This is a genomic window from Ruegeria halocynthiae (assembly GCF_900106805.1).
Lineage (GTDB): Bacteria > Pseudomonadota > Alphaproteobacteria > Rhodobacterales > Rhodobacteraceae > Ruegeria > Ruegeria halocynthiae.
This window is the reverse complement of sequence record NZ_FNNP01000003.1, coordinates 1-55,059: the sequence shown is the minus strand read 5'-3', so window position 1 is coordinate 55,059 and position 55,059 is coordinate 1. Positions and strand designations below refer to the sequence as shown.

Here is a 55,059-nt window from a genome sequence, read left to right as displayed (position 1 = left end):
CCGAAGCCATGACCCTGCTGCCCGAAGGCCCGTTTGATGCGGAGACATGGGGCACCTGGACAAAGGCGGTGAAAGAAGCAACCGGTCGCAAGGGCAAAGGCCTGTTCATGCCGCTGCGCAAAGCGCTAACAGGGATGGAGCGCGGGCCAGAGATGGCGACCTTGCTGCCGCTGCTGCAGGTGATCCGCGTGCGCGGCTGACTTAAGGGCCAGAGCTTTAGAATATGAAGGAGGCAGGCAAATCGCCTGCCTTTCTTTGTTCCCCGGGTTGAAATACGCACGCCGCAACGCGTTGCAGGCGGTCATCCACGAATTCGGTCTCGACCTGTTTCAACTGCTGGTGGCGGGGATAGCGCGGTTCGGCACGATCATTCAAAATCGGCGCGTCCCAGCCATCGGTTGTGGCAAAGAACCGATCCGCGCCCTCGGGTCCAAATGCCCTCAGATAGCCTTGCACAACAACATCGATATAGCTCAGCAGCAGCGGATGGTGATTGCTGGGTGCGGTATGCCGGTCATGGGGAACCGCATAGACGGCGATTTCAGCCTCTTGCTTCAGCGTATGTGTTACCGACTGCGTGGCAGGCACACGATCATAGGCCCATTCCCTTTCGTCCAGTGCGGCCCAGTCATCTCGGGGCACATGGGCGATCATACCATCGATTTCTGACGCAGGATCCGGGATTGCCGTCAGAAACGCGACCGGGCGTAAATCGGTATGCCGCCATGCCCTCCGCCATCCCTTCAGACGCGCAGGGCGCGGGTCGGGAAAGTCGTGTGTCGACAGGTTCACGAGGCTGCCATAGCCGAAGAAATAAGGGTCTGCCATGCGGGTCGTGTCCTTCTTTGACGATTGATGTATGTCAAACAGTCTTTTTACAGGACATGCAATAAGGCTTCATCTTGAGATTCGGGAGGCCCTCATGCGGATTACCAAACGGACAAACATTGCGGTGCGCGTTTTGATGTATTGCGCCGCTCATCAGGACCGGCTGGTCACAAAGGCCGAGATCGCAGAAGTCTGCAACATCTCAGAGAACCATCTGGCGCAGGTGATCAATCAACTCAGCCAGTTGGACTATCTCAGTACCCAGCGCGGCCGCAATGGCGGCATGGCCCTGGCGCGTTCGGCGGATCAGATCCGGGTCGGGTCTGTATTTCGCCATGTGGAAGGCGGCTTACCGATTGCCGAGTGCTTTGCGGACGCCGATAACACCTGCCCGCTGACCGATGCGTGTCGTTTACGTTTGGCGCTGCAGGACGCAGCCGAGGTGTTTTATGCGTCGTTGGACGAAATCACACTTGATGCGTTGGTGTGCGGTAACGATCAATTGCTGAAGATACTGCAGCCGGTCGCCTGCGTGCGCTGAAGTTAATCACTGGCGCGCAGAATACGCGCTGGGCGCACAGAAAGCGGGCGCAGTGCAAAGAGCATCCCCGCTCCCAGCGTTACGCCTATGCCTGCAGATATGATTCCGAGCGCGGATGGCCAGATGATCGCGAACTCTGTGTCGAAGATATATGTGGCAACGGCCCAACCGCCCAGAATACCGGTCAACAGGGCGACGCATCCGGCAGCGGCCCCCAACAGGATCGCGCGCAAGGCAAAGCTGCGCAGGATGCGGCCTCGGTTTGCGCCCAGAGTTTTGAGAATTGCTGCTTCGTATCTGCGCGCGGGCTCTCCTGCGGCTGCTGCACCGATCAACACCAGAAATCCGGTTAGCAGAGATACGCCCGCGCCGTAGGAGGTGGCGGCCGCCAAGCCCGCCAGCAGGCCGGAAACACGGTCGATTGCATCGCGGACGCGGACGGCCGTGATGTTGGGAAATTGCCCGGCCAGATCGCGCAGGATGGCGGCCTCTGCCTGCTCTTCGGCGTAAACGGTTGCGATGAAGCTATGCGGAGCGCCCGCCAGAGCGGATGGGTTCATCGACATGACAAATCCCATTCCAGCGGTCGAAAAATCAACCTCGCGCAGTGAGGTCAGTTCAGCCGTGATATCGCGACCTAGGATATTGACTGTTAGTTCATCCCCAAGTTTCAGACCCATCTCGGCGGCCTCTTCTGCGGCAAAGCTGACCTGAGGTGTGCCTGAATAATCCGCAGGCCACCAAGTTCCGTCGGTAACGCGGGCATTCTTCGGCGGCTGGGCGGAATAGGTTACACCCCGGTCACCTTCCAGAACCCAGTGATCCCCTGCAACATCGCGCGCGGGTTGCCCGTTGATCTTGGTAATGATCCCACGCAGCATCGGCGCGCTTTCGACCCGGCTGACGGCAGGGTCGTTGTCGAGGCGTTCGCTGAAACCCGGCATCTGGTCCTTCTGGATGTCCACGAAGAAATACGAGGGCGCAACTTCTGGCAGGTTCCCCGAAATTGCATTGCGCAGGGTGCCGTCGATCTGCCCAACCGCTGCAAGGACCGACAGGCCGAGCCCAAGGGACAGAACCACCGACGCCGCACCTTCGCGCGGGTCAGAGATGGCGGACAAGGCCCACCGCAAGGCCGGTCGCCCGCGTACCCAAGGGGTGCCTGTCCGGGCCAGTTTTCGTATGGCGAAGGCGGAAAGTGCCAGTAGGGCAAGCGCACCCGCCAAGCCCGCGCTGGTCCATAGTGTCAGCCGGGTTGAACCGCCGAACCATGCGGCGGCTCCGATCAGCGCCGTAAGACCTGCGGCTGTTGCAATGACATAGATCAGGCGTGGGAAACTGCGTGCTGAAGTAAGGGCATCCCGGAACAAGGTTGCCGCGCGCACCTCTTCTGTTCGGGCCAGCGGCCAGAGAGTGAACAGAAAAGCCGTCAGCACACCGTAAAGCGCGGCTTCGGCCAGCGGTTGCGGATACAGCGAAAACACAGCAGGGATCGGCAGTTGTGTTTTAATTATCGGGGCCAGCAGCAGCGGTAGCACTCCCCCCAGGATCAGACCCAGAACAATGCCGATGCCAGACAATACGGCGATCTGGATCATATAGGTCTGAAAGATCGTGGCCCGATCTGCGCCCAAAGTTCGTAATGTCGCAATCGTTTCCGTCTTTTGGGATAGATAGGCGCGCACAGCTGCAGATACTCCGATCCCGCCAACCGCCAGACCGGACAGGCCAACCAGCACCAGAAACGCGCTGAGGCGACCTACGAATTCGGATATGCCGGGTGCGCCGTTGCGGGCATCGGTCCATCGCATACCGGTTCCCTCGAAAGCCTGCCTCGCCTCGGATGACAGTGCATCAAGTTCTGCGGTCGGAGGCAAATCCATCCGGTATTTGGTTGAGAACAAAGTGCCCGGAGTCAACAGTCCCGAAGACTGCAGATCTTTGGTCCGAACCAAGGTGCGTGGCCCCAGAGTGAACCCATCTGCCGCACCGTCCGGCTCATGCTCAAGCGCGGCCATCAGTACGAATGTCTGTGTGCCGAGGTCAAACTGATCGCCAATTGAAAGGCCCAGACGATCAATAAGAGACGGAGCCATGACGGCTCCGGGTCGCCCGTTGGCGCCCGCGAACGCAATTGGCAGAGAAAGATCCGGTTCCAGAACTATTGATCCCAGCAGCGGATATGCTCCATCCACGGATTTCACCTGTGTCAACGCACGCTGTTTGCTCGCATCATTGCCCGTCACGGCCATGGATCTGAAGTCGACGACTTCTGACACCGCTTGCGCAGTTTCTTCCATCCACGCACGTTCCTGATCGTCAGCAAAGCGATAGGTGAATTCCAGCTGGGCATCCCCGCCAAGAAGCGATGCGCCTTCTTGCTGCAAGCCCGTCTGGATTGCCTGACGCACCATGCCAACCGCAGCTATCGCGGCAACACCCAAAGCCAGGCAAGCCAGAAACACTCGAAATCCACGCAGCCCACCGCGCAGTTCACGCCGCGCCAGCCGCCCGGCCTGTCTCAGGCTCATTCGGCGGCCTCGCGTCGAGTCTCATCAGCGATCTGTCCATCCCGCAAACGGACAACACGGTCGCATTTCTGCGCCAGCGTATGACTGTGCGTGACCAGAACCAGAGTGGCGCCGTGCCGGTCACGCAGACCGAATAACAGATCAATGATCGCCGACCCGTTCGCTTCATCCAGATTGCCCGTAGGCTCATCCGCCAGCAGAATCTGCGGGCGTGGAGCCGAGGCGCGGGCCAGTGCCACGCGCTGCTGCTCACCACCGGACATCTGCGCGGGGTAGTGATCGCAACGATGCGACAGACCTACGGCGTCCAGCTCATCCTCGGCACGCTGGAATGCATCCTTGTGCCCTGCAAGCTCTAACGGAGTAGCCACATTCTCAAGCGCGGTCATTGTCGGGATCAGGTGGAAATTCTGAAACACAATGCCCATTGCGTCGCGCCGGAACCGAGCCAACGCATCTTCCCCCATTTCGTTGAGATCATGACCCAATGCAGTGATGCGTCCACCGGTTGCCTGCTCCAACCCGCCCATCAACATCAACAGCGAGGACTTCCCCGAACCGGATGGACCAACCAGCCCCAGTGTCTCACTCTGGTTCACTGTCAGCGAGATGTCGTGCAGGATATCCACCCTTCCGGCATTGCCATCCAGCGATAATGCGGCATCTTGGAGAGTGAGAACGGGTGTCGTCATCGAGCAGGCCATCAAGAAGGGTACAGTCCATTGGGATATGGCGTGAAACAGAAGCTGCACAAGGGTTTGATGTCCGGTGTGCTCATATGTTGCGGATTTGCAGCGAAGGCTGAGCCGATGGTGATTGCAGCGCTCGGAGATTCTTTGACGCAAGGATACGGACTTCTGGAACAGGACGGCTTTGTGCCGCAACTGCAGCGTTGGCTGCAGGAAGAAGGGGCGGATGTTCAACTGATCAACGCCGGTGTTTCCGGAGACACGACCGCTGGAGGCGCCGCCCGTATTGACTGGACCCTGACACCAGAGGTCGATGGCATGATTGTGGCCCTTGGGGGCAATGATCTGTTGAGGGGAATCGACCCAAGTGTGTCGCGCACCAATCTTGAAGTAATTCTAAGTACCGCAGAGGCCGCGAACGTTGAGGTGCTGCTTATTGGAATGCAAGCGCCCGGTAACTACGGGGCCGACTACAAGCAAAGCTTTGATGCCATGTATCCGGAACTGGCGCAGCAATTCGGTGTGCTTTATGTGGAAAGCTTCTTTGATGGGCTCACGGCCAAAGGTGATCCCGCTGCGGCGCGTCAGTTCATGCAGCCCGATGGTATCCATCCAAATGCAGAAGGTGTTTCCCTGATTGTTGAATCTCTGGGCCCTTTTGTATTGGCGCTTACGGAGCACGCTGCCAACTAGGAGGAGGCAATGCCAGGACGGTTTTTCCTTACGCGACCAGTTGCCGAGATTGCGCTGTTCCTGAATGTGGAAGACGACCTCGGGCCTCAACCAGCACGCAGGAACATTCAGCCGGGTCAGGAGGTGACGGTACTGACCGGTGACGGGTTGACGACGATGCGATGGGGGATGATCCCGGTTGGCAGGGTCAATGCGCGCGGGCGCCCGGTAATGGAGACCATCATCAACGCCCGCTCCGAGACGGTTTTTGACAAAAGCGCCTTCGAAGGTGTCGGGCGCGCCGTAATTCCGGTTGATGGCTGGTACGAATGGACCGGGGAGAAACGGCGTAAAAAGGCTTGGCGCATCGCGGCCAAGGACGGAACGCCGCTGTTGTTTGCCGCGATCACAGACACCTGGGAGGCCCCTGGTGGGCAGCGTGTGGATCAGGTGGCCGCAGTGACCTGTGAACCCAACGCCGATGTCAAGCCAATCCATCATCGAATGGGTGTGCTACTGGATGCGAAAGATGTGAAACGCTGGTTGCAGGGAACCGAAGAAAAAGCACAGAGTCTGATGCGCCCTTGGCCCGAAGGTCAGCTCCGAATAGAAGAAGCCAATGATGTCGATTGGACGGCGGCTTAGACCACTGTCACGACCGTCCCGATTGGTACCCTGGTATACAGATCAATCACATGCTCATTCAGCATCCGAATGCACCCGTTTGAGGCCGCGCGGCCGATGGTTTGCGGTTGTGTGGTGCCGTGGATGCGGAAATAGGTATCGACCCCGTTTTGGAACAAATACAACGCACGTGCACCCAATGGATTATCGCTCCCGCCCGGTTGAACATAGTCGTTGTCCTTGAACCGACCATACGCCACCGGGTCGCGTTCGATCATCTCATCGGTCGGTCGCCAGGTGGGCCATTCCTTCTTGACGTCGATCGTAGCGGTTCCGGTGAACTCCAATCCAGCCTTGCCAACACCGCAGCCATAGCGGATCGCTTTGCGGGGTTCGGTGATGTAGTAGAGATAGAACGAACGGGGAACGACCAGCAATTGACCCGGCTGGAATTGCTTTTTGACCCGTACGAATTGCGGCGTCGGATCATACTCGACCGCTTTCTTGGCGCTGGCGACGCCCGGCAGCAGGCTGGCAGCAGTACCGGCCAGAAATACGCGGCGTGTGTACATGGTGGTTTCCCTCAAATGACCAAATAAATCATAACGCTAGTTTCGAAATGATAGTGGAATTGGTCAATCACCGGGGAGAGATAACCCGATTGTGATGTAATCCCTTTGCCACACACTCAACGCGGGCTCCGCGGGGTGGGCGGAGAAAAACTCCGCCCTTTGAATAGCTTAGGCCAGCTGGATGTCGTCGGCGCTTTCGCGGCCGTCACGACCAGCGCGCAGCTCGTACGTGACTTTCTGGTTGTCGGCCAGACCGGTAAGGCCCGAACGCTCGACAGCCGAGATGTGTACGAAGATGTCTTTGCCGCCATCTTCGGGTGCGATAAAGCCGAAGCCTTTGGTGGTGTTGAACCATTTTACGGTGCCTGCGGGCATGTCCGTGTCTCCTGTTTAAGTGCTGCCCACGGGGATGCGGCAGCCCGGCGTCGTTGTCTGTATCGATAGACTGAGCGCCGGTAACGGAGACAGTGGGTCGAAATAGAAAAACGTAAGCACCTTTGATATGGCACCCAGAAACGCGTGTGGCAAGGGAGTTTGTGTGGTTTGTACAAGGGCTTGAGGGCCAATCGCCCGACTTGCACAAGAATCCGCCGATGGGTTTGGTTATTGGTCCGGCGACCTTTCATAAGGTAGAGCTATTCGTTTGGCGTGCCTAGCGGGCATTTAGAATCCATTAACCAAGCCTGTGATCAAGTTGCCGCATGAGCAACTATCGCCGCATCCGCAATCCCGGAGCCAAGTACTTTTTCACCGTGTCTTTGGCTGACCGGTCGTCGGAATTGTTGGTGCGCGAGGTGGCGCATTTGCGGGCGGCTTTTGCAGTGACGCAGAAGGAGCGGCCGTTCTGGTGTGACGCGTTTGTTGTGTTGCCCGATCATCTGCACGCGGTTTGGACCCTGCCGCCGGGGGATGCGGATTATTCGACGCGGTGGGGTGCGATCAAGGCGCGGTTTACGCGTAAGGTGAAAGCCGGGGGAGTGGTGGGGTGGAACCCCACCCTACGAACGAATTCGAAAATTGCGAAGGGAGATGCCGGGATTTGGCAACGCCGGTTTTGGGAACACACCATTCGGGACGAACGGGGTTATCGCAATCATTTAGCGTATTGTTGGATCAATCCGGTCAAACATGGGTTGGTGGAGCATCCAACCGATTGGTCATATTCGTCGATTCATCGCGATATTCGTGCAGGGCGGGTTGACCCGGAATGGGGTGGTGTGGTCACCGAGGGCACGATTGGAGAGCCGTAGGATGGGGTTTCACCCCATCATTTGGAACGTTGAAGTTTGGGAGTGGTTTGGTGCGCGGGAACAGATCGTGCGGGTTTTCGGGTATGATCGTTGAGTGAGTGATGGGGTGGAACCCCATCCTACGCTTGCTTGCTACGTTAGTCAGATCGAACTCTGAACGGTCCGATCGGGTATTTTAACTCTCTTTCGAGGTACTTAACCAAAAGGGGCTTTACGTGGCTACGCGGTATATTTCGAACTAGCGCTGCTAGACGATGTTCATATTTGTTACCTTTTTGCCACTCGACATCCGTCCAGCCACGTGGGTAACCCAGATACTCCTCAACGTCTTCTAGAGACCAACTTTTTTGCTTCAAACCGTCTGGTGTGTAAATTTGGTCAGGATCAATCTCCAAGCCAAAGTCGTTGTAGGCTTTGTCGACAATCGCACAGGTCGTTCGCATGTGCATCTTGCATGTGGTTAAAACATCTGTTTCAGGGACAAATTTATAGCGTCCCGGCTCGGGTTCACCAAACCAGAACTCGACGCCTGTGTCCGAGAAAAAACCGCCAACTATATGGTTGAAACCGATCTTCTGATCGTCTGTTCTGCATTCATGAAAAAAACGTGCAATAGGACTATTCCGAAGCTCGGCTTGGATTTCAGCGTACCATTTTTCAAACCCATCTACGCCCTTCATGCTTGCCTGCATAGCAAACGTTACACTGCGAACAGACGAAACAAACGCGCTGAAGAAACAACGCATGGCAAAAAGCTCATTTTTGCTGTTTTCCATTTGTTCAATAAAAAACTGAGCTTCAAAGAGTTTATTATCGACGTGATCAAATGTTCTCATGGCGAAAAAGCCCCGCAGTTATAATGGCGGGGCTTCCATTTTTACCGCGCAAACTTCTTATGCTTCAACCGCTTGGGCTCCAGTGCGTCCGGTCCCAGACGGCGTTTTTTGTCCTCTTCGTAGTCCTCGAAGTTGCCCTCGAACCATTCCACATGGGCATCGCCCTCAAAGGCCAGAATATGCGTACAAATCCGGTCGAGGAAGAAGCGGTCGTGTGAGATGACGACGGCGCAGCCGGCGAAATCGACCAGCGCGTCTTCCAGCGCGCGCAGGGTTTCGACGTCGAGGTCGTTGGTCGGTTCATCGAGCAGCAGGACGTTGCCGCCCTCTTTCAGCAGGCGGGCCATGTGGACCCGGTTGCGCTCACCGCCTGACAGCAGAGAGACCTTCTTCTGCTGGTCGCCGCCCTTGAAGTTGAAGGACGAGCAATAGGCGCGGGAATTGACCTGCGCGTCGCCCAGCTCGATGATCTCGGCGCCGCCGGTGATCGCCTCCCACACGGTGTCGTTGTCTTTCAGGTCGTCGCGGGACTGGTCGACATAGGACAGTTCGACCGTGTCGCCCAGCGAGATGGTGCCTGCGTCGGGCTGTTCCTGACCGGTGAGCATTTTGAACAGGGTCGATTTACCGGCGCCGTTGGGGCCGATGACACCGACGATGCCACCGGGGGGCAGGGTGAAATCGAGGCTTTCGATCAGTTGCTTGTCGCCCATGTGTTTGGCGAGGCCTTCGACCTCGATCACCTTGCCACCGAGGCGCTGGCCGTTGGGGATGACGATCTGGGCGCGGGTCAGCTTTTCGCGCTCGGACTGATCGGCCAGCTCGTTATAGGCGTTGATCCGAGCCTTGGATTTGGCCTGACGTGCCTTGGCCCCTTGACGCATCCAGTCGAGTTCGCGCTGCAGGGTTTTCTGCTTGGACTTGTCCTCGCGTGCCTCCTGCTCCAGCCGCTTGGCTTTTTGTTCCAGCCATGCGGAGTAGTTGCCCTCGTAAGGCAGGCCACGGCCCCGGTCGAGTTCGAGGATCCAGCCGGTGATGCTGTCAAGGAAATAGCGGTCGTGCGTGACGATCAGGATGGTGCCCTTGTAGTCGATCAGGTGCTGTTGCAGCCAGGCGATGGTCTCGGCGTCCAGGTGGTTGGTCGGTTCATCGAGCAGCAGCATGTCGGGCGCTTCGAGCAACAGTTTGCAGAGCGCGACGCGGCGTTTCTCACCACCCGAGAGTATGGCGATGTTGGCGTCGTCGGCGGGGCAGCGCAGGGCCTCCATCGAGACGTCGATCTGGCTGTCGAGGTCCCAGAGGTTCTGGCTGTCGATCTCGTCCTGCAGCTTGGCCATCTCATCGGCGGTTTCGTCGCTGTAGTTCATCGCCAGTTCGTTATAGCGGTCGAGGATCGCCTTCTTTTCGGCCACCCCCAGCATGACGTTTTCGCGGACGCTGAGGCTTTCGTCCAGTTTCGGTTCCTGCGGCAAATAACCGACTTTGGCACCTTCGGCTGCCCAAGCCTCACCCGTGAAGTCCTTGTCGAGGCCCGCCATGATCTTCATCAGGGTCGATTTACCGGCACCGTTGACGCCGACAACACCGATTTTCACGCCGGGCAGAAAGCTCAGGTGGATGTTTTCAAAGCACTTCTTGCCACCGGGATAGGTCTTGGAGACACCCTGCATGTGGTAGACATATTGATAGGCGGCCATGTCGCGTCCTCTGGGTCGGGGAAATTGAGTTGGGCGGTGTGATAGCGGATGCGGTTGGTGGGGGCAATGTGTTGTCGTCAGGTAAGAGGTGCGATCAGGATTGCACCCATGGGTGGCCGTTGGCATGGTGCCTGTTGATGCAGGCAAATTTTGAGAGATTTAATGACTTGGGGTGTTTTGTTTCCATATGGAAGCGGTGATTATTCACCGGAAGCGGCACAATTTGTGAGCTATGAAGAGAAGATCGAACGTCATTTCAACGAGGTTCTGACGGATGAAGAGCGCGCCGAATACGACGATTGGGTTGTGAAATTTCGGTCCAGAGTCGGCGAAAAATATTTCTCCAAAGGCGCAGTTTTTGAAGACTTTGAGAAACCGACGCAATTGGTGCTTCCAAGAACGCCTAAGAATTTGGCATCACTCTTTTTTGTAGTGCGCGGTTTTACGGTTGTTGAGGCAGCACTCAAAGAAATCATTGAAAGGCTGGAGCCTTCGACGCACCAATTCTGGTCAGTGGATGTACAACTACCTCGCGGCAAGAAGCCTGCTAAGGACTATTTCTTTATGGTGATTGGCCAGCATTTGGATGCTTTTCTGCCTGAGAAAAGTAATCCAGAGGCGTGGAATGACGCAGGCCTGAGGTATCTTGTGGCTAGCACCAAGAAAAAAGGACTGCAATAGCCTCACCTTAGATGGCGTTGTGACCAAATGCGCGCATCTGTGGCGAGACGAAAAGCTAGTTAATCCTGAATTTTTCATTTCTGATGCGTTGAAATCAAAAATCGAAAAGGCTGGGCTTCGCTTTCCTAAGCATTACAAGTTGATTGAAACTTGATCCGTCCGACAAAAACACCTCGCGCTGGCCGCGCGAACGATTGCGTAGATGAAGCAAAGGGAAGGCTGAAGATGTCTTTGAACGCTCTGATAGCGGGTTGGGCGCAACCGGGTCGTGTCGAGTGGATCGGGCTACGGCCAGCTCGGCGAGAAGCGATGCAGTCAGTTGACGAGACAATGACCTCCGCAGACGGCCTCGAAGGCGACCGTAGCCGGGCAGGCAAACGGGCGGTGACTTTGATCCAGCAGGAGCATCTGGCGGCGATTGGCAGCTATCTGGGGCAGGGGCCGGTTGCGCCTGAAATCCCGCGGCGCAATCTGGTGGTTTCAGGGATCAATCTGACGGCGCTAAAGGGGCGGGAGGTTCAGGTGGGTGAGACTATTTTGCGCTTTACCGTGATCTGTGCACCGTGCAGTCGGATGGAGGAGGCATTGGGCAAGGGTGGCTATTCCGCCGTGCGTGGGCATGGGGGATGGTGTGCCGAGGTGGTGCGGCCCGGGCAAGTCAAGCTGGGTGATGTGGTGCAACCTGTTGATTGACAACGCCCATCAGTTCTGAACATCAGCAAGGGATGGAGCGTTATGCCATTCCATATGCGCGGCCTGGGCAGGTCGTGGGGTTGTTCGGGGGGTCTTTTGATCCTCCGCACCAAGGCCATGTGCATGTGACGCTTGAGGCGATGAAGGCCTTTGGGCTGGATCGGGTTTGGTGGCTGGTGTCTCCGGGCAATCCGTTGAAAGAGCGCGGGCCTGCGCCTTTGGCGCGGAGGATCGAAGCGGCCAAGGCTGTCATGCAGCACCCGCGCGTTGAAGTAACGGATATCGAGGCGCAGACGAGGACGCGGGCTACGGCGGATACTCTGGCGGCGCTGCGGCGGCTTTACCCGCAGGTGCGGTTTGTCTGGCTGATGGGGGCAGATAATCTGGCGCAGTTTCACAAGTGGAAGGACTGGCGGCAGATCATGGACAGCGTACCGGTGGGGGTTGTTGCGCGACCGGGGGATCGGATTTCGGCGCGGATGTCACCAGCGGCGCGGATTTATGCGAAATACCGCATCGACGGGCAGGCGCGGCAATTGCTGGGGCAGGCCGAGGCCCCCGCATGGTGTTTTGTCAACGTGCCGATGGTCGATCTCAGCTCGACCGAGCTGCGCCAGCGCGGGGGATGGGCCGATGGGGTGTTGCCCGAATGACTCCTCTCGGCGCATAATCTTAATCAAGTGATTGTCTGCATTTAAGCTCTGGGATTCAAATAGACCTATGGTCGATCGTATTTCACGTCGTTTGTTTCTGGGTGGACTAGGTGCGTCTCTGGTGCCGGGCACAGGCTTGGCCGAGGCGCCTTTGGTCTCCTTACGCCCGGTATTGCGAGGCCCGCAGCCCAGCGGGGCCGAACGGTTGGTTCAGGCAGCGGGCCTGAAGGGCGAGGTTGTCTTTGCCGTGGCTGACGTGGAGACCGGGACGCCGCTTGAGGTGTTTGGTGAAGGCCAGGGCTTGCCCCCCGCCAGTGTCGCAAAGGCGCTGACTGCGCTTTATGCGCTGGATGTTCTGGGGCCGGAATATCGGTTTGAAACAGCATTGGTCGCGGATGGGCCGATCGAAAATGGCATTCTGAAAGGCGACCTGATCCTTGCTGGCGGCGGTGATCCGCTGCTGGATACAGATGCGCTGGCCGCAATGGCAGCCAATCTGCGCGAGATCGGGATTACCGAGGTACAGGGCGCGTTCAAGGTCTATGACGGGGCGCTGCCTTATGTCTTCAGCATCGACCCCGGTCAGCCGGATCATCTGGGTTATAGCCCGTCGATCAGTGGAATTTCTCTAAACTTCAACCGCGTGCATTTCGAGTGGAAACGGGAGAGCAGTGGGTACGGCGTAACCATGGATGCGCGCAGTGCGAATTATACGCCGTCGATAGATATGGCGTCGATGCGCGTCGAAAGCCGCAGCCTGCCGATTTACACCTATCAGCCAAGCGCGCGGCAGGATCGCTGGACCGTGGCCAAGACTGCGTTGGGCAATGGTGGTGCCCGGTGGCTTCCGGTGCGCAAACCTGCGCTTTATGCCGGGGACGTATTTCGCACGCTGGCGCGCGTGAACGGAATTGTGCTTGGTCGGGTGCAAGTCACGAGGCAGACACCGCAGGGGACGGTTCTGGTGGTGCATCAAAGCGATCCGTTACAGAGCATCCTGAAGGGTATGCTGAGATATTCGACCAATCTGACCGCTGAAATGGTTGGCTTGGCGGCCACCAAAGCGCGCGGGATTGCACCGCAGAATCTGGAAGATTCTGCTGCCGAGATGAATCGCTGGGCAGCGGAGAGTTTCGGCGCAGACGGAATCGCGATGGTCGATCATTCCGGGTTGGGTGGTGCTTCGCGCATGGCCCCCACGGATCTAGTCAAGGCATTGGCGGCGGCGGGGCAATCGGAAACGCTGAGGCCATTGCTTAGGTCCTTTACGCTGGCCGATAAAAACGGGCAGCCGGTCAGGGATCATCCGATCAAGGTCGACGCAAAGACGGGGACGCTGAACTTCGCCTCGGGCCTTGGTGGTTATATGACCACGGCAGATGGGGTGGATCTGGCCTTCGCGATCTTCACTGCCGACATCGAACATCGTGCTACGATTCCGCGCGCGCTGCGCGAGCGCCCGGACGGCGCGCGGGCCTGGAACCGGCGGTCTCGCAGGTTGCAGCGCAATCTGATCGAGCGCTGGGGTACGCTTTACGGCAGCTAGGTAGTATGCCGCGCCCGCGCCCCGCGTTCGATTGCAGCGGCGTGCAGGCGGTCGATGCTTAACTCGTACCGGATTTCTTCCAGCAGGCGCAATTCGCTTTCAGCCAGAGCGCCATCCGCGGCGGCGACGTCGCAGGCCAGCGCATAGGCGGTTTCGTTCAGACGCTCTGGCAAATTATCGCGGATCAGGCCGAACAGCGCATCCAGGCCGTCTTCTTGTTCGAACAGGTCAAACACGATCTGCGAGACGCGGCGGGTGCGGTCGATATCGTAGCCGGCAAAAACCGGCAACATGTTGACCGCGCCTTCGATCTTGACCAGCTCAGCCGTTCGGATGTTTTCGTCCGAGGCGGAGACCGCCACCATGATCGCCACAAGGCAATCCTGCGGGGACATGGGATGAGGTATCTGCTCGGTCATGGGGTCGTCCTGAATGATTTTGGTGCAGGCGCACGATAGGAGCGGGGGCGGGGAGGTTCAACCGATTGTTCGGGGGTGCGGTGAATTCGACCGGTGAGGGTGGGTTGTTTCGACTGTAATGTGAACGACAGCTTTGAGCCCAAAATGCCTGATGCTGCAGATTGCCCGAACGTGTGAAATGCTGTGAAACCGGGCATTGATCATGGGAAAAATCCCTGAAAAACGAACACCTAAATGTGAGTAATTTGCTGCCATTTGTAAGTAATATTGCGATCGTGAGTGCTTGTTGGACAGGTCCACATTTCTGTTGACAGCCTGTCCTGTACTCGGGCAGCATTTTTCTGAATTGAAAAGTGCGAGAGCGGTCAGTTATGGCGCAATGCATGATGGAAAACTTGGGACGTCGGGCAACCGGCTGTAATCTCGTCGTATGACGTGAAGCTGGTTTCTTGCCGCTTCGGCCGTTGCTGGGCTGGGTATCCACACCACTTCTGACTTTCCTGCTTTTCTGGTTTTCTACATGCACAACAAGAACGGGATACGCCTTGCCGTCGATATCGGCGGCACTTTCACCGATACGGTCCTGGTCGATGGGCAGGGACATATCCTTGCCACCACCAAGACACCTACTACCCCGAAGACCCCGACCCTCGGGGCGCTTGCGGGTGCGAAGCACGTGTTGGCTGAAGCTAGCGCGAACTGGCCGCAGATCGGCGGCTTCATCCATGGTACAACACTGGCCACCAATGCCCTGATCGAGCGGCGCGGGGCCAATGTGGCGACGGTGACGAGCGAGGGGTTTCGCGACATTCTTGAGATCGCCTATGAGCGCCGCTACAGCCAGTATGAGATCAACCTTGTCAAACCCGATCTGATCGTGCCGCGCTCGCGCGCTTTTACCATCGCAGGGCGGATGGACGCGCACGGGCAGGCGTTGCAACCGCTTGATGAGGAGGCCGCCCATCGGCTGGCCGGAGAGCTTGCGGCCTGTGGCGCCAAGGCCGTAGCGATTTGCCTGATGCATGCCTATGCCAACCCGGCACATGAACTGAGGTTGCGCGATCTTCTGCAGGCGGCAATACCCGATCTGGTGATCTCGCTATCGCACGAAGTCAGCCCCGAGGCGCGTGAGTTCGACCGACTCTCGACCACCATCGCCAACGCCTATATCCAGCCGCAGATGGCCAGCTACCTGACCGATTTTCAGGCACGTTTCAGCAATGAGGGGCTGACCTGCCCGATCCTGATGATGACCGCGAGCGGGGGCATGACGACGATGGAAACCGCCGCGCGTCTGCCGATCAGGTTGGTGGAATCCGGTCCCGCCGGGGGCGCCATTCTGGCTGCGCGCATCGCTGCCGAGACTGGCGAGCGCGAGGTGCTGAGTTTCGACATGGGCGGTACCACGGCCAAGCTGTGTCTGATCGACCGGTATCGCCCGCAGACCGCTCGCAAGTTCGAAATCGCGCGCGCGGCGCGGTTCATCAAGGGCTCGGGCATGCCGGTGCGCATCCCGGTGATCGAGATGATCGAGATCGGCGCCGGCGGCGGATCAATTGCGCATGTGGACCGGCTGGGCCGCCTGCAGGTCGGACCGGAGAGCGCGGGGTCCGAGCCCGGACCCGCTGCCTTTGCCAAGGGCGGAACCGAGCCAACGGTGACCGATGCCGATGTGATGCAGGGGCTGATCGAACCCGGACGCTTTGCCGAAGGGCGGCTCGGGATCGACATGGAAGCGGCGGAAAGGGCGCTTGCCTCGGGCGTCGGGCAGGTGCTGGAGCTTGAGGCCGCACAGGCTGCGCATGGGGTCAGCGAGATCGTGGATGAGAACATGGCCGCCGCTGGGCGTATGCATGCAGTAGAATCAGGCAAGGATCTGGGCGCACGGCTGATGATCGCCTTTGGCGGCAACGGCCCCCTGCACGCAACCCGGGTGGCACGGCGCGCGCATGTAGACCGCATCCTGATCCCGCGTGATCCCGGGGTCGGCTCGGCGGTGGGGTTCCTGTTCGCGCCGGTCTCGTTCGAGGTCATTCGCTCGCGCTATGGCACACTCGAGGGGCTTGATCTGGATGGGCTCAACGCGTTTTTCGACGCGATGATCGACGAGGCCGAGGCCTTGGTGAGGGCAGGTGCGCCAGAGGGCCCGCTGACCCGGCGACGACAGGCTTTCATGCGTTATCACGGGCAGGGGCACGAGATTGAAATCCCGCTGCCTGACCGCGCCTTGGAAGAGGCCGACATTCCCGCCCTGCGCCGGGCCTTCGAGGAGGAATACAGCCGCCAGTTCAGCCGCGCCGTGCCGGGCATGAAGGTCGAGATCCTGAACTGGGCGCTTGAGGTCGCCTCCGCGCCGCCCGCGCTGGAGCATTACCCCGAAACCCTCACGAAACAGCTGGCGCAACCGTCCGGGCAGCGGCGCATCCTGTGCGATGTCACCGGCAAATGGCGCGAGGCGGAAATCCATGATCGCGGGGCGCTCATACCCGGCGACCATCTTGACGGCCCCGCCCTGATCATCGAACCGCAAACCACCACATTCGTTAGCGCCGATTTCTCGGCTCATGTGGATGGCGGCAGCAATGTCTGGCTCACACGCAACCGGGAGGGCGGCCAATGAGCACCACCGACACCCGCCTGCAGGTCATGTGGAACCGGCTTCTGGCCGTGGTTGAGGAAAAGGCTCAGGCGCTGATCCGCGCGGCCTTCAGCCCCATCGTGCGCGAATGTGGCGATATTTCCGCCGGCATCTTCGACCTTCAGGGCCGGATGCTCGCTCAGGCCGTGACCGGCACGCCAGGTCATATCAACACCATGGCCGAGGCGGTAAAGACCCTGCGCCGCCGCTTTCAGCTTCAGGACATGAAGCCCGGCGACATTTACCTGACCAACGATCCATGGATAGCCTCGGGGCATCTGAACGATTTCCTGCTGATGATGCCGGTGTTTTACAAGGATCGTGTGGTTGGCTTTACCTCCTGCACCTCGCATCTGGTCGATCTGGGCGGGCTTGGCATGGGCCCCGAGGGCGCGGATATCTATGACGAGGGGCTGCTCATCCCGCCCTGCAAGCTGATGGATGAAGGCGCGTTGAACACGCTCCTGATGGAGATCGTCAAGGCCAATTCGCGTGAGCCCATCGCCAACGAGGGCGATATCTATGCGCTGATCGCCTGTTGCGAGACCGGGGCCGAGCGGCTTGCAGGCATGATGGAGGAGTTCGGCATCGACCATCTAGGCGAGCTTGCCGATTACATCATCGACACCTCGTATCGCGGCACCGTTGAGGCTATCGCCCAACTGCCCAAAGGGGCCTGGCAGAATGTGCTAAAGGTGGACGGCTATGAGCAGGAAATCGAGCTCCATGCATCCCTGACCATCGGCGAGGATCATGTTGAACTGGATTTCGACGGCACATCGGGCCTGTCGAACAAGGGCATCAACGTGCCGCTCAACTACGCCACCGCCTATTCGGTGTTTGCCCTTCGCTGCATCATCGGGCCGGACATTCCCAACAATGCGGGTTCGCTCGCGCCGTTTCACGTCACCGGGCCGAAGGATTGTATCCTGAATGCCCAGCCCCCCGCACCGGTGGCCATGCGCCACACGCTGGGGCAGATGACGCCCGATCTGGTCTATGGCTGCCTGTCGCAGGTCCTGCCCGATCAGGTCCCCGCCGAGGGGGCTTCCTGCATGTACGACCTGCCGCTGCGCCACGTCCCCGAAGCGGTTTCGCGTGGCGATGTGCAGTTTGCGCTGGAGCTTGTGTTCAGCGGCGGCACCGGGGCGCGGCCAGGTCTGGACGGGCTATCGGCCACCGCATTTCCCTCGGGCGTCTGGGGCTCGCAGGTGGAGACCACCGAGGCGGTCGCGCCGGTTCTGATCACCCGGCGCGAGCTCAAGCCCGACAGCGGCGGGCCCGGACGGACACGCGGCGGTCTGGGCCAGCATATCGAAATGCGATCCGCGGTGGATGAGGATTTCGTGTTGTTTCTTTCGGTCGAACGGGTCCTGAACCCCGCAAGAGGGCGTTTCGGCGGAGAGGCTGGTGCACCGGGGCGCATCCGCATCGGCCAGGACGGCCCCGACCTGCCCGGCAAGGGAGAGGTTCGCGTGATGGCAGGCGAAACGCTGGTATTCGAGACTCCGGGCGGCGGCGGCTTCGGCGCGCCGCAGGAGCGTAACCGGGACGACATCCGGCGTGATCTGGACGAGGGGCTGATCAGCCGAAAGACCGCGCGTGATGTCTATGGGTTTGAGCCATGATCCGCTCTGTCAGTCATATTTCCGCCATGTCGCCCTATGCGCTGGCTCAACTGAACGCGCCCGAGGGAAAGCGCCTGATCTCACTGTCTCAGAACGAAAGCCTGCACCCGCCCAGTCCTCTTGCAGTCGAGGCTGGTGCAAAAGCGCTGAAGGCAGGGCATCTCTATCCCGACCCGGACTGGGGTGAGCTTCGCGAGGCTCTGTCCGGGCTTCATGGCATCCCTGCCGAAAGCATTCTGTGCGGCAACGGGTCGATGGAGCTGATCGCCTGCCTTGCGCAAGCCTTTGCGGACGAGCAAAACGCAGTGTTGGCCCCGGCCCATGCCTATCCGTTCTTCCGAACCGCCGCGCAGATGGTGCAGGCGCGCTTTGATGTGGCACCGGAAAGCGACGGGCGCGTTTCCGTCGATGCGCTTCTTACCGCCGTCAGGCCCGATACCCGCATCGTCTTTGTCGCCAATCCCGGCAACCCCACCGGTACCCGCATCCCGCGTGCCAAGCTTGTCCGCCTGCGCGAAGGCTTGCCGGGCGATACCCTGCTGGTTATCGACGAAGCCTATGGCGAGTTTGCCGATTATCTGGGTGAGCCCATGTTCGATCTGGTCGGGCGTGGCGATACGGTGGTTCTGCGCACCTTCTCCAAGGCCTACGGTCTGGCCGGAATGCGGGTCGGTTGGGGTTTGTTCCCTCCCGAGATCGCGCGCGAGCTTCGCAAGGTGATGAGCCCCAACAACATCTCGGCCGCCGGGCAAGCGGCAGCTACTGCGGCGCTCAAGGATCAAGCTTATATGGTCGCAACCTGCAGGGAAACGGCCATGTTGCGCGAGGGGTTTCGCACACGGCTGCAACAGGCCGGGTACGATGTGCCCAAGAGCTCTACCAATTTTGTACTGATCCGGATGGGAAGCCCTGACAAGGCGCATCGCGCCGATGAGGCCCTTCGCGCCGAGGGTGTATTTCTACGCCCGCAGGGCGGGGCCGGGCTTGCCGATTGCCTGCGCGCGACCATCGGCGCCGCGGATGATCTCGACATCGCAGCCGGGCGTCTGGAACGCCGGGCAAAGGAGGAAAAGACATGACACAGTCACGCGGACGCGCCCGTTTTGGCATTCTGGTTCCCTTCACCAACACCAATCTCGAACCCGATATGGCGCTTTTGCGCCCTGACGGCGTGTCCATGCATTTCGCCCGCATGGGCGGCTATGATCGGGACGAGATCCCGGATGCTGACCAGATGCACGGGCTGGGCGCGGCTGATCTGGATGAGCCGCTGCATCTCTTGCAGGGCGTGCGCCCGGATGTGATCCTGTATGGCTGCACTTCGGCCACTCTGACGCATGGCCCTGCCTTCGACCGCGCGCTTGCCGAACGGATCAAGGTAGAAAGCGGAGCCGAGACCGTAACGGCTGCCGGGGCACTGGTGCATGCACTGCAAACTCTGGGTGTGACACGTATCGGTTTTGCTTCACCCTATGTATCCGCGATCAATGACATGGCTATTGGGTTTCTTGCCGAGACTGGTGTTGAAACCGTGGCCCGGTCCGAGGTGGGCTACGATCTGGACAACTACGGACAGGGCGATCTGGATCCGCAGGCGGTATTCGATCTGGGCCTTGCCGCCGACCGTCCCGAGGCCGGGGCAATTGTGCTGTCCTGCACTGATATGCGCAGCGTCGAGATCATCTCCCGCCTGGAGCAGGCCGTCGGCAAGCCTGTAATCAGCTCGAACCAAGCCATGATGTTCCAGGCCAAACAGCTTGCCGGTATCAGGGACACTCTGCCGGGATACGGTCAGGTTTTGGAACGGGGTCGGCTATGAGTTACGATCGTTTCGCAGAGTTCGCCTTGTTGGACAGTGATATCCCTCAAAGCGCATTCGACATGGCTGCGACGTTATTGATCGACACAATTGGCGTGGCAACGGGTGCGGCGGATCTGGAGGCGGGGAAAATTGCCCGCGATCATGCCTTAGCGTTTCACAATGCAGGAGCGCCCGAGCACACGGCCCATATGATATTCGATGGCCGCGGCACCTCGATCCCCGGGGCCGCCTTTGCCGCTGCAACCCATATCGACAATCTTGATGCCCATGACGGGTACAACCCGTCCAAGGGCCATATCGGGTGTGCCGTGGTGCCCGCGACCACATCGCAGGCGCAGTATTCCCTGCCCTTCGCGCTGGCCGTGATGCTGGTGCATGACCGGATCGGGCCGGAGGAAATTTCCGGTGTGGTGCTGAGTGACCCGAAGGTGGCTGACGTGCTGACGCGCGTCGCGTTGCGCGAGGATGCGCGCCACAGCAAGCGCTTTCCCGACGGGCGGTGGTCCGATGTCACTGTAACGCTGACCGACGGCACCCAGCTTGCCTCGGGCGACGTGCAGGCGCGTGGCGGACCCGAAGCGCCGATGGAATTGAGTGAGGTCGAGGCGAAATTTCGCATGATGGCCGCCACACTCGGCGAGCCTCGCACCACGGTGCTGTGGGAGATGCGCGAGCGGCTGATGCAGCCGGAGGTCAAATTCAGTGAACTGGTAGCACTTGTCCGTACGCCTGTGGAGGAAACCAATGCCTGACACCCCGCGTATCGTTTTACATAACAATGACACCGCACCGCTTGCCCGATGGTTGCGCGCCGCCTACCCGCAGGCCGGTTTTCGCGAATGCAACAGCTACGAGGCGCTTCCTGCCCTGATCGAAAGCTACCGGCCCGAAATTGTCTACTCGGTGCGCTTCGCGGGCACGCCAGGCTTTCCGCGCGACGCACTGTTTGGCCCCTATAGCCCGAGATGGATCGCCAATGGCGGGGCGGGCACCGACCATTACGGCCAGTGGGATCCTCAGAAGACCATTGTTACCAATGCCGCGGGCGTGGCTGCCGGGATGATGGCGGAATACATCCTCGGCGGGTTCCTGCATTTCACGCTGGATATCCCGGGCCTGCAAAAGGACAAGGCCGCGCGAGTTTGGAATGCCCGTAAAGTCAGGCCGCTGGCAGGCAAGTCGCTCCTGATTGTCGGGCTGGGCCATACCGGTCAGGCGGTGTCGGCGCGCGCCAAGGCCTTCGGCATGAAGGTTCTGGGAACCCGCGCCCGTCCCGAACCGATGGAACATGTCGATGAGGTGCATGCGTCGGATGATCTGCACGACCTTCTGCCGCGCGCGGATTTCATCGCGGTCTCGACCCCCCTCATCCCGGCAACACGCGGCCTGATCGGTAAGGACGAGATCGCGGCGATGAAGCCCGGCGTCATCTTCGCGGATGTCTCGCGCGGTGGCGTAGTGGATCAGAGTGCCCTGTACGATGCGCTGAAGACCCGTCATGTAGCGGCTGCGGCGCTCGATGTGTTCGAGACCGAACCACTGCCCGAGATAAGCCCGCTTTGGGCGCTTGAAAACGTGATCATCTCACCGCATTGCTCATCGGTCTATGCCGATTGGGAGCAAGCCTCGTTCGAACTGTTCATACAGAACCTCGGCCGCTGGATGCGCGGCGAGAGGCTGGTCAATATCGTGAACCCGGCCCGTGGGTATTGAAAGAAACGCCATGACAAACCACCTGACAGGAGTCGTGACCCCGCTGCTTACACCCTATGAGGATGACCTGAGCATTGCCGAAAGCCTCTATCTGGACCATGCCGCGTTCTGTCTGGAGAGTGGCGCACATTGCCTCTCGCCGTTCGGCGCCACCGGGGAGGCAACCTCGAACACATTGAGCGAGCGCGTGGCGATGCTCGAGCGTCTTGTCGCATCGCGCACGGCGCGGCCCGGGTAGCTTATGCCGGGCACTGGGCTGCGCAATCTCGAGGATACCGTCACGCTCACCCGTCACGCGTCTGAACTGGGTTGTGCCGCGGTGACGGTGCTTGGTGCGGGTGGTTGCATTTCGGCAAGCCGCAATTCGAACATCACCGCTATCAGGGTCATGTATGAAGCCGTACGGGATGGTGACCAGAGCGAAGCAGATACGCTGCAACAGGGGCCGGAAATCCACTGCAAAGCTGCACAGGAAGAAGGGTTGATTGGTGGATTAAAAAGCCTGGTAGCCCATCGTTCAAACGACCGGCACTGACTTAACCTTCGCCCACCGCATATGGTTGCCGACCCGGCCGCCGGACCGAAATTGACCACCACACTTCAGCGCTAACCGCAGGATCTCCCTAAAGAGCCAAGGGCTATGTCCGAAATGGGTACGCGATACCCGACATTTGTCCATTCCAACTGGGTGGCAACTTTGTCCCGCGTTGCGGACGCTTGCGAGCCAGATCATACGTCGATTGGATGGTTTCGTGCGCACAGAGGCACGAAAAATACCACATTTTATTGACTCATACTGCACCTGCACAATAACAGGGGCCGGGCTGGGCGCATGGGGCGTTCGGTGCCTTTCCCTATGGAGTATTTCAATGTCTGACCTGCGTGAAACCGCGATGACGTCCAAGGCGTGGCCTTTTGAAGAGGCGCGGCGGTTGCTCAAACGGTACAAGCAGGGCGCTCCTGAAAAGGGATATGTGCTGTTTGAGACGGGCTATGGACCCTCGGGGCTGCCGCATATCGGCACCTTTGGCGAGGTGGCGCGGACCACGATGGTCAAGCGCGCGTTTGAGGCGCTGTCGGATATCCCCACCAAGCTGATCTGTTTCTCGGACGATCTGGACGGGATGCGGAAGGTTCCCAGCAATGTGCCGAACCCCGAAGCGCTGCAGGACTATCTGCAATGTCCACTGACCTCGGTGCCGGATCCGTTTGGTGAGTACCCGAGCTTTGGTGAATACAATAACGCAATGCTGCGCCGGTTCCTCGATACCTTCGGGTTCGAGTATGAGTTCTATTCGGCGCGTGAGTTTTATCGCTCGGGCCAGTTCGACGAGATACTGAAGCGGGCTGTCGACAAGTATGATGACGTGATGGCCATCATGCTGAAGAGCCTGCGGGAAGAACGTCAGCAGACCTATTCGATCTTCCTGCCGATCCACCCCGAGACCGGGCGGGTTCTGTATGTGCCGATGAAGAAGGTTTGCGCCGAGACCTACACCGTCACTTTCGATGACGAGGATGGCAAGGAGTGGACGCTGCCCGTCACCGGCGGCAATGTGAAGCTGCAGTGGAAGCCTGATTTTGGCGCGCGCTGGGCCGCGTTGGGCGTGGATTTCGAGATGTACGGCAAGGAACATGCAACCAACGAAAAAATCTATGACGCGATCTGCCGGGCTCTGGGTGGTCGTGCGCCCGAGCATTTCAGCTATGAGCTGTTTCTGGATGAGAACGGGCAAAAGATTTCGAAATCGTCGGGCAATGGTGTGTCGATTGACGAATGGCTGACCTATGCGCCAACCGAGTCGCTGGCCTATTTCATGTATCAGAAACCCAAAACGGCGAAGCGGATGCATTTCGATGTGATCCCGAAAGCCTATGATGAGTATCATCAGCAGTTACGGGCCTATCCGGGGCAGGACCTGAAGGCGCAGCTGAACAATCCGGTGTGGCATATCCATGGTGGAGATGTTCCTGAGTCCACTCTGATGGTGCCTTTTGCGATGTTATTGAACCTGGCGTCGGTATCCGGGGCTGAAGACAAAGAAGCGCTGTGGGGTTTCATTCGCCGTTATGCGCCTGAGGCCACTGCCGAGACCCATCCCGATCTGGATCAGGCGGCGGGTTTTGCAGTGCGGTACTTCAACGATTTCGTGAAGCCGACGCGCCAACACCGTGCGCCGACCGATCAGGAACGCGAGGCGCTGGAGGCTTTGAAGGCGGCCTTGGAAGCCTATGACGGGCCGATGGAAGACGAAGCGTTGCAATCGGTGGTCTATTCCATCGGGCGCGAGCGGTTTGACCCGATGCGTGGCTGGTTTACGGCGCTTTACGAAGTGCTGCTGGGCGCATCGCAGGGTCCTCGGTTCGGTGGGTTCATCGCACTTTATGGCGTGCCGGAAACCATTGCCCTGATCGACAAGGCGCTGGCCGGAGAACTGGTCTGATTTGACCTGAACCCGTGTGGGGCTACCCTTCGCTTAGGAGGTTGCCCCATGCGTCGACTATTGCTTGCCCTATCCCTGAGTGCCGGACTGGCATCCGGCGCCTTCGCGCAGAATGCGGAGATTGAGGCGAATATCTCGGCACAGATACAGGCGTTTAAGGCAGATGATTTTGCCACCGCTTTCACCTTTGCCAGCCCCAACATTCAGCGCTTGTTTGGCGACCCGAACAATTTCGGGGCGATGGTGCGGAATGGTTATCCGATGGTCTGGCGACCGGCGGATGTGCGGTTTCTGGAGCTGCGCGAGGTGGCCGGAGCCCTGTGGCAGAAAGTCATGATCACCGATGGCGACGGTCGGGTGCATCTGCTGGATTACCAGATGATCCAGCAAGAGGGCGGCTGGAAGATCAATGGCGTGCAAGTGTTGGGCAATTCTGATCCGGCGGCCTGAGGCAACACCACCGTCACGGTGGTAAGAGCCGCGATTAATCCCTTTTCGATACTCAAACCCATGCGCTTGGGCTTAAGGCCCGGGCATTTCGGGTTTTGGCGCGCTGGGGGCGCGATTGGGAAAGGGATTTTACATGAACAAGGCAATCACCGACGGCATCGTGTTTATGCCGCCCGCATATGCAGGTGGTCTTGGGGTCTGGTCCAGTGGCGACGGCACGCCGGGTTCTCCGACCTATGAGGGGTCTGGTACGGGTGTGTTTGTGCCGGCGGATGCGGATTTTGCGGGCTGTCTGGAGATTTACAAGACTGCAGAACCGCAGCGGCTGCGCTATATGGGGCAGACGCCTTTGCTGCCCGGTTGTTACCTGCAGATCAAGGCACGGGTGAAGGCGATCAGTGGGCCGCTGCCCGAAGTGCGGATTGCAGGCTGGGCGGGCGGCGCCGGGGATGCGCATGTGGAAGGCTTGGTCGAACAGGGCCCGGCGGTGCAACTGACGGGTTATGGCACGGTGCACGAAGTGACGGCCATCGTCGGAACCGGCCTGCGCCCCGGCGTCGATATGGCGTGGGGCAATGCGGCGCTTTACGGTCACTTTGGTTTGGATATCGAGGGCACCAACGGTGCCGTAGTGCGGGTCGATGATATCGAGATCACCGATGTGACCTCGGTCTTCCTGCGCGACATGATTGGTTTGGTCGATGTGCGTGACTTTGGTGCGGTTGGGGACGGCGTTACCGATGACTCGGCGGCGTTTGAGGCGGCGGATCAGGCCGCGAACGGGCGCAAGGTTTACGTGCCGCAGGGTGTGTTCCGACTGGAAGAGAATACCAACATGGCATCCGAGGTTTCGTTTGACGGCACGGTCACGATGCCGGTCGACAAGATGCTGCTATTGACCAAAAACTTCGACCTGCCCACCTATATCACCGCCTTTGGCGATGAGATGCTGGCCTTTAAAAAGGCGTTTCAGGCGCTGCTGAACAGCTCGGACCATGAATCTCTGGATTTGGGCGGGCGCAAGATTGCGGTGACCGAGCCGATTGATATGGCGGCGGCAGTGCCGAACCGCACCGGCTATGCCACCCGTCGTGTGGTGCGCAACGGGCAGTTTGACGTGAAAAACAGCTCAAACTGGGATACCGAGACTTTCACCTCGGTCGCGACCTACAGCCCGTCTGATCCCGATACGCTGACCAACGTGGCCAACGTGGCCAATATCCCGGTGGGTGCGCTGGTCACAGGCAGCGGCGTCGGGCGCGAGGTCTATGTGCGGTCGAAAAACGAAAGCACGGGTGAGATCACGCTGAGCGCGCCGACATATGACGCGGCTGGCACACAGACCTTCACCTTTACGGCGTTCAAATACCTGTTGGATTTCAGTGGCTTCAGCGCTTTGCAGAAGTTCAACATGGAAGGGATCGAATTCCAGTGTAACGGCCGGTGCAGCGCCATCCGGCTGTCTCCGGGCGGGAACACCTTTGTGCTGAAAGACTGCTTTGTCAGCCGCCCGAAAGATCGCGGCGTCACATCGGTCGGGCGGGGATGCCAGGGTATGCTGATCGATGGTTGTCAGTTCCTGTCGACCGAGGAAAGCCTGGATGTGCCGGATCGCAGCTCTATCGCGCTAAACGCCAACGCCAACGACGTCAAGCTGCGCCACAACCGGGCCACGCGTTTCCATCATTTCGCAGTGCTGAGCGGCGATAACAATCTGGTGCTGGGCAATCACTTCTTCCAGGGTGACAACGTGGCCAACGGGGTGCGGAATGCCGGGTTGGTCATAATTGGTGGCTACAACAGTTCATCCATCGCCGAGAACTATGTCGATAACTGCTTTATCGAGTGGACAAACGAGCATGATGCCAACCCCGATTACTTTACGAGTTTCTCGTTCAGCGCCCTGAGCATTACTGACAATATCTTCTACGCCAGTGATGTTGCCCCCTGGTTCAGCTATCTTGTGATCCGCCCCCATGGCACAGGGCATTTCCTGAACGGGCTGTCTGTGACCGGCAACAAGTTTCGCGTCAACAATGTGCGGATTGACCGGGTTGATCGGGTCGATACCAGTTTCGCCGATCTCGATCCCGAGCGGCACAAGAATGTCAGCTTCGAGAACAACACGTTCCACGGCATCAATACACCCTGTGCCAACCCGCTGCGGGTGCAGCATACGCAAAGTTCGCCGTCTTCGGCTTGGACCGTCAGTTCGCAGGGGCAGTTGCCGTTTGGTGGCAGGACGCGCGGATGTGACTCGGTTGTCACGCTCGGAGGTCTCAGGACAGGGCAGGGGGCCCTGCGTTACGCCGCGCCCTATGTTGAGCTGAAACAAGGCGCAAGCCAGAGCGACATACGCTTGCGTTGGTCCGAAAGTTTGTTTGGCTCTGTCTCAACCATCCTGCGGGTCGACACCTGATCGGATCAATGGACGGGTCGTCCAATTTGGGCGGCCCGACTTCAATAGCTGCGCCACAAGGCAAATTTGAACCCGATTTCGTCACGAGCCGAATTGCGTTCGGCGCCCAGAATCCAGGTGAGATTGCCAGTCTTGGGGCGATACATCACCGAGGGGCGGGCGCTCCAGTACCAGGGGCGATCGGGAACATATGAGGTTTCGATTTGCAGCAGCGGGTCCAGCCGCCGACCCGAAGACAGGCCTGCCGTGAAATCCAGCTTGTGGATCGTTGCCTCGTGCGAGCGATGCTCGATTGCGGTATCAACGGCGAGCCACCCCGCGCCCAATCCGGTTTGAATGCCTTTGCCATACGATAATGTCGCCTTGTACATCGCCCAAGTGCTGTATTGGCGATGATGCGCGCCAATGCCGAACTCGGCCGCCAGCCGTCCTGCCGACCCGAAATCAGTGACCGGCACCCGGGCAAAGATTAGCGCATGGCCATATAGATCCTGATGTTCTTCGGCATCCAGCCCGATGGTGAGTTTTGGTCTCAGACCCCATTCGGCATAAAGTGAAGATTTGTATTTGTAGACATCTTCTTCTTTGAACACGGTTACTGAGATCGCGGTGAAGCTTGAGTCTTTCTCACGCAACCAGGCGCCGGGCCATGCCGGAGTGCCGAGTGTAAAAACCAATACAAATATGAGGACCTGACGAGCCATACGTGCAGCATCGGCAGACATGGTTAACGGATGGTTAGTATCTTGTTCATGTTTGAGAAAGTTTTTTGATCCGAAGCCGCGCCTATGTGCAGGAAATTGATGGTGTTTCCAAAAGCTGTGCTAGGCTTGGAGCAGCTACATAGGAGAAGCCATATGCCGCAGATTTCCAAAAACAACAGCTACCAGACTGTCATCACCACCTTCGAGATGACCCCGGGAACCTGCCAGGATCTTCTTGAGGCACTGACAGATGCCTATGCCGCTTTCATCTCGAAGCAGCCGGGTTTCATCTCGGCCGGATTGCATGTGAATGATGCCCAGACCCGAATTGCCAACTATTCGCAATGGGAGCGGCGCGAGGACTTTCTGGCAATGTTGCGCACGCCGGAAATGCGTGAGCGTAATCGCCGGGTGAACGAATTGTGCAAAAGCTTTGAGCCGGTGATGTACGATGTTGCCGAGACATTCGGTGATACCTGATCTGAGTCAATGCACAGCTCCCGGTCGCAGAGCAGGATAGTTGCGCAATCACGGAGGCACGAGCCATGTATCACAACATTCTTGTTCCCATTTCCTTTGATGCCGAACGGGATAGTTCGGCCTCATTGAAGCTGGCGCAATTGCTGGCCACGCCTGAGGCAGAGGTTACGTTGCTGCATGTGGTCGAACATATTCCGGATTATGCGATATCCTACATGCCGGCCGAGTATCTGTCAGAAGCGCGCAAGGCCATCCAGTCCGAGCTTGATGCTATGGCTGTGCGTGTCCCGAATGCAAAAGGGTTGGTGATCGAAGGTCATTCCGGGCGCACCATTCTGGATTGGGCAGAAGTGAACAAGCCCGACCTGATCATCATGGCATCGCACCGCCCGGGTATGCAGGACCTGCTGTTAGGATCAACCGCGACGCATGTGGTGCGCCATGCCAAATGCGCCGTGCATGTGGTGCGCTGAACACAAATTTTCAGCGCCCTCCCGTCTGTGGCCATGGCTTTGCCACATAAAGGGTTTATTACCTTTGGTATGAGGACCGGGAAATCGACGGATGAGACCGACTTGAGCCCGCGCCTGACAAGGCGGCAGCGGCGGGCTGATGCGCTGCGCAGGCAAGCCCTGTCGCCTTTGCGTATTCTGTTGATGGTGCTGGCCCTGCCATTGACAACAGGGATGATCGCCATCGGTGTCTACCTGCGTATTTCCGATTTCGAGCGCCATGAGGCTGTGATCCATCTGGTGGCGCTGGCCGGGTGCGATACGGTGCAACGGATTGTCCAGGGTCCGTTTTTTGAAGGACGACCCGGCTATCACAAGCGCAACGACCCGGACGGTGATGGTGTTGCCTGTGGCTCACCCGGTCTGCAAAAGCCACGCAACGTAGCGATGCCAGGGGGTGCTCGAAGCGCACCCCAGTCAGTCGAAGCACCCAAAGAGCGAACGGTTGGGACGGCTAAATTTCTAAAGCCGTGAATCGTGTCGACCCGGGGGATCGAAATCTTGCAAAGATCTGGGGCCGCTTTCTATTCAAGATAGCGATGCGTGGCACAGGTCAGCCTACGCAGCGGGGCGCGATTGCAGATGATGACAATATGGCCCGCGCTTTGCGCCGCATCATGCAGCCTTGTTGGACGGCCTTTGTGGCGAAAAGGTCGCTGAGCCAGACTTCGGGGTAAAGAGAGATGTAACTGTTGTGCATGGCGACCTGTTTGGGGCGTTAAGATTAATGGCGGATAAAGAAGATCATTGCGATCCTCCACCGCGAGCGTCACTGTTCAGGACATGACACGTGACGAATTCAATACCATTTGTGACGGCCTCAAAGCCACCACCCATGTGGTGCAATGGGGCAATGCGGATGTCTGGAAAGTGGGTGGCAAAGTGTTTGCTATCTGTGGCTGGAACGATGGGAAGGCCGCATTCACTTTCAAGGCCACCGATCTGGCCTTTGAGGTTTTAGGTAACGAACCCGGTATCCGCCCAGCGCCCTATCTGGCCTCACGCGGGATGAAATGGTTGCAGGTATATGGGGAACGCGGCATGTCCGACGCCTCGTTGTGCGAGCATATCGTGACGTCTTATGAGATGGTTGTGGCCAAACTGACCAAGAAGAAACGGGCCGAATTGGGCGTCTAACCCTTCATCGCGTGCAGCAATTCAAGAAGCTGTTTACGGTCATCATCATCGGCGTAATCCCCTGTGGCCAGACGTTCTGCGATGCACAGGCGCAGGCGTTCCTGTTGCGTGCGAACCTCTTGCCCGGCGGTTTCCGCCAGAGTTCTCATGATCACCGCCACTGCCTGCTGGCGCTTGGTGGTGGGGCTGGCAATGTAGTCGATCAGACTCTGCTGCCCGGAATCGAGGATGTTTTCGGCCAGATCGCGCAGCTGATCACCATTGGGCAGCAGCGGAGCAGGGACGTCTTTGGGCGGCAGGATTTCAGGCACGCTGCGCGGGGTCTCTGCCAGAGCATTCGCTCCGTCGACGAAGGCTTCGGTGATCATCCTTGTAATCTTGATTGCGCGCGGGTCCTTGAACAGGGTCGAGGCGATGGCCACGCCGTAATCCGTATAGACCCACGGATTGATCCGCCGCCCACCGCGACCCTTGGGTTTTGAGATCACATTCTGTGATTGCAAATCGGTGACCTCGGCATCGGTCAGTTGAAAGCGGTAGCCTTCGAACAGGTCGGTGTTGCGCGACACCGCCTGATTGAAGGCGCTGACGGATTTCCCATAGAACTGCGCCAGATCCTCGGCCAGCACGACGCGGGTGCCGCGTATCCTGTGGATGGCACTTTGTACTTCTTGGGTGCTGGGCAAGTTCTTCGGGTTCGTCATGGCAGCCGTTTGGAATCACAATCTGTGATTTCAAACGTGAAGCAGTGCGCGCTGGGCTGCAACCTTGAAGTGTCAGATGCCGAGCGTGGGTGAGGCGTCAGGTTGAAAATACCCTGAATTTTCAAGTATCAATGCGAGATTTAAGGCCGCCGTGCTAGCTTGCGCGCGGCGAGGCCGTTCCGGTTTCGCCTTTGGCAATTTTGCCAGACGAGGGAGGAAAGTGATGTTTGCACGAATTACCCAATTCAAGATGAAGCCCGGTTCGCGTGAGGCGGCGACGGCGAAAATGAACGCATTGAAACCCGAAATCATGGGCATGCCCGGCATACACAGCTTTACCAACGTGATGAATGAGGACGGCTCGGGCTATGTGATCTCGGTGGTCGAAAGCGAAGCAACCTCGAACGCGAACGCGCCCAAAGTGGCCGAGCTGTGGGGTCATTTCGCCGAGTTCATGGAAAGCCCGCCGACGCCGGTTGGATACGACGTGGTTGCACATTGGGATAAGGGGTAAGCCACGGGGCGGGATTTTCCCGCCCTTTTATTGACGCGGTGTAGGATGGGGTTTTACCCCATCATGCGTTTAGGTGGCCAACGGAGCGATGGGTTGGAAACCCATCCTACGCTTACCTATACCTGCTAAAACGTGTTATGAAACCAAATTACGAAGTCGGCACCGTACGCTGTTTGAATTGTTCCAACGGCGACTAGCAAAAGCTCCAAGCGCCACATTAGACTGCTCCAGTCTCCCTGAAACCGTGTCGAATACTTATAGCGGTTTTGGAATTCAAGAAATTGTTCATTGAAATTTTCTTGTTCCTGACGAAAGCTATCAGCCGTTTCTTGGTCAATTTGAACGCTTTCAGCAAACTCTCTAATTGCTTCCGGTGTGTTTTCTACGAATGGGTTCTCGTAGCCCATTTTATGGTTGATCTGGGCAATCTGTGATGCATGGACGTTAAAAGTGTTGGTAATGGCTCTATCTCTAAACTCCATTGCTTTGGCCGTATGATTATACTGCCATTCGGCCCAGGACCGTTCCCAACTTTCCAACGCAGTTGAATAGCGATTTCTTTGAAATGCTATATTCAGAACAGCCCATGCAATAATCACGGCACCAAACTTGGCAAATTTTTCAGGCTCGTTGGCCCTCAAAAAGTAGGCGGAGTAACCTCCGAAAAATAGAAGCTGTGTCGTGACATAAAGTGTTGGTCTAAGGGTCTTGTTCCATAGTTTTTGCGCTACACTCTTTGTCTTCACCGCTTCCGCCTTTTCACATTCCTACCCCGCTGCCCCGGCTTGCCAGCCGTTGACCGCCCGCGCGATTTCACCGCGTCTTCCGAGGCTTTCTCGACCGCCCACTGGCGCGCCAAGGGGTCGTCGGCGATGGCCAGATCGACCGCTTCCAGACGCTTGATCTCATCGCGAACATTAGCTGCCTCTTCGAATTCCAGATTCTCGGCGGCTTTGCGCATCTTGTCGCGCAGCCCGTCCAAATGCGCCTCGAGATTGGCGCCGTGCATCGGCTTGTCGATGGTGGCGGTGACGCGGTTCATGTCGACGTCGCCCTTGTAGAGACCGGCCAGAACGTCCTCGACGTTCTTTTGTACGGTTGCGGGAGTGATGCCGTGTTCTTCGTTATAGGCGATCTGCTTGGCGCGGCGGCGGTCGGTTTCGCCCAAGGCGCGCTCCATACTGCCGGTGATCTTGTCGGCATACATGATGACCCGCCCGTCGGCGTTGCGCGCGGCGCGGCCGATGGTCTGGACCAGCGAGGTCTCAGATCGCAAGAACCCTTCTTTGTCGGCGTCCAGAATGGCGACCAGACCGCATTCGGGAATGTCGAGCCCTTCGCGCAGCAGGTTGATGCCGATCAGCACGTCGAAGGCCCCCAGACGCAGGTCGCGCAGAATTTCGATACGCTCCAGCGTGTCGATGTCGGAATGCATATAGCGAACCTTGATGCCCTGTTCGTGCAAGTATTCGGTCAGGTCCTCGGCCATGCGTTTGGTCAGCGTGGTGACCAGCGTACGGTAGCCATCAGCGGCGACCTTGCGCACCTCGTCCAGCAGGTCGTCGACCTGCATGCTGACGGGGCGGATTTCGACCTCGGGATCCAAAAGCCCGGTGGGGCGGATCACCTGTTCGGTGAAAACGCCGCCTGTCTGTTCGATCTCCCACTTTGCCGGGGTGGCCGAAACAAAGACGGATTGCGGGCGCATGGCATCCCATTCCTCGAACTTGAGGGGTCGGTTGTCCATGCAGGACGGCAGGCGGAACCCGTGTTCGGCCAGCGTAAATTTGCGCCGATAGTCGCCCCGGTACATGCCACCGATCTGCGGCACGCTGACGTGGGATTCGTCGGCGAAAACGATGGCATTATCGGGGATGAATTCGAACAGGGTCGGGGGCGGCTCACCGGGCGCGCGGCCTGTCAGATAGCGCGAGTAATTTTCGATCCCGTTGCAGACGCCGGTGGCCTCAAGCATTTCCAAATCGAAATTGGTGCGTTGTTCCAGACGTTGGGCTTCCAGCAGCTTGCCTTCGCCGACCAGTTGATCCAGCCGGATGCGCAGCTCTTTCTTGATGCCGATGATCGCTTGGTTCATTGTCGGTTTCGGCGTCACGTAGTGCGAATTCGCATAGACCCGCACCTGCTCCATATTCGCGGCGCGTTCGCCGGTCAGCGGGTCGAATTCAGTGATGGTTTCCAATTCTTCGCCGAAGAACGAGAATTTCCAGGCGCGGTCCTCAAGGTGGGCGGGCCAGATTTCCAAACTATCACCGCGCACCCGGAACGAGCCGCGTTGAAACGCCTGGTCGTTGCGCCGGTACTGCTGAGCCACCAGATCAGCCATCACCTGCTGCTGGTCGTATTCGTTGCCAACCTTCAGGTCCTGCGTCATCGCCCCATAGGTTTCCACCGACCCGATACCGTAGATGCACGAGACCGAGGCGACGATGATCACATCATCGCGTTCCAGCAGCGCCCGCGTGGCCGAGTGGCGCATCCGGTCGATCTGTTCGTTGATCTGAGATTCTTTTTCTATGTAGGTGTCGGATCGCGCAACATAGGCTTCGGGCTGGTAATAGTCATAGAAAGAAACGAAGTACTCGACCGAGTTGTCTGGAAAGAACCCTTTGAATTCACCATATAGCTGGGCCGCAAGCGTCTTGTTTGGTGCTAGGATGATCGCCGGGCGCTGAGTCTCTTCAATCACCTTCGCCATGGTGAAGGTCTTACCCGTACCGGTCGCACCCAGCAGTACCTGTTCGCGCTCACCCTCCCGAACGCCGCTGGTCAGTTCCTTGATCGCGGTCGGCTGGTCGCCTGCAGGCTCGAACTCGGTATGCATCACAAATTGTTTGCCGCCTTCAAGTTTCAGGCGCGCGCGGACGTCATCGGCGGTCAGTTGGCTCTTGTCGGAATGGGCGTAGGGCATAAGCAGGCTCCGGGTCTGGCCCCTACATTTGTTCTTATTTTGTCCATCTGCAAGGGCTGATCCTGATTCAATTCCCATTACGCGGTCTGAGTCTGCGCATCAGGGTCAGGTCGCACTTTGGCTGCCAGTGCCGATAGGTTGTCGGCCAGCACCCGGCCTATCATCACTTTCAGCAGGGTCTGCCCCATCAACCAGCCAATGGGCCCGTATTTCATACCAAAATCCATGCTCCAGGTGACCCGGCTGCGTGAGGTGGACAACGGAGTGATCGCGATTGCGGCCTGCGCTTCGTGCAAAGGCATCGCCATATGCGACAGCCGCACGGTATAGCCCCGATTCACCTGCCAGTCCGTCACCTCTTCGACCAGCGAGGTGCCGTTGGCAAAATGGCAGCGCCGTTTTGACCCGATCCCATCCGTGCCCACCGTAAGTGCATCAACAGATACCACCTGCGGAGCGAAGTCATCGATATGCATAAAGCGGCTGAGTATCGCCCAGATATCCTCGGGGCGGGCTTCGAGTTCGAGATGGCGTTCCTGGTGGAGCATCTTGCAGCCCTTTCGAAATGACTGCGCTTGAATAACTTAGACTAATGACAATTTCTGTCATCAGTGTGCCGATATCATCCGCGACAATTGTTATCTTGTCCCGGGCCGCGCTCTGACGCATAAACAGGCCTAGCCAAGTGAGTACGGAGAGGCGACATGCGCGCACGGATTTACCAGCCTTCGCGAAACGCGATGACCTCGGGGATGGCCAAAACCCGCAAATGGGTTCTGGAATACGCCCCCGTCTCGGCGCGCGAGGTTGATCCGTTGATGGGCTGGACCTCATCTAAAGACACTCAGACTCAGGTGCGGCTAAAGTTCGACACCAAAGAAGAGGCGCTGGACTATGCCAAGGACAACGGCATCGACGCACAGGTGATTGAGCCGCACAAGCGCAAGCCGAATTTGCGCACACGGGGTTATGGCGAGAACTTCGCCACCGACCGGCGTGCTCCCTGGACGCATTGAATGATCGAAATCCGCGAAGTCGATCCGACATCGTACGCATTGCGCCCGCTCGTCGATGCGCATTTCGCCCATAGCGAAACTGCAGGGCCACCCGAAAGCAACCACACGATGGATGCCCAAGGGCTGGCCGGGCCCGGAATTCGTTTCTGGGCGCTTTATGAGGCGGATGAACCACTTGGGTGTGGTGCGCTCAAATCCTTGCCTGATGGTACGGCCGAGGTCAAATCGGTTCATATCCTGACTGCGGCGCGCGGTCGCGGTTTGGCGCGGGTGATCATGAACCATCTGGCCGAACTGGCCCGGGCCGAGGGCGTTGCAGCACTGGTGCTGGAAACCGGCGCCACGCATCTTCCGGAATATGTCGCTGCACGCAAGCTCTACGAAGCGCTGGGATATTTCTATTGCGGCCCGATCTACGGCTACGATGCCGACCCAAACAGCGCCTTTATGCGTTTGGAACTTCGCTGAAGTGCATAAGTGAACCCCAAAAGCCCTGAGATTTCTCAGACCAAGCGCCCAGAATGTCACTGATGTGTATTGAAATAGTAGTGGCGAGCCGTGGAGGACTCGAACCCCCGACCTGAGAATTAGAAGTTCCCTGCTCTAATCCAGCTGAGCTAACGGCCCGGTCTTCTTTCGGCTGTATCAGCCAAATGCCCCACCTTGTCAACTTGGTAGGGAGACGCGATAGGCACAAACAAATCACGCGCGATCAAGCATTGATGAATGCCTCTGTGCCGTTTGTGTCGTCTGAATAAGACAATAGGCGGTGGGCAAGTATTCAAGAATATTTTCAAGCGCGTACCATGGGATTTACAGGCCGGGTCAATGCGGCTGGTTCCGACGCGTAATTCCGTTTAGCGTGGTGCCAAATCCGGGAGGTGGGTGATTGGAAAGACGTCTCACCGCAATACTTGCCGCAGATGTAGTTGGCTACAGCCGTCTTATTAGAAATGACGAGACGGGTGTACTCGCTGCGCTCAAAAGCCATCGCGAACGATTTTTTGAACCTATTGTCGCCGCACATAACGGGCGCATCGTCAAGTTAATGGGAGATGGTCTGCTTATAGACTTTTCAAGCGCAGTCGAGGCTGTGCGATGTGCCGTGAACTTGCAGCACTATGTCAGTGCAGACAATGCCGACATACCTCAGGACGCGCAGGTGCGGTATCGGATCGGTCTCAATGTCGGTGATATCGTCATGGATCAGGACGATATTCACGGCGATGGCGTCAATGTAGCTGCACGCATCGAAAGCTTGGCTGAACCCGACGGCATCTACATGTCGGCAAGCGTCGTTGAGCAGGTGAAGACAAAGCTTGATCTCAATCTTGAAGATATGGGCATGTTTGAGGTCAAAAACATATCCGACCCCATTCATGTGTTCAGCATACCCATGGACGACAAAGCCATGGCAATTGTCTCAGCCATCGCGCGTCATGAGGACATGCCAACAAAAAATCGATTGTTCATCGCAGCCGGCATCGCGGCTGCGATGGCTCTGGGGCTCGCCGCTTGGTGGCAACTGTGGTCCATAGCGCCATCTCATGACGCAGATGAACAGGCCGGGCTCGTGTCCGGCAAACCCTCCATCGCCGTCATGGCGTTTGACAATCTTAATAACGATCCGAACCAGGATTACCTGAGCGACGGTCTGAGCGAGAGTATCCTGACAGCTTTGTCTCGGTTTGCAGATTTTTTCGTCGTCGCCCGAAATTCGAGTTTCTCGTACAAAGACTCCCCGGCAGATGCACGGCAGATCGCACAGGAGCTTGGTGTACGGTATATTGTTGAGGGGGGCGTTCAAATCGTTGGTGAGCGTTTGCGCGTCACGTCCCAGCTTATCGACGCAACGACAGGCCAGAACATCTGGGCTGACAGCTACGACAGGGAGCTGCAGGATATTTTCGCGGTACAGGACGAGATCACGCGGACGGTCGCATCGCTTCTATCGACAAATATTGACCTGGCCGAGTATGGCCGCCTGAAGCATCAGCCGACTGAAAGCCTGGGCGCCTATGAGTTGCGCAAGCGCGCGCAAGAGGAGTGGTTTAACTTTACCAAGGAAGGCAATATCCGGGCCGAGGAACTCAGCGCGAAGGCCATTGCGCTCGATCCGAACTATGCCGGCGCATATGTGGAAAACGCATGGGCACAGATAAACGGATACCGCTGGGGATGGACAAATTCCCTGACGCGCGAGGAATCATTGGAGCGCGCTTTCATAATGGCGCGGAAAGCCATTGAATTGGAGCCCTTCAATTTCAAAGGTCACTGGGTCTTGGCCAATGCGACAACACAAAGCGGCAACCTGGAGCGGGCCGCGGCACTATATGACAAAGCGATTTCTCTGAACCCGAATTCTGCATCGGTGCTGGCAGATTCAATCGATCCGCTGGTTTATGGTGGTAATGCGCCGGAAGCGGTCGAGCGGATGAAGCTGGCGGTCCGTCTCAATCCCCATCATCAGGATTGGTATTTATGGAACTTGGGGTGGGCACAGTATTTTGCTGAAGAGTATGAAGCAGCAAAGGTGTCGATCGAGAAAATGACCAAGATACCTGATGGCTTGAAACGCACCTACGCGCCGGTTCTGTTGCGCAATGGGCTGCGCAGCGATGCACAGGCCGTCATGAATGATTTTCTGAAGGCCAATCCCGATTTCTCAATCCAGGAGGCGCAAAAAGCGCCTTTCGAGAACAAAGAATACCTCTCTCGGTGGGTGGGTGATTTGCGAGCACTTGGAGTGCCGGACAGCAAGAACTGATCGTTCGTATTGTATAATTCGCGATAGACGCTGCTTGAAACCGAAATTGGTGATGTTGCGAGTTTCGTCCTGTTGAAAACGGGCAGACCGCCCGCGTCCAAAGTCTTGATTGACCCGACCAGCAGATTGGGCTGCCGGATTACCTCTGGCGTTGGAGTGAACCCGACCAGATCCGGGCGTATCGCAAAAAAGCGGGAAACCAAACGGATTCTGCTGGGGCCTGGCTCTGGCGCGCGATGGTTTGCTGTGGGCTAACTGGTCGCTGGCTAAGGCTGGCTTTCGTTGGCTTGGGCTTGCTGTTGCTGGCGCGATGCTGGCTTTTGCGTGCTGTAGCTTACGATGGCTTGCTGTAGCTGGGTTCGTTTGAATCCGTTACAAACCTCATATAAGAACTGCAAGTTTGATGTCAATAATAACACAATAAAAACATATAGTTGATAGAATTTATCGGATATTATTCGTTAATAAAATCACTCGGATTTCTGCCCTATGCCCAGCAGGCCCAACGCGCCATTCACCGCGTGCGCAGCACTGGTTGGAAATGGATCTCGATCGTCAGGTTGGGTCTGTGGGTTTAAACACTGGCGGGCAGACCTATCCGCGCGCGGTTGTCGCAAATCTCCACTGACCTAGACACAGGATTTCCAACAAATAATCGAGTGCTCTTTCGGGGCGAAGAGGGCCGCCAGCAGCTACATGCCAAGAACGCATAACGACCTGAGTTTGGACAAAATTCCGCCCTGAATGGCCACTAGCCGCCGCCGTACGACAGATCGAATACAGATTGGACTACAATGAGAAAAACAGCTCTTCTTCTTGCTCTTTTGCCAACGGTCGCATTCGCCGAGGAGCGGGTATTTGAATGCGATGCACCCGATGCGGAACATCCGGAAATGGCCGCGCGGCTCGTGAAATACGACGGTCAGCAAAAGGGTCATATCACGATAGGAGAAATCAACAAAGACGTGGATGTGTATCCCGGCTTGGACACGCTGACCTATCTGTATATCGGCGATGATTATACGCTGCATTACAATGTGCATCCTGAGAAGGGCACATATGACTATTCTGCCTCAGGCAGCAAATCCGGCTGGGGCAAAGGGACCTGCATAGAGACCACAGGGCAATAGCAGGTTCCGTCAGGTTCGGCGGTAGGCGTGGCCGGAACGATGATTCTGGTGCGCCTCTACCGCGAGGCAGCGGCTACCCGTGTCTTAGCCAGGAAGGTCTCACTCATCATCTTCGTCATAGCCCCACCGAAGGTCCACATGTGTGTGCGTGTTTATTCCACGACCGCTTGCGTCAGGTTCGAAGCGCATCACCACTTCGCGGACATGGCAGACAGCTCTTTGTGCTTTAATCACATTGCATTGTTTCGGGCCGTAGGCGTAAGTATGCTTTCGCATCTTGAGCAACTCTGCCGGAGTACCTTCAATATAGAGTTTTTCATAGGTTGGGTAGGTTTTGTTCCCTTTGTTTGGCGAGGCTTTGTATGCTGCAAGTTCCGGATCTATCTTCGGGTCGAACTTGAAGTCCGCTTTGACATAAAATCGACCCTCACCTAGTGGCGACATAAAGAAGTAATCAAGCTGACATGTCGCAGCGAGTTCTTTTTTCATTAGTGCGCATTCTGTGCCCTCCACATGATCTCGCATGTGAAGGTCAGCGTATTCCTCCATCGGCATATCGGGAGGTCCGTTCGCCCATTCTTCTGTGGAAAGAAGGTCCGCGACATGCACGACGTAATACAGTTGAACGCGAGAACGTCCCGGGTTTTGCGGGACATAACTTGCTGGAACCGTTTGAGGTGTTGGATCACGGGGCGATGAGTCTGCCGCCGTATTCTCCAGACGTTGGTCAGAGCCCGTCACATTAGTTCTTGTTTCTTCTGAAATCGTTGTGGTTGATGGGACGAAAATACTTGCGACAACAAGACCGGCAGCAAGCATGGACACACCAAGCAACAGAAAAAGTACGACTCGCATCTAGGCCTCAAATACCATTTGTTTTCGCTTGTTTCTCAGCTGAGATAGCAAAGGCTGTGGCGGCAATTGGAAAAAAATGTGTCCGTTCAAACGACATGCTGCCCGTAGGAAGTATTTTCGGTATTGGAAGCATCAATTCTGATTTGGCGCAACGGACCGGTTTGCGCCCACGGCACACGAATGGACGTTTTCTGCGCAAGCGTTTGATACATTACTGGAGATGGGATGGTGGGTGATGAGAGACTCGAACTCCCGACATCTTCGGTGTAAACGAAGCGCTCTACCAACTGAGCTAATCACCCGTGAGGGCTCATGTAGCCAAGCCCGTGCGCAGGTGCAAGAGGGTACGGCACAATTTCTTTCGCAAAAATTGCGCCGGATGGCTGATCAGGGTTTCATGTCTTTAAGTGCGGCCAGAAGCTGGGCGACTTCATGCTCGGTGTTGTAGTGGCATAGCGAAATGCGGATACAGTCGTTTAAGCCCAGCGGCGTCAGCACATTGCCACTGTAGTGGTCGGCCTTGCGGGTATGTGTACGGATGCCCTGTTGATTCAACCGGGTCACCACGTCTGCCGATGGGATGCCGCCTACAGTGATCGAAACCAGCCCTTCGCGCGCGGGGTTGTCTGCTCCGGCCAGAATGGTGATGTGGTTCATATCGCGCAGGCCCGGCAGATTGCCTGTGCCGTTGATCATGGCGTTGGTCAGGTGGGTCTCATAGGCGTGGATCGCACGACCCGCGGCGCGAATGCGATCGCCTCGGTCGGCATTGTCCGAGACCTGACCGCCCAGCCAATCGAAATAACCAATCACGTCGGACATGGTGGCGTATGCGCCGGTGTCGCGGGTACCGAACTCCCAACCGGTGGCCGGAGCGTCGATCAGTTGGTCATGCGGCAGGGCGGTCAGGCGGTCCGAGATCCAGGCGATGCCGTAGCCGTGGCGCGAAAACACTTTGTAGGGGGAAATCGCATAGCCATCGACACCGTAGCTGTCGATATCCATCTGACCGTGGGCCGCGTGCTGGATACCGTCGACAATGATGTAGCAATCGGGCGCGACCGCGCGAATGGCCCGAGCGATGGCGGCCACGTCCATTCCCATGCCGGTCACGGGTGAGGCGTGCAGGATCGTGGTGACGGCAACATCCGGCGTCATGAGTGCGGCATAATCTTCGGCGGTGACAAGGCCGGTGGCGTCGTCATGGGGAACGTTGACATAGTCCAGACCGGCAATCCCGGCCCAGCGGCGCGCGGCGCTGCGGCTGGCGGGGTGTTCGATAGAACTGCCGATTACCTTTCTACCCTCAGGTGCGTTGACGCATGCGGTGCGGATCATGCGGAACAGCAGCTCGGTCCCGCTTTCGCCGACAAAGAACTGTCCCCCCGAGGCGTTCATGAAGACTGACAAATCAGCTTTGGCCTTGGTGATGATATCGACCAGAGCATGGCTGGCAATGTTATCCCGCCCCTGATTGTCCGGGATGGCTGCGAATTTCGCAGAGGTCTCAACCACCGAATTCAGCGTCAGCGCACCGCCGGCGTTTTCGAAGAAGATGCGTGGGCCCTGAAATGGGCAGGCGTCGACATGGGCAAAGCGCGCGCGAATTTCGTCAATCAGGCCGGGGGTCTGGTGCAGCATTTTGGCGGGTCCTGTCTTATTTTGGCTCACAACAGCCTGAATGCAGGCAGGAATCAATCCCAATTACGACGGATTTGCATGTCCGCTCCGGATCGCAGTTTCGATCGTATGGGCAAAGGGTCTTGCCTGCCCCGTGGTGCCTCCGATATGCCCAGAGGGATTGCAACCTTCTGAACCGGAGGCACAAGATGCGCTGTCTGATCGCGGCTCTGGCCTTTTGCGCGCTTTTTACAGCTCCGGTTCGGGCCGAGGGTGTACTGGTGTTCGCCGCCGCCAGCCTCAAGACCGCGCTGGATGAGATTGCTGCCGGGTATGAGGACACGACCAGGCATGAGGTTACGATCTCGTACGCCGCATCCTCGGTGCTGGCGCGACAGATACAGGCGGGGGCTCCGGCGGATCTGATCATCTCGGCCAATGAGGATTGGATGGATGTACTGCAGGGCGAAGACTTGATCGAGGTTGCTTCGCGCGTGGATTTGTTGGGGAATGGGCTGGTTCTGATTGGGGCGCAGGATACTGAACCGACCGAGATTGCGGTTGGTCTCGATCTGATCACGCGTCTGAACGGTGGGTATCTGGCAATGGCCCTGGTCGACGCTGTGCCCGCGGGGATCTATGGCAAGGCAGCATTGCAAAACCTGGGCTTGTGGAATGACGTTGAGGGCCAGATTGCGCAAACGGATAATGTGCGCGCTGCGCTGGCGCTGGTGGCAACGGGGGCAGCACCTTTGGGGATCGTGTATCGATCGGATGCCATTGCCGAGGATCGCGTTGGCGTGATCGGCACAATCCCCGAAAAGTTTCACCCGGCAATCATCTATCCGGCCGCCCTGACCATATCGTCAGGGCCTGAAGCGCTGTCGTTTCTGACTTATTTGCAAGGCGACGAGGCGCAGGCGGAATTTCTGAGGCAGGGGTTCTCCCTGCCAGAAGGGTGATTCGATGGGTTGGCTGGGACCGGCAGAGATAGAGGCCTTGCGCCTGTCGCTTCGCGTCTCGTTCTGGGCGACTCTGGTCACGTTACCCTTTGGGATATTTGTGGCCTACGCGTTGGCGCGCTGGCGTTTTCCGGGACGGCAGGTGCTGAATGGGCTGGTGCATCTGCCATTGATCCTGCCGCCGGTGGTCACCGGTTATTTGTTGCTGCTGACATTTGGCATTCAGGGGCCGCTGGGTGGGCCATTGGCCGAGCTTGGTATTGTTTTTGCCTTCCGCTGGACCGGGGCCGCGCTGGCTGCCGGGATTATGGCCTTTCCACTGATGGTGCGGGCCATTCGGTTGTCGATCGAGGCGGTAGATCCCAAGCTGGAACAGGCCGGGGCCACGCTGGGGGCCTCGCGTTTGATGGTCTTTGGCACCGTGACGCTGCCAATGATCCTGCCGGGTATCATCGCGGGTTCGATTCTGGCTTTCGCGAAAGCAATGGGAGAGTTCGGAGCCACGATTACCTTTGTTTCGAACATTCCCGGCCAGACGCAGACTCTGCCCTCAGCGGTCTATGCGTTCCTGCAGGTGCCCGCAGGCGAGGCGGCGGCGACCCGACTGGTCATTATCTCAATCGTCATCGCGATGAGCGCGTTGCTGTTGTCGGAATATGTCGGCAGGCGTGTCGCCAAACGGGTGGCTGGATCATGAGCCTGTCTATCCGCCTGCAACACCAACTTTCGGACTTGGCGCTGGATTTGGATTTCGATGCGCCTTCGGGCGTGACGGTTCTGTTCGGACGCTCGGGCTCGGGTAAGACGACTGTGGTGAACGCTGTGGCCGGGTTGCTGCGCCCCGCAGCCGGGCGCGTCGCGGTGGATGACTGGGTTTTGTTCGACACCGGACAAGGCATCTGGCTGCCGCCGCATCGTCGACGTCTGGGATACATATTTCAGGAAGGCCGCCTGTTTCCGCATCTGACCGTGCGCCAGAATCTGAACTATGGTCGCTGGTTTGCCCCGCGCGGGGCACGGCGGGAAAGTCCGGACCGGGTGATCGAGATGCTGGGTATTGGCCATCTGTTGGACCGTCGCCCTGCGATGCTGTCGGGCGGCGAGAAACAGCGCGTTGCAATCGGTCGTGCCCTGCTGGCGAGCCCACGCCTGATCCTTGCGGATGAACCTCTGGCGGCGCTTGATGACGCGCGCAAGGCAGAAATCCTGCCTTACTTTGAGCGACTGCGGGATGAGGTCTCGGTTCCGATCTTGTATGTGACCCATTCGGCAGCCGAGGTTGCCCGACTGGCAACATCCGTGGTGGCCCTGCAGGCCGGGCGGGTTGTGCGGCATGGTCCGGCCTCCGAAGTGCTGGCTGACCCATCGGTTGCCCCTGCAGGGGTGCGCGCGGTCGGTGCCGTGTTGCAGGTCCGGGTTGCTGCGCATCATGATGACGGATTGTCTGAGCTTGAGGCCGGTGGTGAACGGCTGTTCCTGCCCAGAATTCCCCATAGGATCGGGGATGAATTGCGCATTCGCATCCCGGCGCAAGAGGTGATCCTGTCGAGCAGGCGACCCGAGGGACTGTCGGCGTTGAATGTGCTTTCAGGTCAGGTGGATACGATCCGAGCAGGCGAGGGTCCGGGCGCGATCGTCTCGGTCAGAACTCCGGCCGGGATGGTGTTGGCACGCGTGACCCGACGCTCGGTCGCGGCGCTGGGTTTACGGCAAGGTAGCCCATGTTATGCGGTCATCAAGACGGTCGCTCTGGCGCCGCAGGATGTCGGCGGGCGGGTCGTGGCACCTTAAGGGCGGCGCTGTTTCTCAAACCATTGCGCGCCACATATTCGGTAAAAAGGGCATGGGCCGGGTTGAGATAGACGTTATGCCCGAGGCGACTATATTGTTTTGGTATCGTCTTGATTGATCCGATGCCGTTTTGGTCCGGATCATGTATTGCAATAAGGTGTTTCGGATGCGTTTTTTCATATCTCTCTGCCTGGCAACGATTATTGCGGCGCCCGCAGTTGCGCAGGGTATCGGCTTTGGCTTGGGCATACGGCCCGCGTTTCGAACGAAGGTGACGCCGCTGCAGGATGGAACCTATGAGGTTGTGGGCATCGGAAGTTCAGCAGCCGTTACCTATTGGTGCGGGATCGGAGACTATGCGATCCGGACATTGGGGATTCCAAGCAAACAGCGCATCTATGTCTCAAAGCCCTATGAGCGGGGTGTCCGAACAGTGCAGTTCTCGCTGACACCGCCCGAGGGTGGCGATACCGGTCGAAGCTATTCCGTTACGGTCGATAAGTTGGGTGCCAATATGTCGGCAGGGACGGCGCAGGGTTATTGCCGGGACAATTACATCAATCCGGATTTCTGATTATCAGATCCACTTAGCCAATGGTGGAAGGCTCATCAGCACTGCATCCGGGTCGTGCCCGGTTTCCAGTCCAAACTTTGTGCCCCGGTCATAGACCAGATTGTATTCGGCATAGAGCCCACGATGGATAAGCTGCGTGTTCTTGTCGGTCTCGTCAAACTTCTGCACCCTTCGCTTTTCGACCAAGGGCAAAAAGGCGGGCAGGAAGGCGCGACCGATGTCCTGGGTCAGCGCAAAATCCGCCAACCAGTCGCCGGTGCAATAGTCATCCATAAAGATGCCACCAACACCGCGCGCACGCTTGCGATGGGGAATATAGAAATACTCATCTGCCCATTCCTTGAGGCGCGGATAATGCCCGGCCCCGTGCGAGTCCAGATGGGCCTTTTGGGTCGCATGAAAATGCAAGGTATCCTCGTCATACTCGATGCAGGGATTCAGGTCTGATCCGCCGCCGAACCACCAGGCATGAGGGGTCCAGAACATCCGCGTGTTCATGTGTATAGCGGGCACATGCGGGTTCTGCATATGCGCGACAAGGCTGATGCCAGACGCCCAGAAACGTGGGTCATCTTTCATCCCGGGAATACCCTTGCGCGCCGCCATTGCGTTCTGTGCCCGCACACCCAGCGTACCGTAGACGGTTGAGATATTGACGCCCACTTTTTCGAACACACGCCCGCCGCGCATGACCGACATCAATCCGCCGCCAGCATCCGAACCATCCTCGGATTGGCGCGTGGTTTCCTTTACCTCGAACCGACCCGGTTGAGTGTCCGAAAACGGGCCCGAGCTGTGGCTGTCTTCCAGTGCTTCGAAAGCTGCAAAGATTTCATCTCGCAACTGGCGGAACCATACAGAGGCGGTTTTCTTTTCAGTATCAAACATGTGGATCAATGGGCCGGGGCCGCAACTGGGTCCAGCAAGGTCCGGCCGCCATCAATGGTCAGGATTTGCCCAGTCATGAACCCGGCCGCGTCCGATGCGAGGAACTGGGCAGTCTCGGCCAGTTCGTTCGGGGCGGCGATGCGGGCCAGCGGAGTATGCTTTTCGATGTCATCGCGGAAGTCGCGGTTTTCCCTGAGTGTGGATTGTAATGAGGCGCTCATCACCGACCCCAGCGCGATCGAATTCACGCGGATATGGTTCGGGGCAAGAGCAACGGCCAACGAACGGGTCATCTGATCCAGCGCGGCGGTCGAGACGGAATAGGCCATCAGATCGGGATGGGTCCGCCGTGCCGCAATCGAGGACAGGTTGATGATCGACCCTGCGGGGCTTTCGTCATTTCCATCGGCCTGTTTGATGAACCGTTTCGCGACCAGCTGGCTGAGCCTCAGCGCGGGCATCAGGTTCTGATTCAGTAGTGTGCGCACAGTGTCGTCATCCGTATCCAACGGGTCCGACTGGATCACCTGTCGCGCGCCGTTGATCAGGATATCAACCTGATCGAACGCATCCAGTGTGGCCGAGAGCAGATTGGCAATGGTCAGTTTTTCGCGCAAATCGCCAGCGAAATAACGGATGTTGCTGTCATCGGCCTGTTCACCCAGCTCTTCTGTCAGGCGCTTTTCGTCCATGTCCGCGAACATGACATTGGCGCCCGCATCCGCGAAGTGACGCCCAATGGCCAGCCCGATGCCGTTGGCGCTGCCGGTGACGATTGCGGTCTTGCCCGCGATTGAAAAGGACATGCGAATCCTCCTGAGTTCTGGCGCAGGTTAACTGCCCTTACGCCTTAGGGCGAGAGGCGTGGAAAACCTTGAACCTGTTATCCCCGGCCACTTCCTGGACCTGGGCGAATGCGGTGCCGAGCGCGGCTTCATAAGGGAGGTGGCGATTGGCGACCATCCACAGGCTGCCGGTGCGTTTCAAGTTGCGGGCGGCGCTAACAATAAAGCCCTGACCCAAGGCAGGATCGGCGCTGCGAGAAGTGTGAAAGGGCGGATTCATTACCACCGTGTCCAGCGGTTCAGGTGCGGCCCATATTGTGGCATCCGCCCAGTGAAATTGTGCGCAAGCGGCGCTGACATTAACGCGGGCGCAGGTCAGGGCGGTATAATCCGCCTCGACCAGATGCAGGCTGCGTAGCGAATCGTTGATCAGGTTGGCAGACAGAAATCCCCAGCCAGCACCCAGATCGGCGATACGGGAGCCGAGCTTCTTTGGCAGCGACTTCAGCAAAAGCGCCGAGGCCGGATCAATCCCATCGGCGGAAAACACGCCGGGTGCAGTCTGAAAACCATCCGCCATCTGCGTCTTGGGTGCAGCCCAGTCGGCAAAGGCTGTAGCATCTGACGGAAACCAGATGATCTTGCCATGCGCTTTTGAGATCGGCCCCTCGACCACCACGCGTTTGCGGATGTCTTTCAGCAGGCTGTCGATGCCATCAGTCTTGGCGCCGTCCACCACAACCACTCCACTGGCGCGCTTGCAAGCCTGATACACCAGAGCACGCGCCAGAGCCTTGGCGCGTGGCAGAAAAACGATGGCATTCTGACAGGGGTCGTGGCTTTCCGGGATCACCGCAAAGCCTTGGGCAGAAAAATGATCGTGGAATGGCTTGAACGGCTGCACCACCTGCGTTTCGCGCGGCAGGTCTGAAAGGTCGTGATCAGCGGTTGGGGCTAGCACCGTCAGCGGTTGTGACAGGCTGAGCCCGCTGTTCAGTGCAAGGTTGAGGCGAGAGGACATGGGTAAACCCGGTTTGCGGAGGCGTGTTATTCTTCGCGTTCCATTGTGCATTGCAGCGGATGCTGATGCCGACGGGCAAAATCCATCACCTGACCCACTTTGGTCTCTGCGATTTCGTGGCTGAATACACCGACAACGGCGACGCCCTTTTTGTGAACGATAAGCATAATTTCGAAAGCCTGCGCATGGGTCATGCCGAAGAATCGTTCGAGTACGTGAACCACGAATTCCATCGGGGTATAGTCGTCGTTCAGCAACAGGACCTTATACAGCGGTGGGCGCTTGGTTTTGGGACGCGTCTGGACAAGGATCGACGTCTCGTCGCCCTCGTCCGGTTTGTCAGACATCGTCCATTGGTCTTCGAGCATTGCTTGAGAGAATCCGATTCAGGCTTCGGTTTGTTTCACGGCTTATATAACGTCACTGTGGCCGGAGAAAAGAGCAACCAGACGGAATTGCGATGCAGGACAAGCTGACCACAATCGGGTTCGATGCCGACGATACCCTTTGGCATAACGAGCGCTTCTTTAAGCTGACACAGGAGTATTTTGCCGAACTTCTGGCTGATCATGCCGATCGTGATCATCTGATGGATCGGCTGCTGAAGGCCGAAACGCGGAACATTCGCCACTATGGATATGGTATCAAGGGCTTTACCCTGTCGATGATCGAAACTGCAATCGAGGTGACCGAGGACCGCGTTCCGGCCCGCGTGATCCGCCAACTCATCGAGGCAGGCCAGGAGATGCTGGCCCATCCGATTGAACTTCTTCCTCATGCGCGCGCCGCGATCGAAGCGGTATCCGGGACACATAAGGTTCTGTTGATCACCAAAGGCGATTTGATCGACCAAGAGCGTAAGTTGGCCCAATCGGGCTTGGGTGATCTGTTTGACGGCGTTGAGATCGTGACCGAAAAAACGGCGGCGACCTATGCGTCGATATTTGCGCAGCATGGGGATGGGCCAGAGGCTTCTATGATGGTCGGGAACTCGATGCGCTCGGATGTGGTGGCACCAATCGATGCGGGGTGCTGGGGCGTGTATGTTCCCCATGGGCTGGTGTGGGAAATCGAGAAGGCGGAGACTCCGACCACCAATCCACGGTTCTGCGAGTTGCATGATCTTGGTGATCTTGCGGCGCTGGTAGCCCGGATTTCGTGACCTGTTGCCGTTTCACATCAGTTGCAGAAAATTCGATGGCGCAGCTTGCCTGATTTTCGGCGCAATCGCCGTTATGGTGTTCGGGTTGGAGTTATCCACCATATGTAGCGCGATTTGTGAGGGTATGTAATCTTCGAACCTGCAGCTTTCAGTTTCTTTAAGCCGGTCTCTGTGTTAGCCTGAGGGTTATCAAAATAAGAAATGCTGACCGGGAAAACCCGGCAGCGCGAGGCAGACAGAGGCAAAAATCGTGCAGATTCGGCGGACAGTTCCGGCCCGAATGGGCTTATTCATTATGGCATTTCTGTGGCTGCTTGTTTTTGCACCATTGAAAGGTTTGGCGGCACCCTATGCGGCCATGGTTATCGACGCGCGCACCGGAGAGGTGCTGCATTCCCGTAATGCCGACACAAGGCTACACCCGGCATCGTTGACAAAGATGATGACGCTCTACATCGCGTTCGAGGCGGTGCGGAATGGTGAGATAACCTTGGACACACAGGTGCGCATCACCAAGGCCGCAGCAGCAGAGCCTCCTTCCAAGCTGGGCCTGCGCAGCGGTCAGAAAATCGCATTCCGCTATCTGATCCGGGCGGCAGCGGTGAAATCGGCCAATGATGCAGCTACGGCCATCGGTATCGCGCTGAGCGGTTCCGAGGCGGCGTTTGCCCGCCGCATGACCCGTACCGCTAAGGCGATGGGTATGAGTCGGACAACCTTTAAGAATGCCCATGGCCTGACCGAAGCGGGTCATTTGTCGACTGCGCGGGATATGACCGAGCTGGGCCGCCACCTGCTTTATGATTATCCGCAATATTACAACCTGTTCTCGCGCCAATCGACTCATGCCGGGATCAAGACCGTTCCAAACACCAACCGTCGCCTGCTGGCAGCGTATCGGGGCGCCGATGGAATCAAGACCGGCTATACGCGCGCCGCAGGGTTCAATCTGGTCGCCTCGGCCAAGCGCAAGGATGAACGCATCATTGCCACTGTATTTGGCGGCAAATCCGGTGCTTCGCGCAACGCCCGTGTTGCTGAATTGTTGGATATGGGCTTCCGCCGCGCGCCCTCGCGCGCGCCCATCCGCAAACCTGCCCGCCCGACCTATGCCGGGAACGCTGGGTTGGGCACGGTTCAGGTTGCCCAGGTGGGTCCGCCCAAGAAGAGCCTGCGCCCGGTGCTGCGCCCTGTGGCGGGTGCAACGGTTCAGGTTGCCGGATCGGTTGCTGCAACGGCTGAAAAGGATAAGTCCCGGATTCAGGATGGTATTGCTGCTGCTATTGCGGCCGCAGACATCGCGCCCTCGAATGGTGCAGCGCCAAGTGAAGATCTGGTTCTGGCATCGGCTAGTCCCACCATTCAGCCCGAGCCGGAACCCGAGGTTGTCACCCGGCTATCTACTTCGGGCGGGCATCTATGGGGTGTCAACGTTGGCCGATACACCACGCGGTATGAGGCCGAGAAGATTTTGTTGAAAACCGCCCTGTCAGAGATGACCACGCTCGAAGGCACACTGCGTAAGGTCAACCAGAACTCGCGCGGCTTTGATGCAACATTTCAAGGCATGACCCGCGAACAGGCCGATCTGGCATGTCGCCGGCTGCAGGCACGAAATGTCACCTGTTTCATGATCGGGCCATCATAAGACCCGACATGTTCTCTCCTGGATGGATCTGGGCTGCGATGATCTCGCAGCCCCTTTTTTTACACAGGTCGTTTTGAACTTGATTTGCCTGTAGATACGCTGCCTCACTCTTTGGTCTAGCGCGTATTCCCATGAGCCAGATTTGGTTAGACGCAAAATACCTTAATCGAATACGTGGCCGTGCTGATACTGCTCGTCTTGACCGGCTGCGGCGGTCAGGGCCGCGACGTTATCCTTGGTGAAAAAGCCGTCGTAGTGGTGACAACGTTCGATGTACTCGGTGATCAGCAGCGTGTTTTTCGAGTGCTTCGAGAAGATCTGTTTCAGGTTCGGATCGTCTTTGCACTCTCCCACCACATGCGCCAGAAACGGCACGCCTTCGTCTTTGAGCGTGTTGACCACGAAATCGACATTCTTTTCGCCCGCGCCATGATCGCCGTCCTGAATCTCGATCGCCATGTGGTGCAGCCGACGTCCGAAATTGCGGACAAAATCCTCGGTCGGCATAGGCAGTTTGGCGAAGGAGTTCACGAAGGATGGCGTGTTGTTCGCGGTAAAGACCTTGGCAGGAGATTTCTTGTCGTCATCCACGTTGGCATTGCGGTTCACATTGGTTGACGAGTTCATATCGAAGATGTTGTACGCCCCCCAAAAGTAATAAGGAACCATGGTCAGAAACTCGAGGATCGCATCCTCACGCTCACCTGCCAGAACGCGGGTGGCAAGGTGGTCGACACCTAGCATCAGGGATGAGATCTTGCTGTCCGCACCAAATGCCGCCGCTTGATCCAGCCGGGTTTGCTCAGCGTCGCTAAGCAGTACACGATCGCCGAGGCCAAGGCTGTCGGTATCATTGAAGTCATGGATGGAATAGCCCGCCCGATTGCAGGTGAAATCCGAAGGCGTCGTAAAGCGGTATCCGTCGAGCGTGTAGAACGGATTTTCGGTGTCTCCAGAATATTCGAATCGGATATTCTGATCCTCCAGCGTTTCGGTCAGCGCTTTCAGGTCGGTTGCACCATAGATTTCACCCACATAACGGGTTTGCGGTGTGTTGCGCGCCAGCGGGTACATGCGGTTGATGCGGGGAATGAAATCCTCAAAACTCGGACTGAGCGGGGCCATCAAGATCAGCGCTGGGTAATCGGTATGCGAATGCATCACTGCGAACTTGTGTGTTTGGCCAAGATAGCTGGCCGTGTGGCGATAGGGTGTCATCACATAAAGTTCGACCAGAGTGTCGAACAGCGCGTTGGTTTCGACCTGCATGACGATTGCCCGCATTGCACCGACCTGATCCGCGATACCCGAACTGATACGGCGCTCATAGATCTTAGGCAGGTATTCGGCGAAGAAGTCTGAATTCTTCTTGTCGCCCCGGGGCTCATAGGACATCAGGTCGAAAGACATTGGCTCATCTCCTTGCGCAGCATTGCTTGGAATTGTGACATTCAGAACATGCACTTGTGGCCATGCTAGGCGCTGGAGCCTGTGCGGGCAACAGTCTGGATTTGGGGGGCCAAAGTTACGGTGATGTGATTAGCGGATGAATTTTGTCACCTCGACACCGCCTTCGATCAGGTTCTGGCGCACGGACTGCGCGATTTGTACCGCTGTCGGGCCGTCGCCGTGCAGGCAGATCGTATCGATCGATGTCTCAAGCCGTTTGCCGGATTCGGTGATGATCGCGCCTTCGCGAACCATGTTTAGAATACGTGGCCCTGCAAGCGCGGGGTCGTGGATCACTGCGTGCGGTAGTGAACGATCAACCAGAGTGCCATCATCATTGTAAGCGCGGTCAGCAAATATCTCACCGACCCATTTGCATCCCAGTTCTCGCACGGCCTCTTCCTGCTTGGTAACTGCCAGAACCATGATGATGATATCCGGATCCACATCCAGTGCGCCTTGATAACAAGCCCGTGCCATGTCGATATCAACTGAACACATATTGGCAAGCGCCCCGTGCAATTTGAGGTGCCGCACCTTTGTGCCGACCGCTGCGGCCATACCTATCGCCGCACCCAGTTGATAGCGTATTAGATTGCGTAAAGCTTCATGCGGCACTTTCATATTGCGGCGGCCAAAGCCCTGCAGGTCGGGAAATCCGGGATGCGCCCCGATGCCCACGCCGTTCTCGGCCGCCAACGCCATTGTTCGGGCCATCACATCCGGATCGCCGGCATGAAAGCCACAGGCGATATTGGCCGAGGTGATGATCTTGAGCAGAGCATCGTCATCGCCCATGTTCCAGGGGCCAAAGCTTTCGCCCATATCGGCATTCAGATCGACGTGGGGCATCGGCAATTCTCCTTAATCGGTGGCAGAGATCATTCCGCTGATCAATTGGTAGGACAACAGGTCAGCAATGTCATGCGGATCGCGAACCAGTGGTTCAATGCGACCGGGCAGGCGCGATAGATTGGCGTCATATGCCGCCTGCAACGCGAGTGCCTGTTCCAGCGTGACGAATTCGAACCGGACCCGCGCGCCCGGAGGGGTCTGCGCTGCGCGAGGCATGTCGCAGGGCAGGACGGTTGCAATACGGGGATAACCGCCGGTGGTCTGGCATTCCGGCAGTAGGATAAAGGGGTGTCCGGAGCCGGTCATTTGGATGTCGCCAGGGGTAATGACTTCGGACAGAATGTTTAACTGTCCCTTGGCGGCAAAGCCCTCTCCTTCGCTGTCCAGCTGCATCCCCATCCGGTTGGCCCTTGGACCCCGTTGAAAATCGGTTTGGGTGAAACGCATCAGCGTCTCGTCATCAAACAATGAGGTCTGAAAACTGGCCACCACGCGCAACACCCCGCCCGAGAACCGGTCATCGGGGCGCAGCTTCATCCCCACGCATCCGGCGCCGGTGGCCGGCAGGCGATCCCCCACCTGAACTGCCTTACCGATTCTGGCCGTCAGATGTGCCGCGCGCGATCCCAGAAACACTTCAGTATCGATGCCGCCGCCCACGTGCAGATAGCCGTAGCTTCCCTGTAGGACAGAACCGATCGTTAGTCGCTGACCCGCTTCCATCTGATGCGAGGCATTCCAGACCACTGGACTGCCATCAATGCTGGCCTGCATCGGCGCTCCTGTCAGGGCGATGGTCGTAAGTGCGGTCGCTTCGAATTCACCACCCATGCCCGCCATCTCCAATGCCGCACATTCAGGGCTTTGACCCAGCAGCGCCGCGCCTTCAAACAAAGCCAGCCCGTCGGCTGCGCCCGAGCGGGAAAGTCCCTGATCCAGATATCCCGTACGACCCTGATCCTGAATGGTGCAGGCAGGCCCGATGCGATGAACCGTCAAGGTCATGCGGGGATCTCCGTGCAAGTAGCGCCGCCGCTGCCGTCAGTGCAGGTGGCGCGGATACCTTCCAGTTCATCGCGCGAGACCGGCACGAACTGCATTTCATCGCCGGGGTTGAGCGCAAAGCTCTGCGCCATCTCGGGGCGGAAACAGCGAAATGCAGTTTGCCCCATATGCCGCCAGCCAGTTGGCGTAGGCCCCGAGAACAGCACGAACTGAGATATCGCCAGTACAAGCGCACCCTCGGGAACCATCGGTGTCAGTTCCTTCAGGCGCGGAATGTTGAATTCGGGCCCAAGTGGGCCAAGATAGGGCTGTCCCGGGGCAAACCCGATGGTCAGCACCCGGACACGTGTTTGGCTCAACCTTTCGATGGCGTCCGCCGCTGACAGCCCCGCTGCCGCGGCCGCCTCATCCAGTTGCGGCGCAAGATCGGTCCCGTAGACGGTCGGTACCTGCATCAGTCGCCGACCGTCGGGTAGAGGAGCACGGTACCAGTCCCGTTGATCCAACAGCTGCATGACCTGATCGTCGACGTCAGTATGGGGCAGGCGGGTCGGGTCAAAGCGGATATAAGCAGACGCCAACGAGGCCGAGGTTTCCAGCACCCCGCTCAGTTCCAGCTTCTCTATCGCGCTGCGGAATGCCAGAGCAGCCCGGTTCGAAGCTTCTGTCATGGTATCAGCAAAGGTGACCAGTAGGCCGTCAAAGCCAACGGTGCGCACAAGGGGGAAATTGAGAACGTGTGTCATGGTCGGTCTGTAAGCTCTTCGGCTGATCTATGCTGCGACCTGAACGCATCCCGGTGAAATGCGCAAGACCCCGGATCTTTTGGCGCGAGGCGCGATTCCTACTGCTAAAATGAATCATCCAGGCGTGAACGAGTCGGTTGAGTCTTGTAGCTGGATCAGGTGTGCTCACTATATATAGGGGCTGTGCCGAAACGTGCTGAACCATTCGCAGGGATTGGCAGCTTGGGTTTCGCAGCGTTCGGCGAGATCCGGTTGTTGTTTGTGTCGTAAAGTACTGAATTAAATACATAAACGTTAAGCACTCAAAAAAATCTCATCAAACGCATTTTTTCTCTTGCGCCTTGTTTGGGTAAGGCATAGAACGCCCTTCACCGGCGCTGCTGAGGCGCTTGTGACGCACCGGAGAGGCGGTGGAGACGGGCCGGAGAGACGGTTGGACGCATCGGAGAGACGGTGGGC

Annotated in this window: 58 protein-coding genes and 2 tRNA genes (1 of these 60 only partly in view); 35 read left to right on the top strand and 25 right to left on the bottom strand. The window is 57.9% G+C overall.

All coding sequences use genetic code 11. The features are described from left to right. On the top strand, positions 1–200 hold the final stretch of the coding sequence (gene gltX, locus BLU89_RS10905) for a glutamate--tRNA ligase (RefSeq protein WP_074736871.1). 1,126 nt of this gene lie to the left of the window's left edge; only the last 200 of its 1,326 coding nucleotides appear in the window; the start codon falls outside the window, past its left edge; the stop codon is at positions 198–200. A 16-nt stretch (positions 201–216) separates the two neighbouring features. Here gltX and BLU89_RS10900 read toward each other — a convergent pair whose 3' ends face one another. After that, positions 217–828, bottom strand: a complete 612-nt coding sequence (locus BLU89_RS10900) for a gamma-glutamylcyclotransferase family protein (RefSeq protein WP_074736870.1) — start codon at positions 826–828, stop codon at positions 217–219. Between the two features lie 94 nt (positions 829–922). Between BLU89_RS10900 and BLU89_RS10895 the strand changes: the two genes are divergently transcribed. Continuing rightward, on the top strand, positions 923–1,369 hold the full coding sequence (locus BLU89_RS10895; RefSeq protein ID WP_074736869.1) for an RrF2 family transcriptional regulator: 447 nt from the start codon (positions 923–925) through the stop codon (positions 1,367–1,369). A gap of 2 nt (positions 1,370–1,371) precedes the next feature. Here the strand turns inward: BLU89_RS10895 and BLU89_RS10890 are convergent, their stop codons facing one another. Together BLU89_RS10890 and BLU89_RS10885 are read right to left on the bottom strand one after the other, a co-directional pair. Further along, on the bottom strand, positions 1,372–3,900 hold the full coding sequence (locus tag BLU89_RS10890; RefSeq protein WP_074736868.1) for an ABC transporter permease: 2,529 nt from the start codon (positions 3,898–3,900) through the stop codon (positions 1,372–1,374). Beyond that, positions 3,897–4,592 carry an ABC transporter ATP-binding protein gene (locus BLU89_RS10885; RefSeq protein ID WP_074737114.1) on the bottom strand — a complete coding sequence of 232 codons (696 nt, stop codon included), beginning with the start codon at positions 4,590–4,592 and terminating at the stop codon, positions 3,897–3,899. Before BLU89_RS10885 ends, BLU89_RS10890 begins: the two co-directional genes overlap by 4 nt. A gap of 69 nt (positions 4,593–4,661) precedes the next feature. On the opposite strand from BLU89_RS10885, the gene BLU89_RS10880 reads away from it, so the two are divergent. Continuing rightward, positions 4,662–5,282 (top strand): arylesterase, encoded by a 621-nt coding sequence (locus BLU89_RS10880; RefSeq protein WP_074737113.1) that lies wholly within the window; start codon positions 4,662–4,664, stop codon positions 5,280–5,282. Between the two features lie 9 nt (positions 5,283–5,291). Continuing rightward, the gene (locus BLU89_RS10875; RefSeq protein WP_074736867.1) at positions 5,292–5,906 is read left to right on the top strand and encodes an SOS response-associated peptidase; all 615 of its coding nucleotides are present in this window, start codon (positions 5,292–5,294) and stop codon (positions 5,904–5,906) included. On the opposite strand, the gene BLU89_RS10870 is transcribed toward BLU89_RS10875, so the two are convergent. Beyond that, positions 5,903–6,457: a L,D-transpeptidase gene (locus BLU89_RS10870; protein WP_074736866.1), complete on the bottom strand. Its 555-nt coding sequence runs from the start codon at positions 6,455–6,457 to the stop codon at positions 5,903–5,905. The two genes, BLU89_RS10875 and BLU89_RS10870, sit on opposite strands and share 4 nt — an antisense overlap. Before the next feature lie 168 nt (positions 6,458–6,625). Beyond that, positions 6,626–6,832 carry a cold-shock protein gene (locus BLU89_RS10865; RefSeq protein WP_074736865.1) on the bottom strand — a complete coding sequence of 69 codons (207 nt, stop codon included), beginning with the start codon at positions 6,830–6,832 and terminating at the stop codon, positions 6,626–6,628. Positions 6,833–7,158: 326 nt separating this feature from the next. Between BLU89_RS10865 and BLU89_RS10860 the strand changes: the two genes are divergently transcribed. Then, positions 7,159–7,707 carry an REP-associated tyrosine transposase gene (locus tag BLU89_RS10860; RefSeq protein ID WP_074736864.1) on the top strand — a complete coding sequence of 183 codons (549 nt, stop codon included), beginning with the start codon at positions 7,159–7,161 and terminating at the stop codon, positions 7,705–7,707. A gap of 137 nt (positions 7,708–7,844) precedes the next feature. Here BLU89_RS10860 and BLU89_RS10855 read toward each other — a convergent pair whose 3' ends face one another. Continuing rightward, entirely contained in the window at positions 7,845–8,543 is a 699-nt protein-coding gene (locus BLU89_RS10855) for a hypothetical protein (RefSeq protein WP_074736863.1), read from the bottom strand. A 41-nt stretch (positions 8,544–8,584) separates the two neighbouring features. Further along, a complete protein-coding gene (gene ettA, locus BLU89_RS10850; protein ID WP_074736862.1) occupies positions 8,585–10,240 on the bottom strand; it encodes an energy-dependent translational throttle protein EttA in 1,656 nt (551 codons plus the stop codon). Between the two features lie 162 nt (positions 10,241–10,402). Here ettA and BLU89_RS10845 point away from each other — a divergent pair, with 162 nt between their 5' ends. The 4 genes from BLU89_RS10845 to dacB all read left to right on the top strand — a co-directional run bounded on the left by BLU89_RS10845 (position 10,403) and on the right by dacB (position 13,813). Further along, positions 10,403–10,921: an imm11 family protein gene (locus BLU89_RS10845; protein ID WP_074736861.1), complete on the top strand. Its 519-nt coding sequence runs from the start codon at positions 10,403–10,405 to the stop codon at positions 10,919–10,921. Between the two features lie 225 nt (positions 10,922–11,146). Next, the gene (locus tag BLU89_RS10840; RefSeq protein WP_074736860.1) at positions 11,147–11,614 is read left to right on the top strand and encodes an MOSC domain-containing protein; all 468 of its coding nucleotides are present in this window, start codon (positions 11,147–11,149) and stop codon (positions 11,612–11,614) included. 32 nt (positions 11,615–11,646) lie between these two features. Then, positions 11,647–12,267, top strand: a complete 621-nt coding sequence (locus BLU89_RS10835) for a nicotinate-nucleotide adenylyltransferase (RefSeq protein WP_074736859.1) — start codon at positions 11,647–11,649, stop codon at positions 12,265–12,267. A gap of 67 nt (positions 12,268–12,334) precedes the next feature. Further along, entirely contained in the window at positions 12,335–13,813 is a 1,479-nt protein-coding gene (gene dacB / locus BLU89_RS10830; protein ID WP_074736858.1) for a D-alanyl-D-alanine carboxypeptidase/D-alanyl-D-alanine endopeptidase, read from the top strand. On the opposite strand, the gene BLU89_RS10825 is transcribed toward dacB, so the two are convergent. Further along, the gene (locus BLU89_RS10825; protein WP_074736857.1) at positions 13,810–14,232 is read right to left on the bottom strand and encodes a tellurite resistance TerB family protein; all 423 of its coding nucleotides are present in this window, start codon (positions 14,230–14,232) and stop codon (positions 13,810–13,812) included. The two genes, dacB and BLU89_RS10825, sit on opposite strands and share 4 nt — an antisense overlap. 520 nt (positions 14,233–14,752) lie before the next feature. Between BLU89_RS10825 and BLU89_RS10820 the strand changes: the two genes are divergently transcribed. The 11 genes from BLU89_RS10820 (at position 14,753) to BLU89_RS10770 (ending at position 27,346) form a co-directional block, all read left to right on the top strand. After that, positions 14,753–16,852 carry a hydantoinase/oxoprolinase family protein gene (locus BLU89_RS10820; RefSeq protein ID WP_074736856.1) on the top strand — a complete coding sequence of 700 codons (2,100 nt, stop codon included), beginning with the start codon at positions 14,753–14,755 and terminating at the stop codon, positions 16,850–16,852. Continuing rightward, positions 16,849–18,498, top strand: a complete 1,650-nt coding sequence (locus BLU89_RS10815; protein WP_074736855.1) for a hydantoinase B/oxoprolinase family protein — start codon at positions 16,849–16,851, stop codon at positions 18,496–18,498. Before BLU89_RS10820 ends, BLU89_RS10815 begins: the two co-directional genes overlap by 4 nt. Continuing rightward, a complete protein-coding gene (locus BLU89_RS10810) occupies positions 18,495–19,577 on the top strand; it encodes a pyridoxal phosphate-dependent aminotransferase (protein WP_074736854.1) in 1,083 nt (360 codons plus the stop codon). The genes BLU89_RS10815 and BLU89_RS10810 overlap by 4 nt, the downstream gene beginning before the upstream one ends. Next, positions 19,574–20,317, top strand: a complete 744-nt coding sequence (locus tag BLU89_RS10805) for a maleate cis-trans isomerase family protein (RefSeq protein WP_074736853.1) — start codon at positions 19,574–19,576, stop codon at positions 20,315–20,317. The genes BLU89_RS10810 and BLU89_RS10805 overlap by 4 nt, the downstream gene beginning before the upstream one ends. Then, positions 20,314–21,072 (top strand): MmgE/PrpD family protein, encoded by a 759-nt coding sequence (locus tag BLU89_RS10800; RefSeq protein WP_074736852.1) that lies wholly within the window; start codon positions 20,314–20,316, stop codon positions 21,070–21,072. Before BLU89_RS10805 ends, BLU89_RS10800 begins: the two co-directional genes overlap by 4 nt. Beyond that, positions 21,065–22,033, top strand: coding sequence for a D-2-hydroxyacid dehydrogenase (locus BLU89_RS10795; RefSeq protein ID WP_074736851.1), 969 nt, complete (start codon positions 21,065–21,067; stop codon positions 22,031–22,033). The genes BLU89_RS10800 and BLU89_RS10795 overlap by 8 nt, the downstream gene beginning before the upstream one ends. A 10-nt stretch (positions 22,034–22,043) precedes the next feature. Beyond that, complete coding sequence (locus tag BLU89_RS21290) at positions 22,044–22,271, top strand: dihydrodipicolinate synthase family protein (protein ID WP_074736850.1); 228 nt, start codon at positions 22,044–22,046, stop codon at positions 22,269–22,271. A 3-nt stretch (positions 22,272–22,274) separates the two neighbouring features. Further along, positions 22,275–22,568 (top strand): hypothetical protein, encoded by a 294-nt coding sequence (locus BLU89_RS21285; RefSeq protein WP_074736849.1) that lies wholly within the window; start codon positions 22,275–22,277, stop codon positions 22,566–22,568. Positions 22,569–22,902: 334 nt separating this feature from the next. Then, positions 22,903–24,477 carry a lysine--tRNA ligase gene (locus tag BLU89_RS10780; protein WP_074736848.1) on the top strand — a complete coding sequence of 525 codons (1,575 nt, stop codon included), beginning with the start codon at positions 22,903–22,905 and terminating at the stop codon, positions 24,475–24,477. 48 nt (positions 24,478–24,525) lie between these two features. Next, complete coding sequence (locus BLU89_RS10775; RefSeq protein ID WP_074736847.1) at positions 24,526–24,927, top strand: DUF4864 domain-containing protein; 402 nt, start codon at positions 24,526–24,528, stop codon at positions 24,925–24,927. A gap of 133 nt (positions 24,928–25,060) precedes the next feature. After that, positions 25,061–27,346, top strand: a complete 2,286-nt coding sequence (locus tag BLU89_RS10770; protein WP_074736846.1) for a glycosyl hydrolase family 28-related protein — start codon at positions 25,061–25,063, stop codon at positions 27,344–27,346. Positions 27,347–27,387: 41 nt separating this feature from the next. Here the strand turns inward: BLU89_RS10770 and BLU89_RS10765 are convergent, their stop codons facing one another. Next, a complete protein-coding gene (locus BLU89_RS10765) occupies positions 27,388–28,050 on the bottom strand; it encodes a hypothetical protein (RefSeq protein ID WP_074737112.1) in 663 nt (220 codons plus the stop codon). 153 nt (positions 28,051–28,203) lie between these two features. On the opposite strand from BLU89_RS10765, the gene BLU89_RS10760 reads away from it, so the two are divergent. From BLU89_RS10760 to BLU89_RS10740, 4 genes are all read left to right on the top strand, one after another. Beyond that, a complete protein-coding gene (locus BLU89_RS10760; RefSeq protein ID WP_074736845.1) occupies positions 28,204–28,530 on the top strand; it encodes an antibiotic biosynthesis monooxygenase family protein in 327 nt (108 codons plus the stop codon). A gap of 65 nt (positions 28,531–28,595) precedes the next feature. Further along, positions 28,596–29,003 (top strand): universal stress protein, encoded by a 408-nt coding sequence (locus BLU89_RS10755; protein ID WP_074736844.1) that lies wholly within the window; start codon positions 28,596–28,598, stop codon positions 29,001–29,003. A gap of 102 nt (positions 29,004–29,105) precedes the next feature. Beyond that, a complete protein-coding gene (locus BLU89_RS10750) occupies positions 29,106–29,516 on the top strand; it encodes an excalibur calcium-binding domain-containing protein (protein WP_245709743.1) in 411 nt (136 codons plus the stop codon). Positions 29,517–29,825: 309 nt separating this feature from the next. Continuing rightward, complete coding sequence (locus tag BLU89_RS10740) at positions 29,826–30,179, top strand: MmcQ/YjbR family DNA-binding protein (RefSeq protein ID WP_074736842.1); 354 nt, start codon at positions 29,826–29,828, stop codon at positions 30,177–30,179. Here the strand turns inward: BLU89_RS10740 and BLU89_RS10735 are convergent. Further along, on the bottom strand, positions 30,176–30,883 hold the full coding sequence (locus BLU89_RS10735; RefSeq protein WP_074736841.1) for an ORF6N domain-containing protein: 708 nt from the start codon (positions 30,881–30,883) through the stop codon (positions 30,176–30,178). The two genes, BLU89_RS10740 and BLU89_RS10735, sit on opposite strands and share 4 nt — an antisense overlap. Positions 30,884–31,106: 223 nt before the next feature. Here BLU89_RS10735 and BLU89_RS10730 point away from each other — a divergent pair, with 223 nt between their 5' ends. Beyond that, positions 31,107–31,397, top strand: a complete 291-nt coding sequence (locus BLU89_RS10730) for an antibiotic biosynthesis monooxygenase family protein (RefSeq protein WP_074736840.1) — start codon at positions 31,107–31,109, stop codon at positions 31,395–31,397. A gap of 125 nt (positions 31,398–31,522) precedes the next feature. On the opposite strand, the gene BLU89_RS10725 is transcribed toward BLU89_RS10730, so the two are convergent. The 3 genes from BLU89_RS10725 to BLU89_RS10715 all read right to left on the bottom strand — a co-directional run bounded on the left by BLU89_RS10725 (position 31,523) and on the right by BLU89_RS10715 (position 34,874). Further along, the gene (locus BLU89_RS10725; RefSeq protein WP_074736839.1) at positions 31,523–32,143 is read right to left on the bottom strand and encodes a hypothetical protein; all 621 of its coding nucleotides are present in this window, start codon (positions 32,141–32,143) and stop codon (positions 31,523–31,525) included. Continuing rightward, positions 32,140–34,326 carry an excinuclease ABC subunit UvrB gene (uvrB, locus tag BLU89_RS10720; protein WP_074736838.1) on the bottom strand — a complete coding sequence of 729 codons (2,187 nt, stop codon included), beginning with the start codon at positions 34,324–34,326 and terminating at the stop codon, positions 32,140–32,142. The genes BLU89_RS10725 and uvrB overlap by 4 nt, the downstream gene beginning before the upstream one ends. A gap of 77 nt (positions 34,327–34,403) precedes the next feature. Continuing rightward, positions 34,404–34,874 (bottom strand): SRPBCC family protein, encoded by a 471-nt coding sequence (locus BLU89_RS10715; protein ID WP_074736837.1) that lies wholly within the window; start codon positions 34,872–34,874, stop codon positions 34,404–34,406. Positions 34,875–35,030: 156 nt separating this feature from the next. On the opposite strand from BLU89_RS10715, the gene BLU89_RS10710 reads away from it, so the two are divergent. Both BLU89_RS10710 and BLU89_RS10705 read left to right on the top strand, forming a co-directional pair. Beyond that, the gene (locus tag BLU89_RS10710) at positions 35,031–35,342 is read left to right on the top strand and encodes an ETC complex I subunit (protein ID WP_074736836.1); all 312 of its coding nucleotides are present in this window, start codon (positions 35,031–35,033) and stop codon (positions 35,340–35,342) included. Further along, the gene (locus BLU89_RS10705) at positions 35,343–35,810 is read left to right on the top strand and encodes a GNAT family N-acetyltransferase (RefSeq protein ID WP_074736835.1); all 468 of its coding nucleotides are present in this window, start codon (positions 35,343–35,345) and stop codon (positions 35,808–35,810) included. A gap of 81 nt (positions 35,811–35,891) precedes the next feature. On the opposite strand, the gene BLU89_RS10700 is transcribed toward BLU89_RS10705, so the two are convergent. Further along, positions 35,892–35,969: transfer RNA gene (locus BLU89_RS10700), tRNA-Arg, on the bottom strand. Positions 35,970–36,231: 262 nt separating this feature from the next. Here BLU89_RS10700 and BLU89_RS10695 point away from each other — a divergent pair. Beyond that, positions 36,232–38,109: an adenylate/guanylate cyclase domain-containing protein gene (locus BLU89_RS10695; protein ID WP_074736834.1), complete on the top strand. Its 1,878-nt coding sequence runs from the start codon at positions 36,232–36,234 to the stop codon at positions 38,107–38,109. Between the two features lie 794 nt (positions 38,110–38,903). After that, entirely contained in the window at positions 38,904–39,239 is a 336-nt protein-coding gene (locus BLU89_RS10690; protein ID WP_143030562.1) for a hypothetical protein, read from the top strand. Positions 39,240–39,338: 99 nt separating this feature from the next. Here BLU89_RS10690 and BLU89_RS10685 read toward each other — a convergent pair whose 3' ends face one another. From BLU89_RS10685 to BLU89_RS10675, 3 genes are all read right to left on the bottom strand, one after another. Beyond that, positions 39,339–40,094 carry a hypothetical protein gene (locus BLU89_RS10685; RefSeq protein WP_074736832.1) on the bottom strand — a complete coding sequence of 252 codons (756 nt, stop codon included), beginning with the start codon at positions 40,092–40,094 and terminating at the stop codon, positions 39,339–39,341. A 226-nt stretch (positions 40,095–40,320) separates the two neighbouring features. Next, positions 40,321–40,396: transfer RNA gene (locus BLU89_RS10680), tRNA-Val, on the bottom strand. An 85-nt stretch (positions 40,397–40,481) separates the two neighbouring features. Continuing rightward, positions 40,482–41,735, bottom strand: a complete 1,254-nt coding sequence (locus BLU89_RS10675) for an aminotransferase class V-fold PLP-dependent enzyme (RefSeq protein WP_074736831.1) — start codon at positions 41,733–41,735, stop codon at positions 40,482–40,484. Between the two features lie 188 nt (positions 41,736–41,923). Here BLU89_RS10675 and modA point away from each other — a divergent pair, with 188 nt between their 5' ends. From modA to BLU89_RS10655, 4 genes are all read left to right on the top strand, one after another. Continuing rightward, a complete protein-coding gene (gene modA, locus BLU89_RS10670; protein WP_074736830.1) occupies positions 41,924–42,676 on the top strand; it encodes a molybdate ABC transporter substrate-binding protein in 753 nt (250 codons plus the stop codon). A 4-nt stretch (positions 42,677–42,680) separates the two neighbouring features. Beyond that, positions 42,681–43,373 (top strand): molybdate ABC transporter permease subunit, encoded by a 693-nt coding sequence (gene modB / locus BLU89_RS10665; protein ID WP_074736829.1) that lies wholly within the window; start codon positions 42,681–42,683, stop codon positions 43,371–43,373. After that, positions 43,370–44,467: a molybdenum ABC transporter ATP-binding protein gene (gene modC / locus BLU89_RS10660; RefSeq protein ID WP_074736828.1), complete on the top strand. Its 1,098-nt coding sequence runs from the start codon at positions 43,370–43,372 to the stop codon at positions 44,465–44,467. Before modB ends, modC begins: the two co-directional genes overlap by 4 nt. 166 nt (positions 44,468–44,633) lie before the next feature. Then, a complete protein-coding gene (locus BLU89_RS10655) occupies positions 44,634–45,041 on the top strand; it encodes a hypothetical protein (protein ID WP_074736827.1) in 408 nt (135 codons plus the stop codon). A 3-nt stretch (positions 45,042–45,044) separates the two neighbouring features. Here BLU89_RS10655 and hemF read toward each other — a convergent pair whose 3' ends face one another. Genes hemF through clpS form a run of 4 tightly spaced genes read right to left on the bottom strand, consistent with a single transcriptional unit; the run spans position 45,045 to position 48,103 of the window. Beyond that, the gene (gene hemF / locus BLU89_RS10650) at positions 45,045–45,929 is read right to left on the bottom strand and encodes an oxygen-dependent coproporphyrinogen oxidase (RefSeq protein ID WP_074736826.1); all 885 of its coding nucleotides are present in this window, start codon (positions 45,927–45,929) and stop codon (positions 45,045–45,047) included. 5 nt (positions 45,930–45,934) lie between these two features. Next, positions 45,935–46,735 (bottom strand): SDR family NAD(P)-dependent oxidoreductase, encoded by an 801-nt coding sequence (locus BLU89_RS10645; protein WP_074736825.1) that lies wholly within the window; start codon positions 46,733–46,735, stop codon positions 45,935–45,937. Between the two features lie 37 nt (positions 46,736–46,772). Further along, positions 46,773–47,735, bottom strand: a complete 963-nt coding sequence (locus BLU89_RS10640; RefSeq protein ID WP_074736824.1) for a class I SAM-dependent methyltransferase — start codon at positions 47,733–47,735, stop codon at positions 46,773–46,775. 26 nt (positions 47,736–47,761) lie between these two features. Beyond that, the gene (clpS, locus tag BLU89_RS10635) at positions 47,762–48,103 is read right to left on the bottom strand and encodes an ATP-dependent Clp protease adapter ClpS (protein WP_074736823.1); all 342 of its coding nucleotides are present in this window, start codon (positions 48,101–48,103) and stop codon (positions 47,762–47,764) included. Between the two features lie 92 nt (positions 48,104–48,195). Between clpS and BLU89_RS10630 the strand changes: the two genes are divergently transcribed. Then, a complete protein-coding gene (locus BLU89_RS10630; protein WP_074736822.1) occupies positions 48,196–48,897 on the top strand; it encodes an HAD family hydrolase in 702 nt (233 codons plus the stop codon). A 280-nt stretch (positions 48,898–49,177) separates the two neighbouring features. Further along, the gene (locus tag BLU89_RS10625; protein WP_074736821.1) at positions 49,178–50,545 is read left to right on the top strand and encodes a D-alanyl-D-alanine carboxypeptidase family protein; all 1,368 of its coding nucleotides are present in this window, start codon (positions 49,178–49,180) and stop codon (positions 50,543–50,545) included. 162 nt (positions 50,546–50,707) lie between these two features. On the opposite strand, the gene BLU89_RS10620 is transcribed toward BLU89_RS10625, so the two are convergent. The 4 genes from BLU89_RS10620 to BLU89_RS10605 all read right to left on the bottom strand — a co-directional run bounded on the left by BLU89_RS10620 (position 50,708) and on the right by BLU89_RS10605 (position 54,600). Next, complete coding sequence (locus BLU89_RS10620) at positions 50,708–51,955, bottom strand: hypothetical protein (protein ID WP_074736820.1); 1,248 nt, start codon at positions 51,953–51,955, stop codon at positions 50,708–50,710. Positions 51,956–52,084: 129 nt separating this feature from the next. After that, the gene (locus tag BLU89_RS10615) at positions 52,085–52,846 is read right to left on the bottom strand and encodes a LamB/YcsF family protein (RefSeq protein WP_074736819.1); all 762 of its coding nucleotides are present in this window, start codon (positions 52,844–52,846) and stop codon (positions 52,085–52,087) included. 12 nt (positions 52,847–52,858) lie between these two features. Next, on the bottom strand, positions 52,859–53,854 hold the full coding sequence (locus tag BLU89_RS10610) for a 5-oxoprolinase subunit C family protein (RefSeq protein WP_074736818.1): 996 nt from the start codon (positions 53,852–53,854) through the stop codon (positions 52,859–52,861). Beyond that, positions 53,851–54,600, bottom strand: coding sequence for a 5-oxoprolinase subunit B family protein (locus BLU89_RS10605; protein ID WP_143030561.1), 750 nt, complete (start codon positions 54,598–54,600; stop codon positions 53,851–53,853). The genes BLU89_RS10610 and BLU89_RS10605 overlap by 4 nt, the downstream gene beginning before the upstream one ends. Between the last annotated feature and the right edge of the window lie 459 nt (positions 54,601–55,059).

Excerpts from the sequence above, each read along its gene's own strand:
- BLU89_RS10610 (WP_074736818.1), bottom strand. The coding sequence starts at position 53,854 with ATGACCTTGACGGTTCATCGCATCGGGCCTGCCTGCACCATTCAGGAT.
- BLU89_RS21285 (WP_074736849.1), top strand. The coding sequence starts at position 22,275 with ATGCCGGGCACTGGGCTGCGCAATCTCGAGGATACCGTCACGCTCACC.
- BLU89_RS10640 (WP_074736824.1), bottom strand. The coding sequence starts at position 47,735 with ATGTCCTCTCGCCTCAACCTTGCACTGAACAGCGGGCTCAGCCTGTCA.
- BLU89_RS10605 (WP_143030561.1), bottom strand. The coding sequence starts at position 54,600 with ATGACACACGTTCTCAATTTCCCCCTTGTGCGCACCGTTGGCTTTGAC.
- BLU89_RS10735 (WP_074736841.1), bottom strand. The coding sequence starts at position 30,883 with ATGACGAACCCGAAGAACTTGCCCAGCACCCAAGAAGTACAAAGTGCC.
- BLU89_RS10815 (WP_074736855.1), top strand. The coding sequence starts at position 16,849 with ATGAGCACCACCGACACCCGCCTGCAGGTCATGTGGAACCGGCTTCTG.
- BLU89_RS10820 (WP_074736856.1), top strand. The coding sequence starts at position 14,753 with ATGCACAACAAGAACGGGATACGCCTTGCCGTCGATATCGGCGGCACT.
- BLU89_RS10730 (WP_074736840.1), top strand. The coding sequence starts at position 31,107 with ATGTTTGCACGAATTACCCAATTCAAGATGAAGCCCGGTTCGCGTGAG.
- BLU89_RS10805 (WP_074736853.1), top strand. The coding sequence starts at position 19,574 with ATGACACAGTCACGCGGACGCGCCCGTTTTGGCATTCTGGTTCCCTTC.
- modB (WP_074736829.1), top strand. The coding sequence starts at position 42,681 with ATGGGTTGGCTGGGACCGGCAGAGATAGAGGCCTTGCGCCTGTCGCTT.
- BLU89_RS10870 (WP_074736866.1), bottom strand. The coding sequence starts at position 6,457 with ATGTACACACGCCGCGTATTTCTGGCCGGTACTGCTGCCAGCCTGCTG.
- BLU89_RS10840 (WP_074736860.1), top strand. The coding sequence starts at position 11,147 with ATGTCTTTGAACGCTCTGATAGCGGGTTGGGCGCAACCGGGTCGTGTC.
- BLU89_RS10765 (WP_074737112.1), bottom strand. The coding sequence starts at position 28,050 with ATGGCTCGTCAGGTCCTCATATTTGTATTGGTTTTTACACTCGGCACT.
- BLU89_RS10755 (WP_074736844.1), top strand. The coding sequence starts at position 28,596 with ATGTATCACAACATTCTTGTTCCCATTTCCTTTGATGCCGAACGGGAT.
- BLU89_RS10845 (WP_074736861.1), top strand. The coding sequence starts at position 10,403 with ATGACTTGGGGTGTTTTGTTTCCATATGGAAGCGGTGATTATTCACCG.
- BLU89_RS10645 (WP_074736825.1), bottom strand. The coding sequence starts at position 46,735 with ATGTCCTTTTCAATCGCGGGCAAGACCGCAATCGTCACCGGCAGCGCC.
- BLU89_RS10855 (WP_074736863.1), bottom strand. The coding sequence starts at position 8,543 with ATGAGAACATTTGATCACGTCGATAATAAACTCTTTGAAGCTCAGTTT.
- BLU89_RS10675 (WP_074736831.1), bottom strand. The coding sequence starts at position 41,735 with ATGCTGCACCAGACCCCCGGCCTGATTGACGAAATTCGCGCGCGCTTT.
- BLU89_RS10625 (WP_074736821.1), top strand. The coding sequence starts at position 49,178 with ATGGGCTTATTCATTATGGCATTTCTGTGGCTGCTTGTTTTTGCACCA.
- hemF (WP_074736826.1), bottom strand. The coding sequence starts at position 45,929 with ATGTTTGATACTGAAAAGAAAACCGCCTCTGTATGGTTCCGCCAGTTG.
- BLU89_RS10780 (WP_074736848.1), top strand. The coding sequence starts at position 22,903 with ATGTCTGACCTGCGTGAAACCGCGATGACGTCCAAGGCGTGGCCTTTT.
- BLU89_RS10860 (WP_074736864.1), top strand. The coding sequence starts at position 7,159 with ATGAGCAACTATCGCCGCATCCGCAATCCCGGAGCCAAGTACTTTTTC.
- modC (WP_074736828.1), top strand. The coding sequence starts at position 43,370 with ATGAGCCTGTCTATCCGCCTGCAACACCAACTTTCGGACTTGGCGCTG.
- BLU89_RS10900 (WP_074736870.1), bottom strand. The coding sequence starts at position 828 with ATGGCAGACCCTTATTTCTTCGGCTATGGCAGCCTCGTGAACCTGTCG.
- BLU89_RS10620 (WP_074736820.1), bottom strand. The coding sequence starts at position 51,955 with ATGTCTTTCGACCTGATGTCCTATGAGCCCCGGGGCGACAAGAAGAAT.
- BLU89_RS10825 (WP_074736857.1), bottom strand. The coding sequence starts at position 14,232 with ATGACCGAGCAGATACCTCATCCCATGTCCCCGCAGGATTGCCTTGTG.
- BLU89_RS10655 (WP_074736827.1), top strand. The coding sequence starts at position 44,634 with ATGCGTTTTTTCATATCTCTCTGCCTGGCAACGATTATTGCGGCGCCC.
- dacB (WP_074736858.1), top strand. The coding sequence starts at position 12,335 with ATGGTCGATCGTATTTCACGTCGTTTGTTTCTGGGTGGACTAGGTGCG.
- BLU89_RS10875 (WP_074736867.1), top strand. The coding sequence starts at position 5,292 with ATGCCAGGACGGTTTTTCCTTACGCGACCAGTTGCCGAGATTGCGCTG.
- BLU89_RS10835 (WP_074736859.1), top strand. The coding sequence starts at position 11,647 with ATGGAGCGTTATGCCATTCCATATGCGCGGCCTGGGCAGGTCGTGGGG.
- BLU89_RS10740 (WP_074736842.1), top strand. The coding sequence starts at position 29,826 with ATGACACGTGACGAATTCAATACCATTTGTGACGGCCTCAAAGCCACC.
- BLU89_RS10795 (WP_074736851.1), top strand. The coding sequence starts at position 21,065 with ATGCCTGACACCCCGCGTATCGTTTTACATAACAATGACACCGCACCG.
- BLU89_RS10760 (WP_074736845.1), top strand. The coding sequence starts at position 28,204 with ATGCCGCAGATTTCCAAAAACAACAGCTACCAGACTGTCATCACCACC.
- BLU89_RS10775 (WP_074736847.1), top strand. The coding sequence starts at position 24,526 with ATGCGTCGACTATTGCTTGCCCTATCCCTGAGTGCCGGACTGGCATCC.
- BLU89_RS10880 (WP_074737113.1), top strand. The coding sequence starts at position 4,662 with ATGTCCGGTGTGCTCATATGTTGCGGATTTGCAGCGAAGGCTGAGCCG.
- BLU89_RS10800 (WP_074736852.1), top strand. The coding sequence starts at position 20,314 with ATGAGTTACGATCGTTTCGCAGAGTTCGCCTTGTTGGACAGTGATATC.
- BLU89_RS10810 (WP_074736854.1), top strand. The coding sequence starts at position 18,495 with ATGATCCGCTCTGTCAGTCATATTTCCGCCATGTCGCCCTATGCGCTG.
- clpS (WP_074736823.1), bottom strand. The coding sequence starts at position 48,103 with ATGCTCGAAGACCAATGGACGATGTCTGACAAACCGGACGAGGGCGAC.
- BLU89_RS10885 (WP_074737114.1), bottom strand. The coding sequence starts at position 4,592 with ATGACGACACCCGTTCTCACTCTCCAAGATGCCGCATTATCGCTGGAT.
- uvrB (WP_074736838.1), bottom strand. The coding sequence starts at position 34,326 with ATGCCCTACGCCCATTCCGACAAGAGCCAACTGACCGCCGATGACGTC.
- BLU89_RS21290 (WP_074736850.1), top strand. The coding sequence starts at position 22,044 with ATGACAAACCACCTGACAGGAGTCGTGACCCCGCTGCTTACACCCTAT.
- BLU89_RS10710 (WP_074736836.1), top strand. The coding sequence starts at position 35,031 with ATGCGCGCACGGATTTACCAGCCTTCGCGAAACGCGATGACCTCGGGG.
- BLU89_RS10895 (WP_074736869.1), top strand. The coding sequence starts at position 923 with ATGCGGATTACCAAACGGACAAACATTGCGGTGCGCGTTTTGATGTAT.
- BLU89_RS10715 (WP_074736837.1), bottom strand. The coding sequence starts at position 34,874 with ATGCTCCACCAGGAACGCCATCTCGAACTCGAAGCCCGCCCCGAGGAT.
- BLU89_RS10690 (WP_143030562.1), top strand. The coding sequence starts at position 38,904 with ATGAGAAAAACAGCTCTTCTTCTTGCTCTTTTGCCAACGGTCGCATTC.
- BLU89_RS10615 (WP_074736819.1), bottom strand. The coding sequence starts at position 52,846 with ATGCCCCACGTCGATCTGAATGCCGATATGGGCGAAAGCTTTGGCCCC.
- BLU89_RS10890 (WP_074736868.1), bottom strand. The coding sequence starts at position 3,900 with ATGAGCCTGAGACAGGCCGGGCGGCTGGCGCGGCGTGAACTGCGCGGT.
- BLU89_RS10865 (WP_074736865.1), bottom strand. The coding sequence starts at position 6,832 with ATGCCCGCAGGCACCGTAAAATGGTTCAACACCACCAAAGGCTTCGGC.
- BLU89_RS10770 (WP_074736846.1), top strand. The coding sequence starts at position 25,061 with ATGAACAAGGCAATCACCGACGGCATCGTGTTTATGCCGCCCGCATAT.
- ettA (WP_074736862.1), bottom strand. The coding sequence starts at position 10,240 with ATGGCCGCCTATCAATATGTCTACCACATGCAGGGTGTCTCCAAGACC.
- BLU89_RS10630 (WP_074736822.1), top strand. The coding sequence starts at position 48,196 with ATGCAGGACAAGCTGACCACAATCGGGTTCGATGCCGACGATACCCTT.
- BLU89_RS10685 (WP_074736832.1), bottom strand. The coding sequence starts at position 40,094 with ATGCGAGTCGTACTTTTTCTGTTGCTTGGTGTGTCCATGCTTGCTGCC.
- modA (WP_074736830.1), top strand. The coding sequence starts at position 41,924 with ATGCGCTGTCTGATCGCGGCTCTGGCCTTTTGCGCGCTTTTTACAGCT.
- BLU89_RS10705 (WP_074736835.1), top strand. The coding sequence starts at position 35,343 with ATGATCGAAATCCGCGAAGTCGATCCGACATCGTACGCATTGCGCCCG.